This window comes from Streptomyces sp. NPDC047002, assembly GCF_040704505.1.
GTDB lineage: Bacteria > Actinomycetota > Actinomycetes > Streptomycetales > Streptomycetaceae > Streptomyces.
Genome location: NZ_JBEYWC010000037.1, coordinates 1 through 55331 on the forward strand (window position 1 = coordinate 1; position 55331 = coordinate 55331).

General features: G+C 74.9%; 57 protein-coding genes and 1 riboswitch. Of the genes, 34 read left to right on the top strand and 23 right to left on the bottom strand.

Going from position 1 to position 55331, the window contains the following annotated elements:
* Both AB0910_RS26695 and AB0910_RS26700 read right to left on the bottom strand, forming a co-directional pair.
* A partial coding sequence (locus AB0910_RS26695) for a DUF6113 family protein (protein WP_366747265.1) occupies nt 1-144 on the bottom strand: 144 nt, incomplete at its 3' end.
* Nucleotides 129-1274 carry an aminotransferase class V-fold PLP-dependent enzyme gene (locus tag AB0910_RS26700; protein WP_366747200.1) on the bottom strand — a complete coding sequence of 382 codons (1146 nt, stop codon included), beginning with the start codon at nt 1272-1274 and terminating at the stop codon, nt 129-131. The genes AB0910_RS26700 and AB0910_RS26695, both read right to left, overlap by 16 nt.
* Before the next feature lie 124 nt (nt 1275-1398).
* On the opposite strand from AB0910_RS26700, the gene AB0910_RS26705 reads away from it, so the two are divergent.
* Nucleotides 1399-2499, top strand: a complete 1101-nt coding sequence (locus AB0910_RS26705) for an amidohydrolase family protein (RefSeq protein ID WP_366747201.1) — start codon at nt 1399-1401, stop codon at nt 2497-2499.
* Nucleotides 2500-2859: 360 nt separating this feature from the next.
* Nucleotides 2860-3828: an SCO1860 family LAETG-anchored protein gene (locus AB0910_RS26710; RefSeq protein ID WP_366747202.1), complete on the top strand. Its 969-nt coding sequence runs from the start codon at nt 2860-2862 to the stop codon at nt 3826-3828.
* Between the two features lie 58 nt (nt 3829-3886).
* Here AB0910_RS26710 and cobC read toward each other — a convergent pair whose 3' ends face one another.
* Nucleotides 3887-5554 (bottom strand): Rv2231c family pyridoxal phosphate-dependent protein CobC, encoded by a 1668-nt coding sequence (gene cobC / locus AB0910_RS26715; protein WP_366747203.1) that lies wholly within the window; start codon nt 5552-5554, stop codon nt 3887-3889.
* A gap of 74 nt (nt 5555-5628) precedes the next feature.
* Here cobC and AB0910_RS26720 point away from each other — a divergent pair, with 74 nt between their 5' ends.
* Complete coding sequence (locus AB0910_RS26720; protein WP_366747204.1) at nt 5629-6510, top strand: ZIP family metal transporter; 882 nt, start codon at nt 5629-5631, stop codon at nt 6508-6510.
* A 17-nt stretch (nt 6511-6527) separates the two neighbouring features.
* Here the strand turns inward: AB0910_RS26720 and AB0910_RS26725 are convergent, their stop codons facing one another.
* From AB0910_RS26725 to AB0910_RS26755, 7 genes are all read right to left on the bottom strand, one after another.
* Nucleotides 6528-7907: a cobyrinate a,c-diamide synthase gene (locus AB0910_RS26725; RefSeq protein ID WP_366747205.1), complete on the bottom strand. Its 1380-nt coding sequence runs from the start codon at nt 7905-7907 to the stop codon at nt 6528-6530.
* A 94-nt stretch (nt 7908-8001) separates the two neighbouring features.
* A complete protein-coding gene (cobO, locus tag AB0910_RS26730; protein WP_366747206.1) occupies nt 8002-8601 on the bottom strand; it encodes a cob(I)yrinic acid a,c-diamide adenosyltransferase in 600 nt (199 codons plus the stop codon).
* Nucleotides 8601-10772, bottom strand: coding sequence for a putative cobaltochelatase (locus AB0910_RS26735; protein ID WP_366747207.1), 2172 nt, complete (start codon nt 10770-10772; stop codon nt 8601-8603). The genes cobO and AB0910_RS26735 overlap by 1 nt, the downstream gene beginning before the upstream one ends.
* 148 nt (nt 10773-10920) lie before the next feature.
* Entirely contained in the window at nt 10921-12426 is a 1506-nt protein-coding gene (locus tag AB0910_RS26740) for a cobyric acid synthase (RefSeq protein WP_366747266.1), read from the bottom strand.
* A 74-nt stretch (nt 12427-12500) separates the two neighbouring features.
* Nucleotides 12501-13484: a cobalamin biosynthesis protein gene (locus AB0910_RS26745; protein WP_366747208.1), complete on the bottom strand. Its 984-nt coding sequence runs from the start codon at nt 13482-13484 to the stop codon at nt 12501-12503.
* 61 nt (nt 13485-13545) lie between these two features.
* Nucleotides 13546-13628, bottom strand: a riboswitch (cobalamin riboswitch).
* A gap of 131 nt (nt 13629-13759) precedes the next feature.
* On the bottom strand, nt 13760-13957 hold the full coding sequence (locus AB0910_RS26750; protein ID WP_366747209.1) for a hypothetical protein: 198 nt from the start codon (nt 13955-13957) through the stop codon (nt 13760-13762).
* Between the two features lie 193 nt (nt 13958-14150).
* On the bottom strand, nt 14151-15377 hold the full coding sequence (locus AB0910_RS26755) for an inorganic phosphate transporter (RefSeq protein ID WP_366747210.1): 1227 nt from the start codon (nt 15375-15377) through the stop codon (nt 14151-14153).
* Between the two features lie 383 nt (nt 15378-15760).
* Between AB0910_RS26755 and AB0910_RS26760 the strand changes: the two genes are divergently transcribed.
* The 3 genes from AB0910_RS26760 to AB0910_RS26770 all read left to right on the top strand — a co-directional run bounded on the left by AB0910_RS26760 (nt 15761) and on the right by AB0910_RS26770 (nt 19202).
* Nucleotides 15761-16411, top strand: a complete 651-nt coding sequence (locus AB0910_RS26760) for a class II aldolase/adducin family protein (RefSeq protein WP_366747267.1) — start codon at nt 15761-15763, stop codon at nt 16409-16411.
* Between the two features lie 62 nt (nt 16412-16473).
* Nucleotides 16474-17604: an alpha/beta fold hydrolase gene (locus AB0910_RS26765; RefSeq protein ID WP_366747211.1), complete on the top strand. Its 1131-nt coding sequence runs from the start codon at nt 16474-16476 to the stop codon at nt 17602-17604.
* Between the two features lie 275 nt (nt 17605-17879).
* The gene (locus AB0910_RS26770; protein WP_366747212.1) at nt 17880-19202 is read left to right on the top strand and encodes a hypothetical protein; all 1323 of its coding nucleotides are present in this window, start codon (nt 17880-17882) and stop codon (nt 19200-19202) included.
* A 96-nt stretch (nt 19203-19298) separates the two neighbouring features.
* Here AB0910_RS26770 and AB0910_RS26775 read toward each other — a convergent pair whose 3' ends face one another.
* On the bottom strand, nt 19299-19718 hold the full coding sequence (locus AB0910_RS26775) for a VOC family protein (RefSeq protein WP_366747213.1): 420 nt from the start codon (nt 19716-19718) through the stop codon (nt 19299-19301).
* Between the two features lie 268 nt (nt 19719-19986).
* On the opposite strand from AB0910_RS26775, the gene AB0910_RS26780 reads away from it, so the two are divergent.
* The 4 genes from AB0910_RS26780 (at nt 19987) to AB0910_RS26795 (ending at nt 24508) form a co-directional block, all read left to right on the top strand.
* A complete protein-coding gene (locus tag AB0910_RS26780) occupies nt 19987-21585 on the top strand; it encodes an ABC-F family ATP-binding cassette domain-containing protein (protein WP_366747214.1) in 1599 nt (532 codons plus the stop codon).
* Between the two features lie 418 nt (nt 21586-22003).
* Nucleotides 22004-22225 carry a helix-turn-helix domain-containing protein gene (locus AB0910_RS26785; protein WP_006123601.1) on the top strand — a complete coding sequence of 74 codons (222 nt, stop codon included), beginning with the start codon at nt 22004-22006 and terminating at the stop codon, nt 22223-22225.
* Nucleotides 22226-22345: 120 nt separating this feature from the next.
* A complete protein-coding gene (locus tag AB0910_RS26790; RefSeq protein ID WP_366747215.1) occupies nt 22346-23152 on the top strand; it encodes an enoyl-CoA hydratase/isomerase family protein in 807 nt (268 codons plus the stop codon).
* Nucleotides 23153-23419: 267 nt separating this feature from the next.
* Nucleotides 23420-24508 (top strand): L,D-transpeptidase, encoded by a 1089-nt coding sequence (locus AB0910_RS26795; protein WP_366747216.1) that lies wholly within the window; start codon nt 23420-23422, stop codon nt 24506-24508.
* 147 nt (nt 24509-24655) lie between these two features.
* On the opposite strand, the gene AB0910_RS26800 is transcribed toward AB0910_RS26795, so the two are convergent.
* The 3 genes from AB0910_RS26800 to AB0910_RS26810 all read right to left on the bottom strand — a co-directional run bounded on the left by AB0910_RS26800 (nt 24656) and on the right by AB0910_RS26810 (nt 26575).
* Nucleotides 24656-24871 (bottom strand): hypothetical protein, encoded by a 216-nt coding sequence (locus tag AB0910_RS26800; RefSeq protein WP_366747217.1) that lies wholly within the window; start codon nt 24869-24871, stop codon nt 24656-24658.
* 43 nt (nt 24872-24914) lie between these two features.
* Complete coding sequence (locus AB0910_RS26805; protein ID WP_366747218.1) at nt 24915-25682, bottom strand: MerR family transcriptional regulator; 768 nt, start codon at nt 25680-25682, stop codon at nt 24915-24917.
* A gap of 83 nt (nt 25683-25765) precedes the next feature.
* Nucleotides 25766-26575, bottom strand: coding sequence for a hypothetical protein (locus AB0910_RS26810; RefSeq protein WP_366747219.1), 810 nt, complete (start codon nt 26573-26575; stop codon nt 25766-25768).
* A gap of 94 nt (nt 26576-26669) precedes the next feature.
* Between AB0910_RS26810 and AB0910_RS26815 the strand changes: the two genes are divergently transcribed.
* From AB0910_RS26815 to amaP, 5 genes are all read left to right on the top strand, one after another.
* A complete protein-coding gene (locus AB0910_RS26815; RefSeq protein WP_366747220.1) occupies nt 26670-27200 on the top strand; it encodes an Asp23/Gls24 family envelope stress response protein in 531 nt (176 codons plus the stop codon).
* A 66-nt stretch (nt 27201-27266) separates the two neighbouring features.
* Complete coding sequence (locus AB0910_RS26820) at nt 27267-27485, top strand: hypothetical protein (protein WP_366747221.1); 219 nt, start codon at nt 27267-27269, stop codon at nt 27483-27485.
* 7 nt (nt 27486-27492) lie between these two features.
* Entirely contained in the window at nt 27493-27864 is a 372-nt protein-coding gene (locus AB0910_RS26825) for a hypothetical protein (RefSeq protein ID WP_366747222.1), read from the top strand.
* Nucleotides 27861-28508 (top strand): DUF6286 domain-containing protein, encoded by a 648-nt coding sequence (locus AB0910_RS26830; RefSeq protein WP_366747223.1) that lies wholly within the window; start codon nt 27861-27863, stop codon nt 28506-28508. The genes AB0910_RS26825 and AB0910_RS26830 overlap by 4 nt, the downstream gene beginning before the upstream one ends.
* A gap of 10 nt (nt 28509-28518) precedes the next feature.
* Nucleotides 28519-29109 (top strand): alkaline shock response membrane anchor protein AmaP, encoded by a 591-nt coding sequence (gene amaP, locus AB0910_RS26835; protein ID WP_366747224.1) that lies wholly within the window; start codon nt 28519-28521, stop codon nt 29107-29109.
* Between the two features lie 45 nt (nt 29110-29154).
* Here amaP and AB0910_RS26840 read toward each other — a convergent pair whose 3' ends face one another.
* Both AB0910_RS26840 and AB0910_RS26845 read right to left on the bottom strand, forming a co-directional pair.
* The gene (locus AB0910_RS26840; RefSeq protein WP_366747225.1) at nt 29155-29919 is read right to left on the bottom strand and encodes an SDR family oxidoreductase; all 765 of its coding nucleotides are present in this window, start codon (nt 29917-29919) and stop codon (nt 29155-29157) included.
* Nucleotides 29920-29965: 46 nt separating this feature from the next.
* Nucleotides 29966-30991, bottom strand: a complete 1026-nt coding sequence (locus tag AB0910_RS26845) for a DEDDh family exonuclease (protein ID WP_366747226.1) — start codon at nt 30989-30991, stop codon at nt 29966-29968.
* A 230-nt stretch (nt 30992-31221) separates the two neighbouring features.
* Between AB0910_RS26845 and AB0910_RS26850 the strand changes: the two genes are divergently transcribed.
* Nucleotides 31222-31875: a VIT family protein gene (locus AB0910_RS26850; RefSeq protein WP_366747268.1), complete on the top strand. Its 654-nt coding sequence runs from the start codon at nt 31222-31224 to the stop codon at nt 31873-31875.
* 433 nt (nt 31876-32308) lie between these two features.
* Nucleotides 32309-33358, top strand: coding sequence for a zinc-dependent alcohol dehydrogenase family protein (locus tag AB0910_RS26855; RefSeq protein WP_366747227.1), 1050 nt, complete (start codon nt 32309-32311; stop codon nt 33356-33358).
* A 78-nt stretch (nt 33359-33436) separates the two neighbouring features.
* Here AB0910_RS26855 and AB0910_RS26860 read toward each other — a convergent pair whose 3' ends face one another.
* Nucleotides 33437-34984: a S8 family serine peptidase gene (locus AB0910_RS26860; protein ID WP_366747228.1), complete on the bottom strand. Its 1548-nt coding sequence runs from the start codon at nt 34982-34984 to the stop codon at nt 33437-33439.
* Between the two features lie 351 nt (nt 34985-35335).
* On the opposite strand from AB0910_RS26860, the gene moaA reads away from it, so the two are divergent.
* Nucleotides 35336-36325: a GTP 3',8-cyclase MoaA gene (gene moaA, locus AB0910_RS26865; protein ID WP_366747229.1), complete on the top strand. Its 990-nt coding sequence runs from the start codon at nt 35336-35338 to the stop codon at nt 36323-36325.
* A 150-nt stretch (nt 36326-36475) separates the two neighbouring features.
* Nucleotides 36476-36769, top strand: coding sequence for a hypothetical protein (locus AB0910_RS26870; protein WP_366747230.1), 294 nt, complete (start codon nt 36476-36478; stop codon nt 36767-36769).
* 993 nt (nt 36770-37762) lie between these two features.
* Here AB0910_RS26870 and AB0910_RS26875 read toward each other — a convergent pair.
* Nucleotides 37763-37981 carry a hypothetical protein gene (locus tag AB0910_RS26875; RefSeq protein ID WP_345649251.1) on the bottom strand — a complete coding sequence of 73 codons (219 nt, stop codon included), beginning with the start codon at nt 37979-37981 and terminating at the stop codon, nt 37763-37765.
* Nucleotides 37982-38144: 163 nt separating this feature from the next.
* Here AB0910_RS26875 and AB0910_RS26880 point away from each other — a divergent pair, with 163 nt between their 5' ends.
* The 9 genes from AB0910_RS26880 to AB0910_RS26920 all read left to right on the top strand — a co-directional run bounded on the left by AB0910_RS26880 (nt 38145) and on the right by AB0910_RS26920 (nt 45024).
* A complete protein-coding gene (locus AB0910_RS26880; protein ID WP_366747231.1) occupies nt 38145-38894 on the top strand; it encodes a GntR family transcriptional regulator in 750 nt (249 codons plus the stop codon).
* Nucleotides 38891-39829: a carbohydrate kinase family protein gene (locus AB0910_RS26885; RefSeq protein WP_366747232.1), complete on the top strand. Its 939-nt coding sequence runs from the start codon at nt 38891-38893 to the stop codon at nt 39827-39829. The genes AB0910_RS26880 and AB0910_RS26885 overlap by 4 nt, the downstream gene beginning before the upstream one ends.
* Nucleotides 39826-40677, top strand: a complete 852-nt coding sequence (locus AB0910_RS26890; protein WP_366747233.1) for a BtpA/SgcQ family protein — start codon at nt 39826-39828, stop codon at nt 40675-40677. Before AB0910_RS26885 ends, AB0910_RS26890 begins: the two co-directional genes overlap by 4 nt.
* The gene (locus AB0910_RS26895) at nt 40674-41405 is read left to right on the top strand and encodes a hypothetical protein (protein ID WP_366747234.1); all 732 of its coding nucleotides are present in this window, start codon (nt 40674-40676) and stop codon (nt 41403-41405) included. Before AB0910_RS26890 ends, AB0910_RS26895 begins: the two co-directional genes overlap by 4 nt.
* Nucleotides 41398-41700, top strand: a complete 303-nt coding sequence (locus AB0910_RS26900) for a hypothetical protein (protein WP_366747235.1) — start codon at nt 41398-41400, stop codon at nt 41698-41700. Before AB0910_RS26895 ends, AB0910_RS26900 begins: the two co-directional genes overlap by 8 nt.
* Nucleotides 41697-42464, top strand: a complete 768-nt coding sequence (locus tag AB0910_RS26905; protein WP_366747236.1) for an ATP-binding cassette domain-containing protein — start codon at nt 41697-41699, stop codon at nt 42462-42464. The genes AB0910_RS26900 and AB0910_RS26905 overlap by 4 nt, the downstream gene beginning before the upstream one ends.
* A complete protein-coding gene (locus AB0910_RS26910) occupies nt 42461-43594 on the top strand; it encodes an ABC transporter permease (RefSeq protein ID WP_366747237.1) in 1134 nt (377 codons plus the stop codon). The genes AB0910_RS26905 and AB0910_RS26910 overlap by 4 nt, the downstream gene beginning before the upstream one ends.
* A complete protein-coding gene (locus tag AB0910_RS26915; protein WP_366747238.1) occupies nt 43591-44586 on the top strand; it encodes an ABC transporter substrate-binding protein in 996 nt (331 codons plus the stop codon). The genes AB0910_RS26910 and AB0910_RS26915 overlap by 4 nt, the downstream gene beginning before the upstream one ends.
* 90 nt (nt 44587-44676) lie before the next feature.
* Nucleotides 44677-45024, top strand: coding sequence for a VOC family protein (locus AB0910_RS26920; RefSeq protein WP_366747239.1), 348 nt, complete (start codon nt 44677-44679; stop codon nt 45022-45024).
* 232 nt (nt 45025-45256) lie between these two features.
* On the opposite strand, the gene AB0910_RS26925 is transcribed toward AB0910_RS26920, so the two are convergent.
* On the bottom strand, nt 45257-45637 hold the full coding sequence (locus AB0910_RS26925; protein ID WP_366747240.1) for a DUF3099 domain-containing protein: 381 nt from the start codon (nt 45635-45637) through the stop codon (nt 45257-45259).
* Between the two features lie 217 nt (nt 45638-45854).
* On the opposite strand from AB0910_RS26925, the gene AB0910_RS26930 reads away from it, so the two are divergent.
* Nucleotides 45855-46133: a GlsB/YeaQ/YmgE family stress response membrane protein gene (locus AB0910_RS26930; RefSeq protein ID WP_345649276.1), complete on the top strand. Its 279-nt coding sequence runs from the start codon at nt 45855-45857 to the stop codon at nt 46131-46133.
* Nucleotides 46134-46187: 54 nt separating this feature from the next.
* On the opposite strand, the gene tyrS is transcribed toward AB0910_RS26930, so the two are convergent.
* From tyrS to AB0910_RS26945, 3 genes are all read right to left on the bottom strand, one after another.
* On the bottom strand, nt 46188-47453 hold the full coding sequence (gene tyrS / locus AB0910_RS26935) for a tyrosine--tRNA ligase (protein WP_366747269.1): 1266 nt from the start codon (nt 47451-47453) through the stop codon (nt 46188-46190).
* 133 nt (nt 47454-47586) lie between these two features.
* Nucleotides 47587-48990: a metallopeptidase TldD-related protein gene (locus tag AB0910_RS26940; protein WP_366747241.1), complete on the bottom strand. Its 1404-nt coding sequence runs from the start codon at nt 48988-48990 to the stop codon at nt 47587-47589.
* Nucleotides 48987-50522 carry a TldD/PmbA family protein gene (locus tag AB0910_RS26945; RefSeq protein WP_366747242.1) on the bottom strand — a complete coding sequence of 512 codons (1536 nt, stop codon included), beginning with the start codon at nt 50520-50522 and terminating at the stop codon, nt 48987-48989. Before AB0910_RS26945 ends, AB0910_RS26940 begins: the two co-directional genes overlap by 4 nt.
* Before the next feature lie 214 nt (nt 50523-50736).
* Here AB0910_RS26945 and fabG point away from each other — a divergent pair, with 214 nt between their 5' ends.
* From fabG to AB0910_RS26960, 3 genes are all read left to right on the top strand, one after another.
* A complete protein-coding gene (gene fabG, locus AB0910_RS26950; protein WP_366747243.1) occupies nt 50737-51456 on the top strand; it encodes a 3-oxoacyl-[acyl-carrier-protein] reductase in 720 nt (239 codons plus the stop codon).
* Between the two features lie 4 nt (nt 51457-51460).
* Nucleotides 51461-52234, top strand: a complete 774-nt coding sequence (gene fabI / locus AB0910_RS26955) for an enoyl-ACP reductase FabI (RefSeq protein WP_366747244.1) — start codon at nt 51461-51463, stop codon at nt 52232-52234.
* A 155-nt stretch (nt 52235-52389) separates the two neighbouring features.
* Complete coding sequence (locus tag AB0910_RS26960; protein WP_366747245.1) at nt 52390-52839, top strand: hypothetical protein; 450 nt, start codon at nt 52390-52392, stop codon at nt 52837-52839.
* On the opposite strand, the gene AB0910_RS26965 is transcribed toward AB0910_RS26960, so the two are convergent.
* On the bottom strand, nt 52808-53488 hold the full coding sequence (locus tag AB0910_RS26965; protein ID WP_366747246.1) for an FCD domain-containing protein: 681 nt from the start codon (nt 53486-53488) through the stop codon (nt 52808-52810). The genes AB0910_RS26960 and AB0910_RS26965 overlap by 32 nt on opposite strands.
* An 81-nt stretch (nt 53489-53569) precedes the next feature.
* On the opposite strand from AB0910_RS26965, the gene AB0910_RS26970 reads away from it, so the two are divergent.
* Together AB0910_RS26970 and AB0910_RS26975 are read left to right on the top strand one after the other, a co-directional pair.
* Entirely contained in the window at nt 53570-55027 is a 1458-nt protein-coding gene (locus AB0910_RS26970) for an MFS transporter (RefSeq protein WP_366747247.1), read from the top strand.
* Nucleotides 55028-55031: 4 nt separating this feature from the next.
* A complete protein-coding gene (locus AB0910_RS26975) occupies nt 55032-55148 on the top strand; it encodes an SGM_5486 family transporter-associated protein (RefSeq protein WP_366747248.1) in 117 nt (38 codons plus the stop codon).
* Nucleotides 55149-55331: the final 183 nt, after the last annotated feature.

Genomic DNA, 55331 nt, shown 5'->3' on the forward strand with positions numbered 1-55331 from the left:
CTGGCTGCCCGTCGCGCGCTGTCCGCCGAGGAACACCGCGGCGGTCGCGGCCAGCGCGAGCAGCAGCCCGCCGGGGAAGAGGCCGCCCTGGCCGGGACCCCGGCACCGCCCCCACCCGCTGAGCCGGCTCAGGCCCTGGCCCACGCCCCGGCCGCCGCGCGCACCGCGGCCTCCGTGTCCACCGGTGCCGCGTCCGCGCCCGCCGCTTCCGCCAGCGCGTCGCCCAGCGCCCGCAGGCAGGCCGCCACGGCCTCCTCGCTCGCGTCGGGGCCGTAGTGGTTCACCCGGACCATCCCGGCCGCGAGCGGCCCGCCGCCGGCGATCAGCGGCAGCCCGGGGGACGCGGCAAGGGCCTTCGACACGAGTGCGGAGGCGTCCACCCCCGCGGGGGTGCGCAGCGTCGTGGCGACCGGGGCAGCAGCCGCCTCCTCGTGCACGAACGGGGCGAGCCCGCCACCCAGCGCGAGCGCGCCCGCCCGCGCCGCGGCCGCGGCCCGCGCGTGCCGCGCCTGCACGGCGGCGAGGCCCGTGCGCTCGATCCGGTCGACGCAGGCATCGAGCGCGGCCATCTCCAACTGCGCAGGCGCGTGCGGCAGGGCGCGCCTGCCGGTGTCGATCCAGCGCTCCTTCCAGTCGAGCAGCGACAGGTACGACCGGCGCGGCGCCCCCGGGTTGGCCGCGAGCCGCGCCCACGCCCGCTCGCTCACCGACACGGCGGAGACCCCGGCGGGGCCGCCCATCGCCTTCTGCGCGCCGATCACGCACAGGTCCACGCCCCAGGCGTCGGGCTGCAGCGGCTCGGCGGCGACCGACGCCACCGCGTCCAGCATCAGCAGCGCGCCGTGCGCCCTGACGACCTCCCCGATCTCCGCGACCGGGTTGGTGTTGCCGGTGGCGGCCTCCGCGTGCACCAGCGAGACGAACTCGGTCTCCGGACGGGCGGCGAGCGCGCGCTCCACCTGCTCGGCGCCGACCGCGCCGGAGAACGGCACCTCCAGGTCGTGCACGGCCGCGCCGCAGTCGCGCAGCCAGCCGCCGAAGGTCTGTCCGTACGGGCCCGTCACGATGTTCAGCGCGGTCGAACCCGCCCTCGCGGCACCCTTCACGCAGGCTTCGAGCGGCAGCAGGGCCTCGCCCTGCATGATCACCACGTCGTTGCCGGTGCCGAGGAGCGCGGCCACCCGCCGCTCCACGGCGGCGAACTCGGCGGCGGTCGGCGGCGCCAGGTCCAGCAGGGCGTGCGGCGGGGGAGCGGCGGGCGCGGGATGGGTCACGGCGGGACTTCTCTCCGGGTGTCTGCGGGTGTCTGCGGCGCGGTGCGGCCGCCGTCCTGGGCGGCCGCGGTCCTTGGCCGAACTGCTCGAACGAGGGTACTCACGGCCTCGTACAGTGCTCTCCATGAGCGATGGGACGAGGGCACCTGCACTGCACGTGAAGGGCCGGGTACTGCTCGGCCCCGAGGAGAGCGCCGACGAGCTGTGGGTGGTCGGCGGCAGGATCACCTTCGAACGGCCGGCGGGCGTCCGGGACCTGCGCACGGTCACCGGCTGGGCGCTGCCGGGCCTGGTCGACGCGCACTGCCACGTCGGGCTCGACACGCACGGCCCGGTGGACGAGGCGACCAGCGAGAAGCAGGCGCTCGGCGACCGCGACGCCGGCGCGCTGCTGCTGCGCGACGCGGGCTCGCCCTCCGACACCCGCTGGATCGACGGCAGGGACGATCTGCCGAAGATCGTCAGGGCCGGGCGGCACATCGCGCGCACGCGCCGCTACATCCGCAACTTCGCCCATGAGATCGAGCCCGAGGACCTCGTCGCCTACGTGGCGCGCGAGGCGCAGCGCGGTGACGGCTGGGTCAAGCTCGTCGGCGACTGGATCGACCGCGGGGTGGGCGACCTGACGGCCTGCTGGCCGCGCGGCGCCGTCGAGGCGGCGATCGCCGAGGCGCACCGGCTGGGCGCCAGGGTCACCGCGCACTGCTTCGCCGAGGACTCCCTGCGGGACCTGGTGGAGGCCGGGATCGACTGCGTCGAGCACGCCACGGGCCTGACGGACGACACGATCCCGCTGTTCGCCCTGCGGGGCGTGGCGATCGTGCCGACGCTGGTCAACATCGCGACGTTCCCGCAGCTCGCCGCCGGGGGAGCCGCCAAGTTCCCGCGCTGGTCCGCGCATCTGGAGCGGCTGTACGAGCGCCGCTACGACACCGTGCGCGCCGCCTACGACGCGGGCGTGCCGGTCTACGTCGGCACCGACGCGGGCGGGTCGCTCGCCCACGGCCTGGTCGGCGCCGAAGTGGCAGAACTGGTGCGGGCGGGCATCCCGGCGCGCGACGCGCTCGCCGCGACCACCTGGGCCGCGCGCGCCTGGCTCGGCCGCCCCGGCCTCGAAGAGGGCGCGCCCGCCGACCTCGTCGTCTACGAGGAGGATCCGCGCGCTGACGTCCGGGTGCTCACGGCGCCGCGCCGGGTGGTGCTGAACGGGCGCGTCGTGGTCTGAGGCGCTGCCGCCCCGGCCTGAAAGCGCAGTCCCGGTCCTGAACTGCCGCCCGGCCCGGGCGCGCGAGGGCTGAGAGTTGACGGCCCGTGACGCCTGACCGCGCCGGGTCGTTGGACACTTTCTGCCGCTGACCCGCCGCCGGATCCCGAGCGGCGCGTAAGGGTGAAGGCCCGGGGCGGGAGTGAACTCACGTGCCTCAGAAATCGAAAACTGACACGGAAACCCCCCGTTCGGGTGAACTGGCGCTCCGTTTCGGCACGTTCACTCTCAGTACGTAAAGATGCGTGGTGTCTCGGTCGCCGCCGCCTTGTCCCCAGCCGGCCGGTCGGCGACGCCATGTCTCTGTGGGGGTTTCACGAAGTGAACAGCAACACCTTTCGACGCCCGTCCGCGCGCCGCTGCGCCGCGCTCGCCGCGGCGGCCGCGCTGACGGCGGGCCCCGTGCTCCTCGCCGCGCCCGCCCAGGCCACCGGGGTCGAGGGGCACGGCGGTGCGGCCCACGCCGCGGTGCTCAAGGCGGCACTCGACGTGTCCCTGCTCAACAAGACCGTCGACGTACCGCTCAACACCTCGCTCAACGAGGTCAGCGCGCCGCAGAGCGCCGACAAGAAGGCGCTGAGCCTGACGGTCGACGGCGTCGACCAGGGGCGCCCGTTCAGCATGCTCAGCGCCGACGTCGCCGACGCGCGGGCCACGCTCAAGGGCCGGACGGCCGAGGGGGATGTGAACCTCGCCCACGCGAAGGTGCACGTGCCGGGGCTTCCGCTGCTCTCGCTCATCGAGCTCCAGCAGGTCACGGCCAAGGCCACCTGCACGGCGGGCGAGCGGCCCACCGCCGCGGCGAACCTGCTGGGCGACGTGACGGTCCTCGGCAAGCGGGTCACGCTCTCCGCGGCAGGACCCACCAAGGTCAGCGTGCCCGGCGTCGGCGAGGTGAGCCTCGAACTCTCCAGGACCCGCACGACGTCCCGCACGGCCGCGGCGACCGCGCTCGCGCTCGACGTCTCCGTCAACCCCCTGAAGCTGAACGTCGCGGACGTGGAGGGCTCGGTGCAGCTGGCGACGGCCGACTGCACGGCGCCCCAGGGCGGCCACGAGGGCGGGACCCCGCCCTCGCAGCCCGCGAAGCCGTCCGAGCCCGCGAAGCCCTCGGCGCCCGGCGACGCGCCCCAGCAGGCCGCGGAGCCCAAGCCGGCTCCCACCACGAAGGAGAACCTCGCGGAGACCGGCGGCAGCTCCGCCACGCCGTACCTGGCGGGCGGCGCGGCCGTGCTGCTCGTCGCGGGCGCGGGCGCCGTGTTCTTCGCGAAGCGCCGCGCGTCGCACTGACGCCGCGCCACCGCCGGGCGGGCCGCACCAGGGGGGGCGGCCCGCCCGGCCGGGCTGTTCAGCCCGCCCTGCCGGTGCCCGTGACGGCCAGGTCGAGGGCCTGGAGGAAACGGTTCGTCGTGGCCCGGTCGCGCACCGCGAGGCGCAGCCACTCGCCGTCGAGCCCGGGGAAGGTGTCGCCGCGGCGCACCGCGAAGCCGTACGTCCGCAGCCGCGCGCGCACCGCGCCCGCGCGGGCCGTGCGGACCAGCACGAACGGGCCCTCGGCCGCCTCCACGGCCTCGACCTCGTCGAACTCGGCGAGCCCCGCGAGCAGGTGCGCGCGCTCCGCGCACATCGCGCGCGCGGCCGCGTCCGCCTCGGCGAGCGCGGCGGGTGTCACACACGCCTCCGCGGCGGCGAGCGCGGGGGACGAGACGGGCCACAGCGGCTGCGCCCGTTCGAGGTCGGCCACCAGCTGCGGCTCGGCGAGCACATAGCCGACGCGCAGCCCCGCGAGCCCCCAGGTCTTCGTGAGGCTCCGCAGCACCACGAGACCCGGTACGTCCACGTCGCCCGCGAGCGATTCGAGCTCGCCGGGCACCGCGTCCATGAACGCCTCGTCCACCACCAGGACCCGGCCGGGGCGCGCCAGCGACACCAGGGTGTCCGCGGGGTGCAGCACCGAGGTCGGGTTCGTCGGGTTGCCGATCACCACCAGGTCCGCGTCCTCCGGCACGGCCTCCGGATCGAGCGCGAAGCCGTCCGCGGGGCTCAGCAGCACCCGGCGCACCTCGTGCCCGGCGTCCCGCAGCGCGGCCTCCGGCTCGGTGAACTGCGGGTGCACCACGACCGGGCTGCGCACCTGCAGCGCCCGCGCGAGCAGCACGAACGCCTCGGCTGCGCCCGCCGTCAGCAGTACACGCTCCACCGGAAGGCCGTGCCGCGCGGCGACCGCGGCGCGCGCGGCGCGGCCGTCCGGGTACGCGCCGAGGCCCGCGAGCGAGTCGGCGATGCGCTCCCGCAGCCACGCGGGCGGGGTCCCGGCCCGCACGTTGACCGCCAGGTCGACCAGGTCGCCAGGCCGGTCCCGTACCTCGGCGTCGCCGTGGTGGCGCAGGTCGTGGGCGCCAGGGGCGTCGTGGGGGTGGTCAGCTGCCTGCTCGGCCGTGCGTCTCACGGCGCTCCCTCCGTACGCGCCCTGTGGGGAGGGCACGTCAGCATCCGGTTCAGCGTGTCCGAGCTGTCTACCCTCCGTACACACGTTCTGTCCACGGGGTACACGGGAACCGTCACGCCCGCTGCCGTGAACGGTCCCGGCCGCCGGGCCGCCGACCTGCGGTGCCCGCCCCGCGATCGCGCAGGTGGCCGTGCCGGCCGCGTTCTTCAGCTTGGCGAGGAGCAGCGGTCCACCGCCCGCGAGGGCCGCCGCCTCTGCGACCGACCCCGTGCCCACCGCCCGGCGCACGCCCTCGGCGGGGTGCGGCACGGGCACCGCGTCGAGCACGGCCGCAGGATGGCCGCGCAGCGGCACCCCGAGGCGCGCGGCCGCCGCCACGAGCCCCGGCTCGGCCGCCCGCGTGTCGAGCGTCGCGAGCTCGGCCACCGCGGCCGGCCGCACCCCCGCGGCCAGCAGGGCGTCGGCGACCAGCGCGACCACCTCGTCCGCCGTGACACCCGGCCGCACGCCGACCCCGACCGTCAGGTCAGGAGGCCCGAAAGACCCGGGAAACGTGAGGTTGGTCACGACTGGCCCCGATCCGGGCCTCCCGCGGCCTCCGAACGTGCGCGGAGCGGCAGTGATCGGCTATGCAGGGGCTCATGGCGGTGTTCGTCGCGCTCGGCGCGTTCCTGATGACGCTGTTCGGCGGCTGGACGGCGCAACGCGTCACCGACCGCAGGCACCTGGTGCTCGGCCTCGCGGGCGGGCTGATGCTCGGCGTGGTCGGCCTCGACCTGCTGCCCGAGGCGGTCTCCGCCGCGGGCGACGAGGTGCTCGGCGTCCCCCAGGCGCTGCTGCTGTTCGTCGGCGGCTTCCTCGTCGCCCATCTGGTCGAACGCCTCCTGGCGACCCGGCAGAGCTCGCACGGCGGCGCCGACACGGATGCCCAGACCGACACCGGTCCCGCCGGTCCCGCAGACGCCACCGACGTCCCGGGCGCCCCCGCTGCCGGAACCGGGGGCGGCGGGGCACACGCCCGCGCGCCGGCGCACACGCACGCTCATGCGCACGCCCCGGCGCGCGGCGCGGACGGCACCGCGCGCGTGCCGCAGTTCGGGCTGACCGCCGCCGCTGCCATGGTCGGCCACAGCCTGATGGACGGCATCGCGCTCGGCGCCGCCTTCCAGGTGGGCGGCGCGATAGGCACCGCGGTCGCGCTCGCCGTGATCGCCCACGACTTCGCCGACGGCTTCAACACGTACACGATCACCAGCCTGTACGGGAACGACCGCCGCAGGGCCCTCGGCATGCTCCTCGCGGACGCCGCCGCGCCGATCGTCGGCGCCGCCTCCACGCTGTTCTTCACGCTGCCCGAGGAACTCCTCGGCAGCTACCTCGGCTTCTTCGGCGGCGCGCTGCTCTACCTCGCGGCCGCCGAGATCCTGCCCGAGGCCCACCACGAGCACCCCGCGCGCTCCACCCTGCTGTGCACGGTGGCGGGCGCCGCCTTCATCTGGCTGGTGGTGGGCGTCGCGGGCTGAGCGCCGGGCGCCGGCGCTCACGGCGCGCCCGCGGCGCGCCCCACGAAGCGCGCGGCGAACTCGGGCGTAGCCGCCCAGTGCGTGTGCAGGTAGCTGGCGTGCACCCCGCGTCGCACGAAGCCCTCCATGGTCCGCCCCGGGCGCACGAAGCCCCACGCCGGGTACGTCCCCGCGCGCGGTTCGAGGACCGTGCGGTGGAACTCGTGGCCCCGTGTCCGCGTGCCCGCCTCCGCGATCGCGCTGTCGCCGATCGCGACGGCCTCGCGGTAGCCGAGCGTCAGCCCGTCCGTCATCCGCGCGTCCGCGTCGAGCACCCCGCACATCTGCCGCCCGTCGAGCGACCGCGCCAGATACAGCAGCCCCGCGCACTCCGCGGCCACCGGCGCGCCGGAGTGCGCGAGCGCCGCGACCGCGCGCCGGAGCTCGTCGTTGGCGGACAGCTCAGGCGCGTACACCTCGGGGAAGCCGCCGCCCAGTACGAGCGCGGCGGTGCGCGGCGGCAGCCCGTCGTCCCGCAGCGGGTCGAAGGGCACGACCTCGGCGCCCGCGGCGGCCAGCAGCTCGGTCTGCTCCGCGTACGAGAAGGTGAACGCGGAGCCGCCGGCGACCGCGACGACCGGCTTCCGGCCGGTCGCGGGACCGCCCACAGCGGCCACCGGGTCCCAGGGCGCCGCGTCGAGCGGCGGCGCCGAGCGCGCGAGCGCGAGCAGCGCCTCCAGGTCGCACCCGCCCCGCACGTGCTCGGCCAGCGCCCGGGTCGCGGCGAGTGCGTCGGCGTGCCGCTCCGCCACCGGCACGAGGCCCAGGTGGCGCGAGGGCGTGCCGACCGCGTCGGAGCGGCGCAGCACGCCGAGCACCGGCACGCCGCAGCCGTCGAGCGCCTCCCGCAGCAGCTCCTCGTGCCGGTCGGAGCCGACCTTGTTGAGGATCACCCCGCCGACCCGCACCTCCGGGTCGTACGAGACGAAGCCGTGCACCAGGGCAGCGACCGAGCGCGACTGCGACGACGCGTCCACCACCAGCACGACCGGCGCCCGCAGCAGCTTCGCCACATGCGCGGTCGACGCCAGCTCGCCCAGGCCGGCGGCGCCGTCGTACAGCCCCATCACGCCCTCCACGACCGCGAGGTCGCAGCCGGCCGAGCCGTGCGCGAACAGCGGCCCCACCAGGTCGGGCCCGCACAGGTAGGCGTCGAGGTTGCGGCCGGGCCTGTGCACCTCGCCGCCGCCCGAGACGGCGAGCGCGTGGTAGCCGGGGTCGATGTAGTCGGGGCCGACCTTGTGCGGCGACACGGCGAGGCCGCGCTCGGTGAGAGCGGCCATCAGGCCGGTGGCCACGGTGGTCTTCCCGCTGCCCGATGCGGGCGCGGCGACGACGAGGCGGGGCAGGGAGGTCACGGCGCCTGCACCGCCCGCAGGGACGCGGACCCGCGCGCGGGCCCCCCGGTCGTGCGCGGGCGTCTGCCCGCCGTGCCCTCTGCGCCGCGGAACGTCACCATTCGATGCCTCGCTGACCCTTCTGACCCGCGTCCATGGGGTGCTTCACCTTTGTCATCTCCGTCACGAGGTCCGCGAAATCCATCAGTTCCGCGGGCGCGTTGCGGCCGGTGATCACCACGTGCTGGTTGCCGGGGCGCCCGCGCAGCACCTCGATCACCTCGGCCGTGTCCACCCAGCCCCAGTGCAGCGGGTACGCGAACTCGTCCAGCACGTACAGCCGGTGCGTCTCGGCCGCCAGGTCGCGCTTGACCTGCTCCCAGCCCTCGCGGGCCGCTTCTTCGTTCGAGAGCTGGCTGTCCCGCTGGACCCATGACCAGCCCTCGCCCATCTTGTGCCAGGCGACCGTGCCGCCCTCGCCGCTCGCGCCGAGCACGGTGAGCGCCTTCTCCTCGCCGACCCGCCACTTCGCCGACTTCACGAACTGGAACACGCCGATCGGCCACCCCTGCGTCCACGCACGCAGCGCGAGGCCGAAGGCGGCGGTCGACTTGCCCTTGCCGGGGCCCGTGTGGACGAGGACCAGCGGCCGGTTGCGGCGCTGACGGGTGGTGAGGCCGTCGTCGGGGACGGTCTCCGGCTTTCCCTGAGGCATCAGGCGGCCCTCCGCGCTTCGTCGGTGGTGTCTGCGGCGGCGTGCCGGGCGCCGCGCGCCCGCTGTCCGCCCCGTACGTCCTTCACGAGGCCCGCGAGGGAGTCCGCGCGCAGCTCGTCGAGTGTGACGGCCGTGCCGCCGAGCGCCGCGGCCAGGCTCCCCGCGAGGCCGAGCCGCACCGGCCCCGACTCGCAGTCCACGACGACCGAGGCGACGCCCTGCGCCGCGTGCAGCGCCGCCGCCCTGGCCGCGTCGCCGACCGCGTCGCCGCGGCCCGCCGCGGTGGCCCGCCCGTCCGTGACGACGACGAGCAGCGGCCGCCGCGAGGGGTCGCGCAGCCGCTCGACCCGCAGCACGTCGTGCGCCTTCAGCAGCCCGGCCGCCAGCGGCGTGCGGCCGCCGGTCGGCAGGGAGCCGAGGCGGGCGGCCGCCGCGTCCACGGACGAGGTGGGCGGCAGCGCGAGCGCCGCATCCCGGCCCCTGAAGGTGACCAGGCCGACCTTGTCGCGCCGCTGGTACGCGTCGAGCAGCAGCGACAGCACGGCGCCCTTGACCGCGCCCATGCGCTGCCTGGCCGCCATCGAACCCGACGCGTCCACCACGAACAGCACGAGGTTGCCCTCGCGCCCCTCGCGGTTGGCCTGCCGCAGGTCGTCGCGGCGCACGACAAGACCGCGCCCCGACCGGCCCCTGGCCCGCTGGTGCGGGGCCGCGGCCTGCACGGTCGCCGCGAGGTGCAGCCTGGTCAGCGCGCCCTCGGGCCGCCGCGACCCGGTCGTCCTGCCGTGCTCCGTACGGGCCCGGGAGCGCCGGCCCGCGGCGCCCTCGCCGAGCCCGGGCACGGTCAGCACCCTGGCCCTGAACGGCTCGCCCGGGCTCGCCGCAGGCCGCTCCTGCGGCGCGCCGGCCTGCCGGGGGGCCCCGCCGTCCTGCCCGGAGGAGTCGCCCGGGCCCTCGGGCCCCGCGGTGTCGGACGCCGCCCCGTCGTCGCGCGGGCCGCCGCCGTCGCGCGGCCCGTCGTCCGGTCCGTTGTCCGGCCCGGGGCCGCCCCCAGGGCCCGGGTCCTCCGGCCCCGGCTCGTCGGGGCCCAGGCCCGGGTCGTCGGGACCGGGTCCTGCGGGGTCCGTGCCGTCGGGCTCGGGGTCCGGCTCCGGCGTGTCGTCGGAGAACTCGTCGAGGACCCGGTCGAGCATCTCCTCGTCCAGGCCGGGCGCGTCGAACGGGTTGCGCCGCCTGCGGTGCGGCAGCGCGAGCAGCGCCGCCTGCCGCACGTCCTCGGAGGCGACCTCCTCGCGCCCCGCCCACGCGGCGAGCGCGGTCGCCGTGCGGGCCATCACGATGTCCGCGCGCATGCCGTCCACCTCGAACGCCGCGCAGGTCGCGGCTATCCGGCGCAGCACACCGTCGCCGAGCACCACGCGCGGCAGCAGCGCGCGTGCCGCGACGATCCGCTCGCGCAGCGCCTGCTCCTGAGCGGCCCAGCGGTCCGCGAAGCCGTCCGCGTCGTCGTCGTACGCGAGGCGGCGGCGCACCACCTCGACCCGCTGGTCGGGCTCGCGCGACGCGGCGACCTCGACCGTGAGACCGAACCGGTCGAGCAGCTGCGGGCGCAGCTCGCCCTCCTCCGGGTTCATCGTGCCGACGAGCAGGAACCGCGCGGCGTGCCGTACGGAGACCCCCTCGCGCTCCACGTACGAGGAGCCCATGGCGGCGGCGTCGAGCAGCAGGTCCACCAGGTGGTCGTGGAGGAGGTTGACCTCGTCGACGTAGAGCACCCCGCGGTGCGCGTCCGCGAGCAGCCCCGGCTCGAACGCCTTCACGCCCTCGGCGAGCGCCCGCTCGATGTCGAGCGCGCCCACGAGCCGGTCCTCCGAGGCGCCGACCGGCAGCTCGACCATCCGCGCAGGCCGGTGCATGGCGGGCTCGTTGCCGTGCGGCCCGTCGGGGCACTGCGGGTCCGGCGCCGCCGGGTCGCAGGAGAACCTGCACCCGGCCACGACGCCAAGCTCGGGCAGCAGCGCGGACAGCGCCCGCACGGCCGTCGACTTCGCTGTGCCCTTCTCGCCGCGCACCAGCACGCCGCCCACGGCGGGGCTGACGGCGTTGAGGAGCAGCGCGAGCCGCAGGTCGTCCATGCCGACGACGGCGGAGAAGGGATAGGGGGTGGTCATGAATCTCCTTTACGACACGAGCCGTTCGATGAGCCGGGACCGGGGACGGCCGATGAGCCGGGACTGAGGACGGCCGACGACCCGGAAGCGGGGACGGCCGGTGAGCCGGGGCTGGGGACGGCGGCCGCGGCGGGCGCCGCTGCCGGGCTCACGGCGCGCCCGGCGGTACGAACGGCAGCCCCGGCGGCGGGCCCGCCTCCACCAGCCGCAGCAGCGCGGCCGTGTCCGCGTGCTCCTCCACCAGGTCGGCGAGCCGGTCGAGCTGCGCCTCCCGCAGCGCCCCGAACTCGGTGTCCTGGGCCACCGTGAAGCGGCGGCCCGCCTCCCGGGCCACCCCGGTCAGATAGGCACGGCGGAAGGCGTCGTTCTCCAGCACGCCGTGCCAGTGCGTGCCGCGGACCGCGCCGACGACGCAGCCGTCCGGCGCGCGGCCGTCCGCGTACGTCACGAACGGGGCGCCCCCTTCGGCCTCGGCGACGCCGTGGTGGATCTCGTACCCCTCGACGGGCAGGCCGAGCGCGGTGCCCGCGGGGCGTCCCAGCGTCTTCTCCCGCTCGAAGCGCACCCGTACCGGCAGCAGGCCGAGGCCGGGCACGACACCGGCCCGCGACTCCACGTCGTCCTCGATCCGCTCGCCGAGCAGCTGGTAGCCGCCGCACACACCGAGCACCGGGCGGTCCGCCGCCGCCCGCCGCGCCAGCTCCCCGGCGAAGCCGCGCTCCCGCAGCCACGCCAGCGCGCGGACCGTGCCCCGGGTGCCCGGCACCACCAGCAGATCGGCGTCGGCCGCCTCGTCGGCGCGCTCCACGAACCGCACCCGCACGCCGGGCTCGGCGGCGAGCGCGTCGACGTCCGTGAAGTTCGACATGAGCGGGACCGCGCACACCGCGACCCGCAGCACCTCCTCGCCCACCGGCGGCAGCGCGGCGCCCGGTGCGCGGACGCCGAGCCCCCCGTCCTCCTCGTCGATGCCGAGGCCCTCGCGCCACGGCAGCACCCCGTACGTGCGCCGCCCGGTGAGCTTCTCCAGCATCCGCAGGCCCGGTTCGAGCAGCGACACGTCGCCCCGGAACTTGTTGACGAGATACCCGGCGACCAGCGCCTGGTCCTCCCGGCTCAGCAGCGCCGTCGTCCCGAAGAACGAGGCGAACACCCCGCCCCTGTCGATGTCACCGACCACGACCACGGGCAGGCCGGCCGCCCTGGCTATGCCCATGTTGACGATGTCCGTGCGGCGCAGGTTGATCTCGGCGGGGCTGCCCGCGCCCTCGCAGACCACCGCGTCATGGGTGGCGCGCAACTCGGCGAGGCAGTCGAGGACCGTGCCGAGCAGCGCCTCCTGGCGGCCGCCGTGGTAGCCGCGTGCGCTCAGCTCGCCCACCGGGCGGCCCATCAGCACCACTTGGCTGCTCGCCTCGCCGCCCGGCTTCAGCAGCACCGGGTTCATCAGCGCCGTCGGCTCGACGCCCGCGGCCCGCGCCTGCATGGCCTGCGCGCGGCCGATCTCCGCGCCCTCGCGCGTCACGAACGAGTTCAGGGACATGTTCTGGCCCTTGAAGGGCGCCACCTTCAGGCCCTGCCTGGCCAGCCAGCGCAGGATGCCCGCGGTGACGACGCTCTTACCCGCGTCGGACGTGGTGCCGGCGACCAGCAGGCCGCCGCCCTGTCCGCCGCGCGCGCCTCCCGCGCCCCGGGTGTGCCCTGTGCCCCGGGTGCCTCGTGTGTCTGTCAACAGCCCGCCCCTCCACGCCGCCCCTGTATCGATCCCCACGCGGCCCGCCCCGCCACACACGCCGCGAGCGCGAGCCAGGTCACCCGGCGCGACAGCCGCACCGCGCGGTCGATGTCCGCGACCTCCACGGGCCGCTGCCCCTCGCCGAGCACGGGCCGGTGCTCGACCCGCCCGCCGTACGCCAGCGTCCCGCCGAGCCGCAGGCCGAGCGCGCCGGCGAACGACGCCTCGACCGGACCCGCGTTGGGGCTCGGGTGGCGGTGCGCGTCGCGCCGTACGACGCCCAGCGCACGGCGCGGCGCGCCGCCCGCGAGGACGGCGAGCGCCGCGGTGAGCCGCGCGCCCGGCGCGCCCACCGCGTCGTCGAGGCGCGCCGAGGCCCAGCCGAACCGCAGATGGCGGGGCGAGCGGTGGCCCACCATCGCGTCAAGCGTGTTCACCGCGCGGAAGCCCACGAGCCCCGGCACGCCGGCGAGCGCGCCCCACACGAGGGCGCCGACGACCGCGTCCGAGGTGTTCTCCGCGACCGACTCGACCACGGCGCGCGCGAGTTGACCCTCGTCCAGCGCCTCGGGGTCGCGGCCGCACAGATGGGGGAGGCGCGCGCGGGCCCCCGGCACGTCACCCGCGGCGAGCCGCGCGCCGATCAGGCGGGCCTCCCGGCCGAGCGACGTGCCGCCGACGACGGCCCAGGTGGCGGCCGCGGTCAGGGCGACAGACGCGCCGCGGCTGCCCCGCGCCGTACGGCGGGCGAGCGCGGCGGCCCCGACGGCGCCGCCGACGCAGACGGCGGTGAACAGTGCGCCGCTCGCCCGGTCGTCGCGCCACAGCAGCCGTTCCGCCGCGCCCGCCGCCCGGCCGAACGCGGCCACCGGATGGCCGCGCCGCGGGTCGCCGAACACGGCGTCGGCGAGCAGGCCGAGCCCGGCGGCGGCACCGAAAGCGCAGGGTCCCTCGACGGGCATGCCGCGGGCAGGCATGGAGCAGCAGTGTCCTCACTCAGGGTCCGCGCCCCGGCTCGACGTTCGAACACGGCGGCGAGAGTTCCTGGCTCCCGGCGCGCCGTGCGGGGCGCTCGCCGGTGACAGTGGCGGGACCGCGCCGGATTCGCACCGGCTTCCTCTGCTGCTGCCGCGGTAGTGGCCTCGGCAGTCCACCACGCCCCCCGACACCCGTCAACCCACCGTGACCTGCGGCGGGGCAGTGTGCGAAGTCCCACACCCCGGCCCGCGCGGGGCCGGGGGAGAGCGGACCCTCAGCGGACGATCAGGAAGATCCCGTACGCCACGGCCGCCGCGCACAGCCCGAAGCAGACGTAGGCGGCTGAAGTCACGACCGCCGAGCCCTGCTTGGCGAGGCCGACGGTGCCGAGGGCGAACAGGCCCACAAGCCCGACGGTGACCAGCAGGCTGACACCGAAGACAGTGCCCACGGATGCCCAGTCGATGTTCATGCGGCTGCGCCCCTGTCCTCGTGCTTCCCGTAGGCCCCGTAGGCCCCGTAGGCCCCGTAGGCCCCGTGGTGCTCGTCGCTCATGCGGCTGTGCTCCTGCTCTCGTGCCTGCTCCCGGGCCGGCGGATCCGACGCCGCGTGCGGGCGGGGGGCCGTGCGCGCGGGCCGGTCGGGACCGCGGCCCTCCCGGCCGCTCACGCGGCGGCCGAAGGGGAGGGCGCCGCCGCGGGCGCCGGGATGCTCGCGCTCAGGCCGGCGTCGAGCACCGGCGCCTGGGCCGCGGGTCCCGGCTGCGGGCCGGGCAGCGGCTCCACCGGCGTCGGCCGCGGCGCGACGCTCTCCGCGGTGACCGGGCGGCGGCGCGCGGCGCGCCAGATCGCCGCGGCGCAGACCACGAGCACCGCGCCCACCAGGACGATGCCCCAGGTGCCCTGCCCGGTGAGGAGCTCCGCGCCTGCGGCGACCAGCGCGGCGGCCGGGAGCGTCAGGCACCAGGCGACCGCCATGCGGGTCGCGGTCGACCAGCGCACCACCCCGCCCCTGCGGCCGAGCCCCGCGCCCATCACGGCGCCCGAGCAGACCTGCGTGGTGGAGAGCGAGAAGCCGAGGTGCGAGGAGGCGAGGATGGAGATCGCGGCGCTGGTCTGCGCGGCGAACCCCTGCTGGGGCCTGAGGTCGGTCAGGCCCGTGCCCAGGGTGCGGATGATCCGCCAGCCGCCGATGTACGTGCCGAGCGCGATCGCGAGGCCCGAGCAGACGATCACCCAGACCGGCGGGTTCGAACCGGGCGCCAGTACACCGCCGGTGACCAGCGCGAGCGTGATCACGCCCATCGTCTTCTGCGCGTCGTTGGTGCCGTGCGCGAGGGAGACGAGCGCGGCCGAGGCGATCTGCCCCGCGCGGTAGCCCTTGGCGGTGGCCGCGTCGTCCGCGTGCCGCCCGATGCGGAAGGTGAGGCGGGAGGCGACGAGGGCGGCGAGCCCCGCCACCACGGGCGCGGCGACCGCGGGCAGCAGCACCTTGGTGACCACGACGCCGCCGTCGACCGCCGAGACGCCCGCGGACATCACGGCCGCGCCGATCAGGCCGCCGAACAGGGCGTGCGAGGAGCTTGAAGGGAGCCCGAGCAGCCAGGTGACCAGATTCCAGAGGATGGCGCCGACCAGGGCCGCGAAGATGACCTGGGTTCTGATGCCGCTCTCGTCGACGATCCCGCCGGAGATCGTCTTGGCGACCTCCACCGAGAGGAACGCGCCGACGAGGTTGAGCGCGGCGGACATCCCCACCGCGACCTTCGGGCCCAGGGCACCGGTCGAGATGGTCGTGGCCATCGCGTTGGCGGTGTCGTGGAAGCCGTTGGTGAAATCGAACGCGAGGGCTGTCGCGATCACGACCGCGAGCAGCAGCGTCACATGCTCCATGGACCCAGGCAATCGTTCGACGGGGTGGGTGGCCGAGATGAACGTAGGGAGCCCGGGTGAACGCAAGATGAACTAGGCAGGTATTCGCGGTGTCTCTCCTGACGGCCCCTCGGCCGCGCGCCGGGGCGCCGCGCCCCGACGCCCCGCACGCGCGGGGGGCCCGCGCTCCCGCGCGGCCGTCCGCGCTGGCACGATCGACCCGGACGTGCGGCGCCGCCGCGCACCACCGGCGGAACACAGCGGAACAGCAGGGGACGGAGACGGCGACCGTGGCAGACACCGCAGGCACCGAAAGCACGGCAGGCAGCGCAGGCACGGGGCCCGGCGCCGGCCCGGCGGGCGCTGCCGGGCCGCCGGCGGAGGGGCTCGGGACAGGCGCCGCGCTGGCAGGCCCGTGGCTCGACCTCGTCGCCACCGCGCGCAGGACGGCCGCCGAGGGGCTCGTCGTCGGCACCTCGGGCAATGTCTCCGTGCGCGTGGGCGACCTCGTCCTCGTCACTCCGAGCGGCGTGCCCTACGACCGGCTCGGCCCCGGCGACACCGTCGCCGTGCGGCTCGACGGCACCCAGGTGCTCGGGACGCTCACCCCCACGAGCGAGCTGCCCATGCACCTCGCCGTGTACCGCACCACCGGCGCCCGCGCCGTCGTGCACACGCACGCCGTCCACGCGACCGCCGTCTCCACCCTCGTCGACGAGCTGCCGCCGGTCCACTACATGACGGCGGCGCTCGGCGGGCCCGTGCGCGTCGCCCCGTACGCGACGTACGGCACCGACGCGCTCGCCGAGCGGATGCTCGAAGCGCTCGACGGGCGCACCGGCTGCCTCCTGCAGAACCACGGCGCCGTGACCTACGGCGCCTCGCTCGACCAGGCGTACGACCGTACGGCGCAGCTGGAGTGGATGTGCAGGCTGTGGCTGACCGCGGCTGCCGTGCCCGGCCGGACGCCGTCGCTGCTGCCGCCCGAGGAGATCGACCGCGTCGCGGGGAAGCTCGCGGGGTACGGGCAGCGCCCCGCGGACACCCGCGGCTGACCGGCGCGCGCGGCGGCGCACGCCCACTGGCGCGCGCGCCCCGGGCCCCGGACACTTGGGGGGTGCGCCCGGCTACAGCGACGGCAGCGGCCGTCACCACAGTGATCGGAGTCGGCGCGGCCGCGGCGGTCGCGGTCGGCCGCTACGCGAGCGACGCTGCCCTCAAGGCGCCGCCACGGCGGCCCCTGCCGTCCGACCCCAAGGTGACCGTGCACGCCACGGCCGCCGGCCGGGTCACCCTCACCCGCAGCCTCGCCTCCCTGCGCCCCGGCACCTACGGACTCAGGGGGCCCGGCGTGCACGCCGCGGTCGGCCAGGTCGCCGAGGACGCCCAGCGCACAGCGGACACCGTCGTACGGCGCCTGCTGCGCGTCGACCGGGGCGACCTCACCCCCGGCACGCGGCTCCGCTTCACCCCCGAGGTGCACGCGGGCGACCCCGGCACCGCCCTCGGGCTCGACCACCGCGAGGTCCGCGTCCCCGGCGAACTCGGCGACTCGCCCGCCTGGTTCGTGCCGGGCGCCCGCGACACCTGGGTGATCTGCGTGCACGGCCTCGGCACCGGCCGCGCGCAGGCCATGAACGTCATGCCGTTCCTCGCGGGGCGCCGCTTCCCCGTCCTCGCGGTCGCCTACCGCGGCGACGAGGGCGCGCCCCGGCCCCGCGAAGGGCTCGGCCACCTCGGCGAGAGCGAGTGGCACGACCTCGACGGCGCCATCGGCTTCGCCCTGCGCCACGGGGCCGCACGCGTGATCCTCTACGGCTGGTCGACCGGCGCCACCATGGCGCTGCGCTGCGTGGCGGACTCCCGGCACCGGATGCGGATCAGCGGCCTCGTCCTCGACTCGCCCGTGCTCGACTGGCAGGTCACCCTCAGGGCGCTCGCCGCCGCCCGCCGCACCCCCGCGCCTCTCGTGCCGCTCGCCGTGCGGGCCGCCCAGGGCAGGACGGGGCTCGGCCGGGCGAAGACCGCGGCCGCCGACTTCCCGCGCGGCCTCGACGTCCCCGCGCTGCTGCTGCACGGCCCCGCCGACACCGTCGCCCCCTGGGGCATCTCCCGTGCCATGGTGGCCAAGAGGCCCGATCTGATCAGCCTCCACGCCGTTCCGGATGCGCCCCACGCTGCGATGTGGAACGCCGACCCCGAGGGCTACGAGGAGGCCCTCCGTCGCTTCATCACCCCCCTGATGTGAACCGACCGTCCCCGATGCCGCCTGTGAACTGCGGGAACACCCGTCTCCGCAGGGGTGCCGCCACCCGGGGGCCCGGCGGCACCCATCGGGCACAGCACTGAGAGACATCCACTCCGCACCGGCCACCGACCCGCGCGACACGTTCCGTTTGGGCTTTCGGGCGGTCAGCGTGGAGACTGCCATCCGTGACGTCCCGAAAGCCTGATGAGCAATTGGCGCGCAACTCCAGACTCCGACTCGTCCCGTCGCAGCCGCTGGCCTCCGCCCGAAGGGCCGTGACCACCGGACGCAACCGCCAGGCCCCCCGCCCGCCGGAGGGCACACCGCCCCGTCCGGAGCTGGCGCGCCAGGCGAGGGCCGTGCTCTCCGACGCGGTGGGGATCGCCCACTGGGCCGCGGCCGACGGCGATCCGGGCCCCGGGCCCCTGGGCAGCCAGGCTCTGGAACGCGCCGTCGCCGCGCTCGGGCTGACACCGGCACAGGCGCACGCGGCCTGGGACCGCGCCAAGCTCTCCGGCCTCGTGGAACTCCACGACGGCGTCGTACGCCCCGGCTGGCGGCTGCACGCCTGGGACAGCGACGACAGCGCCGTCCTGCGCGGCTGGGTCGCGCTTTTCGACGCGTGGTCGCTGATCCACCCCGCGCCCGACGACGTCGACCCCGGCCTCGTCTCCGAGGTGATCGAGTCCGTCCCCCAGGTGCTCTCCCTCCTCCAGCTCTCCGCAGGGCCCGTCACCGCGCCCGCCCTCCTCGACCTGCTGGCCCAGCGCGTCGCCGAACTGCACGAGGAGCGCTGCGAGGTCCTCTACGGCCCCGCAGCCCCCGACGCCGAGCCGGTGCCCGCCGGCCCCGCCCCCGCCGAGGTGCCCACGGCCCGCTCCCTCGCGCCGCTGCTGCGCTGGGCCCTTGAGGGGCTCGCCGCGGTCGGCGCGCTCACCCTGGGGGAGGGCCAGGCGACCCTGACCCCGCTCGGCAACTGGGCCGTCTGGGTCAAGCTCGAACAGATCTGCGTCGCCGCGCAGAGCCCCGCGGGGAACATCGAGCAGTCCGCGCAGGACATGCTCCGCGGCTGCGCCCAGCTGACCCCGGGCCCCGCGCGCGCCGAGTACCGGGCCTGGCTCGCCGCCCGCACCGTGTCGAGCGCCGTCAGCGAACTGGTCGCCGTCGCACGCGGCGAGGACGCCCTGCTGCGCGGCCTCGCCTTCGAGGCGCTGCGCGTCGTCGGCGCGCCCGCCGAGCCCGCCGTGCGCGCCGTGGTGGACGAGCCCCAGTTGCGGCCCTACGCCCTGATCTGGCTCGCCGAGTACGAGGGCGCCGACCCGGAGGACGCCCAGTCCATCCTCACCCGCGAGGAGTCGACCTGGCTGTGGGTCGACACGGCGGCCGCCGTCGCGGACCACGGCGACAGCGAACTGCTCGTGCGCCACCTCGACTCGGCGGTGCAGGGCAATGTGCCCGCCCTCATCGAGGAGGTCCGCGCCATAGGGCACCCCAGGACCGTCCAGGTGCTGGTGGCGCTCGCAGCGGCCCACCCCGACCCCGCGCTCGCGAAGGCCGTGCGCAGGGCCGCCTTCCAGGTGCACACCGGCGGGGCCTGACCGCCGGCGCGCCCGCACCCCCGCGTCGCCACGGCCCGGTCCCGGGGCCCGCACCGCGCCCGCCCCGGGAACCCGGCAGCCCCTGCGGCGGCCTGCTCAGCCCCCTTCCGCCGCCCCGGGCGCGTACGTCCCGAAGCCCCACACATTGCCCTCGGCGTCCCGCGCCAGATAGTCACGCGAGCCGTAGTCCTGATCGGCGGGGCCCATCAGGATCTCCACGCCGTGCGCGGCCGCCCGCGCATGGTGCGCGTCGAGCGCGGCAGGGCCGCCCTCCACCACCACGTAGCAGCCGACGGGCCCCGCATCCGCCATCGCCTCGGCGAAGACGCCCTCCCGGCGCCTCGACCCCAGCATCACCACGCCCGAGCCGAACCCCAGCTCCGCGTGGAGCACCGTGCCGTCGTCCGCCTCGTACACGGCGATCTCCGAGAAGCCGAAGGCGTCCTTCAGTGTCGCGATCGCCGCCTTCGCGTCGTCGTACAGCAGCGTGGGGCAGATCCCCGGTCCTCCGGCCATGGCGCTCACCTCTTCCGTCGGATTCCGTTCCGGCCGCTCGACTGTGACCTGCGTCTCAGTCTTCCACCCGCCACGGACAACGGCCTCCCTGACGTCCCTGAACAGTGCGGACGCCGTGCCCGCCGCATCCGGAGGCGCGGCGGCCCGGCGGCACGGGCCGCGCGGCCCGGCGGCTAGAATGTCCGCATGGCATTTCTCCTTGTGCATTAGCGGCGTCGAGCACCCTCCGCTGCCCTTCCGCCGTCCTGAACCGCCCTGGAGTCTTACCGTGATCACCGCATCCGGCGTAGAACTGCGCGCCGGCGCCCGCATCCTCATCGAGTCCGCCACCTTCCGCGTCGCCAAGGGCGACCGCATCGGCCTCGTCGGCCGCAACGGCGCGGGCAAGACCACGCTCACCAAGTGCCTCGCGGGCGAGGGCCAGCCCGCCGCGGGGACCATCACGAGCAGCGGCGAGGTCGGCTACCTCCCGCAGGACCCGCGCACCGGCGACCTCGACACCCTCGCCCGCGACCGCGTGCTGTCGGCCCGCGGCCTCGACACCGTCCTGAAGAAGATGCGGGAGAACGAGGACCGCATGGCCAACGGCCAGGGCGCCACCCGCGAGAAGGCGATGCGGAGGTACGAGCGCCTGGAGACGGAGTTCCTCACCAAGGGCGGCTACGCGGCCGAGGCCGAGGCCGCCACCATCGCGGCCGCGCTCGGCCTGCCCGACCGGGTGCTCGGCCAGCCGCTGCACACCCTCTCCGGCGGCCAGCGGCGCCGCGTCGAGCTCGCCCGCATCCTGTTCTCCGACGCGGACACCCTGCTCCTCGACGAGCCGACCAACCACCTCGACGCCGACTCCATCGTCTGGCTGCGCGACTACCTCAAGTCGTACCGCGGCGGCTTCATCGTCATCTCCCACGATGTGGACCTGGTCGAGACGGTCGTCAACAAGGTGTTCTACCTGGACGCCAACCGCTCCAGGATCGACATCTACAACATGGGCTGGAAGCTCTACCAGCAGCAGCGCGAGGCCGACGAGAAGCGCCGCCACCGCGAGCGCGCCAACGCGGAGAAGAAGGCCGCCGCGCTCAACTCGCAGGCCGACAAGATGCGCGCCAAGGCCACCAAGACCGTCGCGGCGCAGAACATGGCCCGCAGGGCCGAGCGGCTGCTCGCCGGGCTCGAAGAGGTGCGCCAGTCCGACAAGGTCGCCAAGCTGCGCTTCCCCGAGCCCGCGCCGTGCGGAAAGACACCCCTGACGGCCGAGGGCCTGTCGAAGTCCTACGGCTCCCTGGAGATCTTCACCGACGTCGACCTCGCCGTCGACAAGGGCTCCCGCGTCGTCATCCTCGGCCTCAACGGCGCGGGCAAGACGACACTGCTGCGGCTCCTCGCGGGCGTGGAGAAGCCGGACACCGGCCAGGTGACCCCAGGCCACGGCCTCAAGCTCGGCTACTACGCGCAGGAGCACGAGACGCTCGACCCGGAGCGCACGGTCCTCGAGAACATGCGCTCCTCCGCCCCCGACCTCGACCTGGTCGAGGTCCGCAAGACGCTCGGCTCCTTCCTGTTCTCGGGCGACGACGTCGACAAGCCGGCCGGGGTGCTCTCCGGCGGCGAGAAGACCCGTCTCGCGCTCGCCACGCTCGTGGTCTCCTCGGCCAACGTGCTGCTGCTCGACGAGCCCACCAACAACCTCGACCCGGCGAGCCGCGCGGAGATCCTCGGCGCGCTGCGCACGTACAAGGGCGCGGTCATCCTCGTGACCCACGACGAGGGCGCCGTCGACGCCCTGGAGCCCGAGCGGATCATCCTGCTGCCCGACGGCGTCGAGGACCTGTGGGGTGCCGACTACAAGGACCTGGTGGCGCTCGCCTGACCCGGTAGGGTGGTGCGCGCGGTGCCCTGCGGTGACCGGACGATCACCGCAGGGCACCGGAGTCCGCAGGTGACGGGCGGGCACGGCGGCGGTGATCCACTCCATATGGATCATTCGGCTCAGTGGTGATCCATCATCTGGGGGATGCCGTCTACTCCTGCGGCGCGGCCGCGTGCACTTTCCACCTGCCGGTGCCCCTCGCCGCGGCCTCTCCTTATCTCACCTGCTGACCAGCGGTTTCCTTCCCCACCAGCGGAAAGGTGACAGGCCGCGGCCATGGGAACGGCCAATTCCATTCGTGCTGGAATGTTGAAGTGCGCCCCCTCATGTCGAGCGGACCTTGCCGAACGGGTGGCCAGGAGGGCCGCTAGGGGTGATCATGAGAAGTCCAGAGCGCACTTCCCATGAGGAGGCACGGGTGGCCGAGACTCTGAAGAAGGGCAGCCGGGTGACCGGCGCCGCGCGCGACAAGCTCGCGGCAGACCTCAAGAAGAAATACGACTCCGGTGCGAGCATCCGGGCGCTGGCCGAGGAGACCGGCCGCTCCTACGGGTTCGTCCACCGGATGCTGAGCGAGTCCGGAGTGACTCTGCGGGGACGTGGCGGAGCCACGCGCGGCAAGAAGGCCGCCTCGGCCTGACCGTCGCCGGTCCGGTGGTGACCCCTGGGCGGCCGACCTGGTCGCCCGGTGGTTACTGTGCAGTCACTTAGCACCGCGCCGCACGGCGCGGCCGCCGTACTGCCCGGACCGGAGGCCCGCATGACCACCTCGGAATCGCTCGACCCCGTACCCGTCCTCGACAAGGACGGCGTGCGGCTCACCGTCGAGGACGCCGTCGCGACGGTGACGCTGACCAACCCGGCGAAGCGCAACGCCCAGTCTTTCGCCCTGTGGCGGGCGCTTGCCGAGGCCGGGGCGTCACTGCCGGGCAGTGTGCGCGTGGTCGTGGTGCGTGGCGAGGGCCCGTCCTTCTCCGCCGGACTCGACCGGCAGGCGTTCACGCCCGAGGGCTTCGAGGGCGAGCAGTCCTTCCCCGAGCTGGCACGCCTCGGCGACGCCGAGCTCGACGACGTCATCGCCGGGTACCAGTCCTGCTTCACCTGGCTGCGCCGCAACGACCTGCTGTCCGTCGCCGCCGTCCAGGGGCACGCCATCGGGGCAGGCTTCCAGCTGGCGCTCGCCTGCGATCTGCGGATCGCGGCCGACGACGCCCGGTTCGCCATGCGCGAGACCAGCCTCGGGCTCGTCCCCGACCTCACGGGCACCCACCCCCTGGTGAGTCTCGTGGGATACGGGCGCGCGCTGGAGATCTGCGTGACCGGGCGCTTCGTCCACGCCGACGAGGCGGCCCGCATCGGCCTCGCCAACCTCACCGTGGCCCGCGCCGACCTCGACGCGGCCGTCGCCGACCTGACGGCGGCGCTGCTCGCCGCGCCCCGCTCCGCCGTCATCGAGACCAAGGCGCTGCTGCGTGAGGCGTCGGCGCGTACCTACGACGAGCAGCGCGCCGCGGAGCGCGCCGCCCAGGCGAGGCGGCTGCGCGATCTCGCAGGACTCGGCGACTGACGGCCGGGGCGGCCGGTCCCTGTCCCGGTGATCAGTGATCAATTTCAAAGATCCATTCTGATGATCGAATTCGGGACCGGCCTTATTTCCCCTTGCGCATGGCTGAATTGTCTTTCCGTGTGACAACACTCTCGCCGTGCGAGCCTGTGAAAAGCCCTGATGTGGTGCGCGCTTTGCTCGCTCTGTGCCAGTCTTTCAGGGGTCCGCACGCGTGGCGCGACACGCGCGGGCGACCTCTGACGGAATGACAGGAGTGGGGCGGCGAGAATGGGCCGGAGAAAAGGCAGCATAGGCGCGGTGTTCCTGGTGGGGGCGGTACTCGCGGGGGCCGGCGCCTGTGGGGCCGGTGGCACCTCGGCCGCGGCCGACGCCGCGGCCCCGCACACCACGGCCGCGGCGCCGGCGCCGACCACGAGCGACCCCGCGCCCTCGGCGCCCGCCTCCTCGGCCTCGCCCACGCACACCGCGTCCGCCCCCGCGACCCGGCAGCCGAGCGCACCCGCCACGACGGCATCCGCGACACAGAAGAAGGCGCCCGCCCCGCCTCCGATGCTGCTCAACACCATCACGCCCACCGGCGGGGCGACCGTCGGCGTGGCGATGCCCGTCTCGGTCGTCTTCACCGACCCCGTGGCGCCCTCCGCCCGCTCCGCGGTCGAGCGCCATCTCAAGGTGTCGGCGTCCCGCGCGACGACCGGGGCGTGGCACTGGTTCAGCGGCACCCGGGTGGACTGGCGCCCGAAGTCGTACTGGAAGCCCGGCACCAAGGTCGCGGTCGACGCCGACCTGGCGGGTGTCTCCAACGGCAACGGCCGTGTGGGGACGCACAGTTACCACCACGCCTTCACCATCGGCGACGACGTGGAGGCCACCGTCTCGGTCACCGCGCACACCATGCGGGTCACCCGCGACGGCGCCACCGTGCGCACCGTCCCGATCGACGCCGGCAGCACGTCCTGGCCCTCCTGGGACGGCACCATGGCCGTGATCGACAAGCAGCCCAAGGTCCGGATGACCTCGTGCAGCGTCGGCATCAGCTGCGACAAGAAGGACAAGGACTACTACGACCTGACGCTGCCCTGGGACGTCCACCTCACCAACTCGGGCACGTACCTGCACTACTCGACGGGCGACCCGTACCCCGGGCACAGCGTCGGCTCGCACGGCTGCGTGCACCTCTCGCTGGCCGACGCCAAGTGGTTCTACCGCTACGTGAAGCAGGGCGACCCGATCACGATCACCGGCTCGCCGCGCGGCAAGGCGGCAGCGGACAACGGTTACGCCGACTTCAACCTCTCCTGGTCGCAGTGGCTCGCGGGAAGCGGCAGCGGCGCGGGCACCACCCTGCCGTACTGATGCCGCCTCTGCGCCACGGCAAGACCATTTCCGGGCGCAAAGGATGGCAGAGGGCGGCGGCCTCGCGGAAATGCCGGGAGAAAGCCGGAATTCCGGTCCGCGCCCGGTTTTCCCGCGCCGGGCTTCCGCCGCCCGCGGCGGCGGGGCTCATACGTGACCCGGGCTCCCCGGCCCGGTTTCCCGCGGCCGCCCCTTCAGCCGGGCGAAGCTGACACCGGCGTGCACCGCGAGCGCCGCCGGTACGCACAGGAGCAGCGCCCAGGGCACCACGCCGAACGCGGCGAGCACGCAGACGGCCGGAAGGGTGAGGAGGGTCGGGACCGCCGAGAGCAGGGCGGTGCGGATCCGGGTGCGGCTGTCCATGGCCTGGCTTCTTTCTGCGGGGAGGGCATGAGGGGGAGTGCGTTCAGGCGGGGGCGTCGCGTGCGCGGTCCAGATACGCGGCCAGCTCACGCCAGTCGTCGCCCGGCGCGCCCGGGTCCCCCGACATGGCGGCCGGGTCGTCGGCCCAGGCGGCCCGCACCCCGGCGGAGATGCCCGCGTCCCCGCCGGTGAACAGGGCGCTCAGCTCGTCCATCCGGGCCGCAAGCCTGCGGACCCGCTGGTCGGTGGCGGGGACCCCGGCCGCGCGGCACCGCTCGGCCCTGCGGTACAGCTCGGGCCACTCGACGTCGAGCAGGTAGTGGGCCGAGGGGCCGAGGGCGGCGGCCCGCGCGCGCAGCACCTCGATCCGGCCGCCGTCCAGATGGCGGCCGAGCGCCTCCAGGCTCTCGGGCCCGGTGCCGCCGAGCGCCCGCAGCGCGTCCAGCAGGGCGGCGGCCGGGGCCGGCCCGTCGGACGCCAGCGCACGGCCCAGCCGCACCAGCCGCTCCCGCAGGGCGCCGAGCGCGGCGATGGACGCCTCCACGCCCGCCAGATGGTCCTCGACCAGCCGCTCCGCGTCCACGCCGACGTCGAGGCAGACGGCGATGGTGTCGAGGCCCAGCCCCAGGCCGCGCAGGGCGAGCACCTGGTAGAGGCGCACGAGGTCCTGCTCGGTGTACTCCCGGTGGCCGCCCGAGGTGCGCCGCGAGGGGCTGAGCAGGCCGATGGCGTCCCAGTGGTGCAGCGTGCGCACGGTCAGGCCGCTCGCCTCCGCGAGCGGGCCCACCTTCCAGGTCCCTGACGTGGTCATGGACCCACCCTGCATCCTCACGCCGCGTGAGGTTCAAGCGGCGGCGCCGCCTTCTCTCGCACGCCCCTGCCGGGGGACCCGGCCTAGCAGCCCACCTCCGTCACCACCACGGCCACCGACCGCGTCCCGGGGCGCTGGGCGGCGAGCGCCAGGCGTACGGCCCGCGCCACGTCGAGCGGGCGGTGGCCGGCCGCGGTGGCCAGCTCGACCCGCAGGTCGCCCGCGGGGGACTCGGTCACGGCGCGGCCCAGCACCCTCGTCGGACGGGCCACTCCCGGCACGTCCGTCACGCCGGGTACCTCGTCCGGGTCAACGGGACCGGGTTTTTCCGCCGCCCCGGTGCCGGGGGCGTCCGGGCCCTTGCCGTCCCCGTTCCCGGCGTTCCCGGCGTTCCCGGCGTGCTCGGCGTTCTTCCCGCTCTCCGCGTTCTCCCCGGCATCCCCGTCCCGCAGCCCCGTGACCCGCAGGTCGACCCGGGTCACCCGCAGCCCGAGGGCCTCGCGTGCGCAGGTCGAAAGGGCCTCCCTGAGCCGCTCGGCCACCGCGGGCAGCGGCTCGTCGTGCCCCGCCTCGAACTCGGCCCGCACCGCGAGCGGCCCCGGCGGCAGCGCGCTCGGTGGCGGGGGCGGCCCGGCGCCCTCCCCTGCGGCCCCCTCTCCCTGGCCGTCCCGCTCCGCCGGGTCCTCCGCAGGGCCCACCCGGAGCCTGCCGAGGACGGCGGCCCCTGCCGTGGCCTGTTCTCCCGCGGCCCGCAGGGCCCCGGCGGCGGCCCGCTCGGCGAGCCAGGAGCCGTCCTCCGCTGAGCCGAGCGGCAGCAGCCTGCCGAGGCCCAGCCGCCGCCGTACCCCCGCCTGCCACCCCTCGCTGCCGTGCGTGTCGTGCGCAGTCGTCATGGAGGCAGCCTGCCGCATTCCCGGCGCGCAGTCCGGCAAGCGCACCTAATGTGGGACAGAGAGCAGCAAACAGTCCGGAAAGGGACGAGTGGCTATGCCTGAGAACACACCTCGTGACCAGTTCGGCTCCACCGGCTCCGGCGGCTCGAGCACGACGCCTTCGCCGTCCGGATCCTCCAGTGGCCAGTCGTCCGGCGGTTCGTCCTCCGGCAAGCGCGGCGGCGGCGCGCCCGCGTCGCGCGGCCGTACGACCATCGCGGACGGCGTGGTCGAGAAGATCGCCGGCCTCGCTGCCCGCGACGTGGTCGGCGTGCACGCCATGGGCAGCGGCGTGTCGCGGACCTTCGGCGCGATGCGCGACCGTGTCCCTGGCGGCGGCAGCGGCAAATCCGTGACGCGCGGCGTCAAGGCCGAGGTCGGCGAGGTGCAGACGGCGCTCGACCTGGAGATCGTCGTGGACTACGGCGTGGCGATCGCCGACGTCGCACGCGATGTGCGGGAGAACGTCGTCGCGGCCGTCGAGCGCATGACGGGCCTGGAGGTCGTCGAGGTCAACATCGCGGTCAGCGACGTCAAGCTGCCCGACGACGAGGACGACGACGAGCAGGACTCCCGCCTGCAGTGAGCAGCCGGTGAGACGGCGGGCCCCCGGCCCGGCAGACAGCGCAACCGACAGTGAGCGGAGTACGGGATGAGCATGGCGGTGGCCGGCCTCGCGGCCGGCGTGGCACTGGGGTTCGCCGGATATTTCGGGGGTTTCGGCGCGTTCGTGGTCGTGGCCGTGCTCGGCGCGATCGGTTTCCTCCTCGGCCGGTTCGCCGACGGCGACCTGGAAGCGGGGGACTTCTTCCGCAGCCGCGGCGACCGGGATCGGGACCGCGACCGCGACCGCGGCGACTGGCGGCGGTGAGCGCGTCGTGACGACGGCCCACACGGCGCCGGACCCGGACGACGTCGCGCCGGGCGAGCGCGGTTCGACGACGATCGCGGACCGCGTCGTCGCCAAGATCGCGGCGCAGGCGGCCCGCGAGGCCCTCTTCCACGGGGTCCCCGAGGGCGGCGACGTGCCGCACGCCGCGGTCACCGTGCACAAGGACCACGCGCGCGTCCGCGTCGGGCTCGAACTCGACTACCCGTCGGACATCGGCGCGCAGTGCGGCGCCGTCCGGCTGCGGGTCGCGGAACGGGTGAATCACCTGGCGGGGATGACCGTGCCGGAGGTGCAGGTCCAGGTCGAGCGGCTGCACTCGGTCGACTCCCGCACCACGGCGTCAGGAGGACCCCGATGAGCCACGAGCGGCCCACCGAGACCCTGCGGGACGCCCCGCGCGAGCGGCCGGGCGGCACCGGAAACACCGGACGTGCCGACCGGGCCCCGCAGGGGCACCGGCGCGCGGGCCGGTTCTGGTCGAGCAGGCGCGTGCCCGCCGCGCTCGCGGCCGCCGTCCTGCTCGGGGCCTCGGGACTGATGCTGTACGACGTGGTCTCCGTACGGGCCGACCGGCCCGCCATGTACTGGCGGCGCCGTCTCGCGCGGGAGCTCGCCGAACGGCACCTCGACAGCACGGCGGCCCTCGTCGGCGGGTCCGTGGCGATGGCGCTCGGCGTCTGGCTGATCTGGCTCGCCGTCACGCCCGGCCTGCGGGCGGTGCTGCCGATGCTCGGCCGCGGGCCCGCCGTGCGCGCGGGGCTCGACCGGGACGCGGCGGCGCTGGTGCTGCGCGACCGTGCGATGGAGGTGCCCGGCGTGCAGTCCGTCCGGGTCAAGGTGAAGCGGCACCGGGCGACGGCGCGCGCGCAGGCCCACTTCAGGCCGCTCGACGACGTGCGCGGCGACCTGGCGGACGCGCTCGCCGCGGGCGTGCGCGACCTCGGCCTCGCGAAGCCGCCCGCGGTCAGGGTGAAGGTCGCAAGGCCCCCGAAGAAGGGATGAGTGACGACGGATGTTCCGGTTGCTGCGGCTCGTGAACCGGCTGGCGCTCTGCCTGGCCGGCCTGGTCCTGCTGTGCGCGGGCGGCGTGGTGGTCGCGGTCGGCGCCGGCTGGTCCGTCCCGTCCTGGTGGCCGTACAGCGGGCCGCACGACACCCTGCTCAGCCATGCCGACCGCTACCGCTGGCGGGGCGAGGGGTGGTTCTGGCCCGTGGTGATCGCGGCGCTCGCCGTCCTGCTGCTGCTCGGACTGTGGTGGCTGCTGGCCCAGTTCAGGCGGGCGCGGCTGGCCGAGGTGCTGGTCGACAGCGGCGACGGGGAGGGCGCCCGCGTGTGCGGACGCGCCCTGGAGGACGTCCTGGAGCGGGAGACCGAGGCGGACGAGGGCGTCTCCCGCGCGCAGGCCCTGCTGACCGGGCGCCGCAGGCGCGCGCCCGCCGCCCGGATGAAGGTCCTGCTCGAACCGTACGCAGCGCCCGATGCGACCCTCGCCCGTGTGACGGACGAGGCCCTGGCCCACGCGCGTGAGTCGGCGGGCCTCGACTCGCTGCCCGCCGAGGTCCGCCTGCGCGCCGCCCGCCACCGGGCCGAACGCGTCAGGTGACGCGGACGCCCCTGCCGTTCCCTCGCGCACCGGGCGCGCGGCCCCTCAGAAGCCGCGCCGTGCGCCGCCGTCCACCGGGACCATCAGGCCCGTGAGGTAGGAGGCCGCGGGGGAGAGCAGGAACGCCGCGACCCTGCCGAACTCCTCGGGCGTCCCGTACCTGCGCAGCGGGGTGCGCGCCACCTGCGCGGCCCTGGTCGCCTCGGGATCCCCGCCCAGCGCGTCCAGCTCGCGCACCCGGTCGGTGTCGATACGGGCGGGCAGCAGGCCCACCACGCGGATGCCGCGCGGACCCAGCTCGTCCGCGAGGGACTTGGCGAAGCCGGCGAGCCCTGGCCTGAGCCCGTTGGAGAGGGTGAGGCCGGGGATCGGCTCGTACACGGACCCGGAGAGCACGAACGCGATCACGCCGCCCTCGCCGAGCTCCTCGGCCGCGGTGCGCGCGATCCTGACCGCGCCGAGGAAGACCGACTCGAACGCGTCCTGCCACTGCTCGTCCGCGGTGTCGGCCGCCGAGCCGGCCGGCGGCCCGCCGACGCTGACCAGCACGCCGTCGAACCGGCCGAAGCGTTCCTTCGCGCCGTGCACCAGGCGCTGCGCGGCCGTCGGGTCCGCGTTGTCCGCAGCGACGCCCAGCACGGCCGCGCCGCCCGCGCCCAGGTCGGCGGCGGCCGCCGCGACCTGCTTGCCGTCGCGGCCCGAGACCACGACCTTCGCGCCGTCCTCCGCGAGCGCCTGCGCCGCGGCACGCCCGAGCCCTCGTGTGCCGCCGGTGACGACGTACACACGGTCCTTCAGTCCGAGATCCATGGGGACATCGTTACCACGCGGGCCGCCCGGCCCGGCCGCCGGGCGCTCAGCCCTCGGCGTCGGGCGCGGGCGCGGGCGGCGGCACGGCGGGACGCCCCGCGGGCGCCACGTCCCGCAGCAGGTGGCAGAAGGCCGCCTCGTCGAGCACCGGGGTGCCGAAGGCGGCGGCCTTCACTACCTTCGAGGTCGTCGATCCCGGGTCGTTGGTGACGAGGAGGCTCGTCAGGCGCGACACGCTCGTCGCCACGTGGAGCCCGGCCTCGACGGCCCGGTCCTCCAGCAGGTCGCGGTCGACGGAGGTGTCGCCGGAGAACGCCACCCGCATGCCCTGCACCAGCGTCCCGCCCGGCTCGTAGCGCCCGGGGTTCGGGTACGGGCACGCCGGGCGCTTGCGCGAGGCGCGCCAACTGCGCGCGTAGCCGTGCCCGCCCGACGGCTGGTAGCCCACGCGGGGTCGCGCGGGGCTGTCCGTCCACTCCGTCAGCGGGCGGCATTCGAGCAGCGGCAGCCGCACGCCCCCGCGTGCCGCCGCCCGGAGGCTCGGGCGGAACGCCTCCGCCAGCACGCGCGCGTCGTCGAGCGCGTGGTGCGCGCGCTGCTGCACGACGCCGAAGTGCGCGGCGAGCGACTCCAGTTTGTGGTTGGGCAGCGGCAGCCCCAGTTCCTTGGAGAGCGCGATGGTGCACAGCCGCTGCCTGGTCGGCGCCGTCAGCCGCGCCCGCGCGTACTCGCGGGCGATCATCGACCAGTCGAAGACGGCGTTGTGCGCGACGAGGACCCGGCCGTCGAGCCGCGCCGCGAACTCCGCCGCGATGTCGGGGAAGAGGGGCGCGGCTTCGAGCACCTCGCTCGTGAGTCCGTGAATCCATACGGGCCCCGGATCGCGCTCCGGGTTGACGAGCGTGTACCAGTGGTCCTCGACCTCGCCGCGCGCGTCGAGCCGGTAGACGGCAGCAGAGATGATCCGGTCGTCCCGGGCGAGTCCGGTGGTCTCCACGTCGACGACCGCGTACCCCCGGGGATACGCGGCCGGCCATGGCGCTGCTGTCGTACGGTCGTCGAGCATGGTCACAGAGGATACGGGCCCGCACCGACAGCGCGGCGCGCCGCCCGCACGCCGCAGCGGCCCCGGGGCGCTCCGGATGAGACGCTCCCGCAGTGACGAACACGGATACCGGGCACGGCGGTTCGCCGGACGATCCGCGCGAACCGGGCGAAGCGCGCCGCGGTGCGCGCCCCGGGGGAGGCGGGGGAGCCCACGAGGAGCAGCACGGCGACGCGCTCGGCCCGCGCCTCAACTGGCTGCGCGCCGCGGTGCTCGGCGCCAACGACGGCATCGTCTCCACGGCGGGCATCGTGGTCGGTGTCGCGGGCGCGACCCCGGCGCGCGGCGCGCTTCTGACGGCGGGTCTCGCGGGGCTGCTCGCCGGATCGATGTCGATGGCCGCGGGGGAGTACGTGTCGGTCTCCACCCAGCGCGACTCCGAGCGCGCCGCCCTCGCCGTCGAGCGCCGCGAGCTGCGCGAGCAGCCGGAGGAGGAACTCGCCGAGCTGGCCGACCTGCTGAGGGAGCGTGGGCTCTCCGAAGAGGTCGCGGCCAGGGCGGCGCGCGAGCTGACGCGCCGCGACGCGCTGCGCGCCCACGCGAGCGAGGAGCTCGGCATCGACCCGGACGCCCTCACCGACCCCTGGCGCGCGGCGGGCGCGAGCTTCCTCTCCTTCACGGCGGGCGCGCTGCTGCCGCTCCTCGCGATCGTGCTGCCGCCGCAGCCGTGGCGGCTCACCGTGACGGTGCTCTCGGTGCTCGCCGCGCTGGCGCTGACCGGCTGGGGCAGCGCGCGCCTCGGCGCCGCCCCCGTCGGCCGGGCGCTACTGCGCAACGTGGGTGGCGGAGCGGTCGCCATGGGCGTCACCTACGCCGCGGGCGCGCTGCTCGGCGCCGCGGGCATCGGCTGAGCGGCCCCACACCGTCGCGCCGCGCCGCATCGACTGACGCCGCACCGCGTCGCGCCGTACCGCCTCACATCGAGCGCCTCGCCCCGGGCCGCGCCGCCCCCCGCGCCGTGCCGCCCCGGGGCGGCACGCGCCGCCCCGGGCCGCTCCGGGCCGCGCCGCCCCTCGCTGGGCCGGACTGCGCTGTGCCGGACCGCGCCGCCCCTCGCTGCGCCGGGCCGCGTCGCTCCGAGCCGACCCACGATGGGGGCCGGGGCGGGGCGGCGCGCCGGGCGCGGGGGACGCGCGTACCGTGAGGGGCGTCCGCAGGGTGCCGGACACGCGGCGTACGGACAGGCCTCGGCCGTCAGCCCGTCCCGCGGCCGTGCGGGCCGCAGGACCGCGCCGCGCGTGCCCGGCACCGCGCCCGCCGCGACCTGGAGCGAGGAACACCGGAATGCGTGCCACTGTCATCAACGCCCCGTACGACATCGAGGTCGAGGAGGTCCCCGACCCGGTCGTGCGGCAGCCCACCGACGCGGTCGTGCGGGTCCTGCGCGCCTGCATCTGCGGCAGCGACCTGTGGCCCTACCGCGGAGAGGTGGCGCAGGGGCCGCGGCCTGGCCAGCGCATCGGGCACGAGTTCCTCGGCGTGGTGACCGAGACCGGCTCCGAGGTCACCGGCTTCGCACCGGGCGACCTGGCCGTCGCGCCGTTCATGTACTCCGACGGCGTCTGCGACTTCTGCCGCGAGGGCGTGCAGACGTCCTGCGTGCACGGCGGCGGCTGGGGCGGCTTCGCGCAGGACGGCGGGCAGGGCGAGGCCGTCCGTGTGCCGTACGCCGACGGCACCCTCGTCAAGCTGCCGGCGGAGGCCGCGTCCGACGACCGGATGCTCGCCTCCCTGCTCACCCTCTCCGACGTGATGGGCACGGGACACCACGCGTGCGTCGGCGCGGGCGTGCGCGCCGGCGGGACCGTCGCGGTCGTCGGCGACGGCGCGGTCGGCCTGTGCGCGGTGCTCGCCGCGAGGCGCCTCGGCGCCGAGCAGATCGTCATCCTGGGCCGCCACACCGCGCGGACCGACATCGCCAGGTCGTTCGGCGCCACCCACGTCGTCGCCGAGCGCGGCGACGAGGCCGTGGAGGCGGTGCGCGAGCTGACGAAGGGCGAGGGCGCGCACGCGGTCGTCGAGGCCGTCGGCACCGAGCAGTCCATGACCACCGCCCTGCGGATCACCCGCCCCGGCGGCTCGGTCGGCTATGTCGGTGCGCCGCACGGCAGCGGCGACGGCATCGACCTGCGCCACCTCTTCGACCGCAACATCGGGCTGCGCGGCGGCATCGCGCCGGTCCGCCGCTACCTGCCCGAACTGCTGGAGGACGTCGTCAACGGCACGATCGACCCGTCGCCCGTCTTCGACCGCACCATCGGGCTCGACCAGGTCGCCGAGGGCTACCGCGCGATGAACGACCGCGAGGCGCTGAAGGTCCTCATCGCCTTCTGAGCGGCAGCCCTGGGAGGCCCCGGGGAGGACCGGGGCGCGGGGGAGGCGTACGCCCCCGCGCCCCGCGTGCGCCGCCGCCTAGCGGCGCACGGCGTCCAGCGCGTCGGCGACGCCCGCGCCGTAGAAGCCGTTGTGCCGCGCCGTGCCCTCGCACACCGCGTCCACGGTGCCGTCGCCGTTGATGTCGTACGGCTTCCCGCACGCCCTCGCGTCGGCCTCCCCGTACAGCAGCGCCTTGACCGCGGCGGCCGAGGCGTGCGGGTGCACCGACCTGATCAGCGCGGCGACGCCCACCACGTGTGGCGTCGCCATCGACGTGCCCGCCATGTACCCCCAGCCGCCGCCCGGCAGGGTGCCGAGGATCAGACCGCTCCGGGCCGGCGGCGCGGGCTTCTGGTACGCGTCGCTGTCGCCGCCGGGCGCGGCGATGTCGATGACCCCGTTCCCGTAGTTCGAGTACGACGACTTCAGGCCCTTGGCGCCGGTCGCCGAGACCGTGACGACGCCCGGCAGCTCGGTCGGGATGTCGTAGCACTTCGCGGTGTCGACCTCCCGGGGGACGGGGGTGCCGTCGTCGGGGCTCGACGGGTCGGTGAGCGTGGGCGCCGTCAGGTCGTAGCTCTCGTTGCCCGCGGCCGCGACGTTGACCGTACCCCGGCTCTCGGCGTACCTGCTCGCCCGGGTGACCGCTTCCACCAGGGCCTTCTGGTCCGGGTCGTCGATGCAGTTGAAGTACCACGGGTCGGTGTAATAGCTGTTGTTGGTCACGTCCACGCCGTGGTCGGCCGCCCACATGAAGCCGCAGACCACCGACTCCGTGTAGAAGAGGCCCGCGGGCGTCGCCACCTTGATGCCCGCCACCCGCACGCCGGGCGCGACGCCCGTCATGCCCACGCCGTTCTTCGCCGCCGCGATCTCGCCGGCCACGTGCGTGCCGTGCGGGCTGTCCTGCGCGGTCGGCCGCCACGCGCCGGGCGAGGTGTCCGGCTTCCCGCTCACGCAGTCGACCGAGGCCGCGCGGTCGAAGTTGGGCGCGATGTCCGGGTGGGTGTCGTCGACGCCCGTGTCGATCACCCCGACCGTGACGCTCCTGCTGCCCAGCGTCCGCTCGTGCGCCTTGTCCGCCCTGATGGCCGGCAGGTTCCACTGGAGCGGTTCGAGCGGGTCCTGGCCCGCCGCGCGCTCCCGCCCGGCCGCCGCGGCCTGCGCGGCGGACAGCGGCTTCGGCGCGCCCTCGTCCGCCACCGACTCGGCGGGCAGCGGCGCGGTCCTGGTCGCGCCCGCCGACTGCACGCCCCACACCTTCCGCATCGCCGCGGCGAAGCCGGGGTCGCGCGAGGTGGCGACGAGCACGCCGATCCTGTCGTACGAGGTGACGAGGGTGCCGCCCGCGCGGGTCAGGGCGTGCCGTACGAGCGTGTCGGTGACGAGCCCGCCGCGGGTGTTGACCACATAGGTCAGGTTCGGTCCCGTTGCCGCTGTGGTCGCGGCAGGGGCGGCGGGCACCGCGGCGGCGGTGGCGGGCAGCAGGCCGAGCGAGGCGGCGATGACGGCCGCTGCGGCGATCGCGGCGGGCCGCCGTCTGCGCGGGCGGCGTGGACGGGCGTCGTGTTCCCTGCGGGCCATGGAATCTCCACTTCCGTGCGGTGCGGCGGTGTCGTCCGTGCGGTGCGGCGGCGGGCCGGGACCCGCCATCGTTGTGTTCATGACATGGCGTGCGTGACGAAGGAACTTATCCCGCCGGCCGGGGTCCATCAATCGCCCCGGCCGAAAAGACACCGGCCCGGCCGTGCGCTCGGCCCTGCGGGCGCCCCGCGCCGGGCCCTGCGTCCCGCCCGGACGCGCGGACGTGCGGAAGCGCGCCGTAGGACCGCACGACGCGGGGCTGTCCGGCTCATGGCAAACGGGGTACACGCCGCGCCCCGGGGCTGACGTACCCTCGGAGGCGTCGGATCAGCGATACCGGGAGGCCGCACAGTGCTCATTGACACGTATGGCCGGGTCGCCACCGATCTGCGGGTGTCGCTCACGGACCGGTGCAATCTGCGCTGCTCGTACTGCATGCCGGAGGAGGGTCTCCAGTGGCTCGGCAAGTCCGAGCTGCTCACCGACGACGAGATCGTCCGCCTCATCCGGGTCGCCGTGACCTCGCTCGGCATCACCGAGGTCCGCTTCACCGGCGGGGAGCCGCTGCTGCGGCCCGGGCTCGTCGGGATCGTGGAGCGGGTCGCGGCCCTCGAACCCAGGCCCCGGATGTCGCTGACGACCAACGGCATCGGGCTCAAGCGCACGGCGGAGGCGCTGAAGTCGGCCGGGCTCGACCGGGTCAACGTCTCCCTCGACACCCTGCGCCCCGAGGTCTTCAAGACCCTCACCCGCCGCAACCGGCACGAGGACGTGCTCGCGGGCCTCGAGGCGGCGCGTGCCGCCGGGCTCACCCCGGTCAAGGTCAACACCGTCCTGATGCCGGGGCTCAACGACGACGAGGCCCCCGACCTGCTCGCCTGGGCCGTGGAGAACGACTACGAGCTCCGCTTCATCGAGCAGATGCCGCTCGACGCGCAGCACGGCTGGAAGCGCGACGGCATGATCACCGCCGGGGACATCCTGGAGTCCCTCGCCACCCGCTTCCGGCTGGAGCCCGAGGGCGAGCAGGCGCGTGGCGCCGCGCCCGCCGAGCGGTGGATCGTGGACGGCGGGCCGCACCGGGTCGGGGTGATCGGCTCCGTCACCCGGCCGTTCTGCGCGGCCTGCGACCGCACCCGTCTCACCGCCGACGGCCAGGTGCGCACCTGCCTCTTCGCGACCGAGGAGACCGACCTGCGCGCCGCCCTGCGCGACGGCGCGCAGGACGAGGAGCTGGCGCGGATCTGGCGGATCGCGATGTGGGGCAAGAAGGCCGGATCCGGCCTCGACGACCCCTCGTTCCTCCAGCCCTCCCGCCCGATGTCGGCGATCGGCGGCTGAGCAGGGCCGCAGGCCGACCGGGCGCGGGTGCGCGCGCGATGGCCGGTTCGCGCCGTCACAGGAGGCGGCGGCCGTGGTGCGATGAGGGCCTCGGGGCGGGCCCGCCGATCACGGCGGCAGCCCGGCCCGGTGGACGGACGGGGGCTCGGCATGGCGTGGTCAGGCATCGTGAAGGCCCGGCTACTGCTCGGCGCTGCTGCGGTGCGGTCCGCCGCCCCGCGGCTCGGCTCGCAGAGCTCCAGCAACTGGGGCGGGTACATCGTGCGGCACCGGGCACTGCGCGACGTCCCGGACGCCTCCCTGGTCAAGACGCTGCTCGTCCAGGACACGGCGCTCGCGCCGACCGGTGCCAACCTCTTGGCCGAGCCCGGCCCCCTCTCCTCCGGCGCCGCCGACGCCTTCCATATCACCTGGCGCAACTACGGCGAGACCCGCGCCCCGTAGCGGACATCCGCTACGTCGCCCGGCACGCTTCCACCACCGTGCGCGCCCTGCACGCGACCCCGGCACCGCTCCCGTACCCGGCGACGCCCACCAGACCGTGGTGGGCGTGGCCGCCCCGCTCGCCGACCAGCACGGGACCATGAAGCTGAACACCCGGCACGCAGAAGGTGCAGCCGCACCCGAAGAAACCGACGACGGGCTCGGGCGCGGCCGCGACTTCGTGATCCGCACCCGCGGACGAGGAGTACAGCTTCGCGCACGGCGACTTGCAGTGGAGAGTCGTCCGGGAGTCGGACGGTCGGCACCTGCCGGACGGCTACACGGCCTTCGACCGCTGGGGGTCCCTGAGCACCACCCTGGACACGGCCCACCCACAGCGGCGCACCGACAACATCCTGCGCATCGTCGCGGACGACCGGACAGAGCCCCCAACGCGCCATCCGCTGCTGGGGCCTCTCGTTTGGATCATGCCGGGCTCGCGTGCCCCGGCACCTCCCCCAGCCTCCGGCCGGGGGACCCCCACTCGCCGCGTTGTCGTCGGTCGCCATGGCTCCGCCATGACTGCCCCGTGGGCGGGGAACGTGCAGGCGGGCCATGACCTGGGGGAAGGCAGGCGCATCACCGGCCCGGTCCGCGGTGAGAACGAACGTGCGGGGCCGGCAGCGGGCGCCGGCGGCGAGGTGCGTCTTTGTGGCCAGTCCGCCGCGGGAGCGGCCGGTGGCGTGGTCGCCGGGTTCGCCCGCCGGGGCCCCTTTGTGCGGGCTCCGGCCGCGTGCTGGTGGGCCCGCACGAGCGTGGAGTCGACCGAGACGGCCCCAGCTGAGGTCCTCGTCCGCGTCGGCCTGTGCCACCCGAGCGGTGAACACCCGCTCCCGGGTGCCGTCCACGGCCCACATCCGCAGCCGGTTGCAGACCCCTCGCCAGGTGCCGTACTTCTCCGGCAGGCGGACCCATTGCGTGCCGGTCCGGAACTTGTAGGCGATACGAAACCGCCTAGCGTGACTCCCACTCGGCCAGCGCCACCACGTCCTTGAGGAAGCCGCGCGCGCCGAGGAACGCCGACAGGTGCTCGCGGTGCTCCTCGCAGGCGAGCCAGGTCTTGCGCCGCTCCGGGGTGTGCAGCGAGGGGTTGTTCCAGGCGAGCACCCACACGGCGGGCGCCTTGCACGCCTTGGCCGAGCAGATCGGTGCGGGGAGTTCTGCTGAGGTCACCCCGCCAGCCTAGGCGAGCCCCCGGCGGCGGTTCCCGGGTGGCAGGGGCCCGGGTCCCTGCCGCGTCCCTGCCGCACGCCGGCCGGCGGGCAACGTGGCCGAAACAGACTGCTTACGTCACGGGTCTTGTCGCAAACGTCATGACGTTGTGACGATGTGCCGCATGTCGTGGGATGACGAGGACCTGGAGACGGGTCCGCTGCCGAAGTGGTTCCAGATCGCCGACCGGCTCCGCAGGGCCATCGAGAAGGGCGAGTTCACCGAGGGGGACGCGCTGCCCTCCGAGGCCGTGCTCGGCCGCCGGTTCAAGGTGAGCAGGACGACGGCGCGGTCCGCGCTCGACGACCTGGAGAACGCGCGGCTCGTCGCGCGGGCCTCGGGGCGCGGCTCGATCGTGCTGGCCCCGCAGGTCGACCAGCCGCTCAACCTGCTCTCGGGATTCGGCGACGACATGCGCTCGCGCGGCCTGCGGCCAGGCGCCCGCACGCTGTCCGTCCGCGCCGCCCGGGTCACCTCGGAGGCGGCCGCAGGGCTCGACGTCGACCCGGCCACCCACACCACCTGCGTACAGCGCCTCCTGCTCGCCGACGGCACCGCCATCGCCCACAGCGTGGTGTGGCTCCACCCGGCGACGCTCACCGCGGGCCAGCCGGCGCCCGGCGACCTCGACGACGGCTCGCTCTACGCCTGGATCGAGCGGGCATCGGGCCTGCGGATCGCCTCAGGCAGCCAGTTCATCGAGGCCGAGGCCGCAGGCGAGGAACTCGCCAAGCACCTCGGTCTCTCCCCGGGCGACCCGGTGGTCACCGCACGCCGCACCTCACGCGCCGAGGGCGGCCAGGTCCTCGAATACGTCGTCACCCGCTACCGGGCCGACCGCTACCGCTTCCGGGTGGAGCTGGTGCGGCCATGACCGTGCTGTTCGCCGGAGACATCGGGATGGACACCACCCTGTCCGTCGGCCATGTGCCGGACGCGGACGAGAAGGTCGTCGCCGACGCCGCGGCCGACCACGCGGGCGGCGTGGTGGCCAACGCCGCGTACGCCGCCCTGCTCGCCGGCGCCGCCTCCCGCCTGGTCTGCGCGGTCGGCGAGGACGCGGCGGGCCGCGACGCCGTCGCCCAACTCCGCGCGGCGGGCGTCGAGGTCGCCGCGGCGCCCGTCGCCGGGCCGACCTGCCGCGCGCTGATCCTGGTGGACGCCGCGGGCGAGAAGCGCCTGGTCCTCGTGCCGGGCGCGACCATGTACCCGCCGGCGGACGCCGTGCGCGCCGCGCGCCCCGCCGCCGCGTCCTGGGTGCACACCGCCGCCTACGACCTGCCGGGGGCCGCCGCACTCGCCGCCGCCTGCCGTGCGGCGCGCGTGCCCTGGTCGGTGGACCTGGAACCCGCCACCCTCCCCGCCGACCGTGCATCCCTCGCGCCCGTGCTCGCGGGCGCCGCCGCCGTCCTGTGCAACCGCCGCGCCGCCGAGGCGCTCGGCGGCGACGCCGCCGACTGGCTCATCGGGCTCGGCGTACGCACCGTCCTGCTGACCCTGGGCGCCGACGGCGTACGCGCCGTGGGCCCCTCGTCGGCCCTCGACGTCCGGCCGCCCGCAGGCGCCCCCCGCGCCGTCGACACCACCGGTGCGGGCGATTGCCTCGCCGGGTGGTTCGCCGCGCGGACGGCCGCGGGCGACGGCCTCGCGCAGGCCCTCGCCGAGGCCGTCACCGCCGCCACCCTCAGCTGCGCGCGCCCCGGCGCCCAGACCTCCTACCCCGCACGCGCCGACGTCCTCGCCTCCGGCCTCGTACCCCCGCACACCGCAGGCGCCACACCGCCCCCGACCCGACGAGGTACACCGTGACCGCACCCCAAGTCCTGCCCCCGAAGCCCGACGCGCTCGGCGAACTCTTCCCGGTGAGCAAGCCCGTCATCGGCGTCATCCACCTCGCACCCCTGCCGGGGGCGCCCCGCTACGCCGGGGCCCCGGTCGCCGAGATCTACGCGGCCGCCGTACGGGACGCCCGTACCCTCGCCGCGGGCGGGATCGACGGGATCATGGTGGAGAACGCCTCCGACATGCCCTTCGCCCGGCCCGAGGACATCGGGCCCGAGACGGTCGCCGCCCTGACCGCCGCGTGCGTCGAGGTACGCGCGGCCGTCGACACGCCCCTCGGCATCACCTGCGTCGCCAACGGCGTCATACCCGGCCTCGCCGTCGCCAAGGCGGCGGGCGCCCGCTGGGTCCGTGCCAACCAGTGGGTCAACGCCTACGTCGCCAACGAGGGCTTCCTCAACGGCCCCGCCCCCGCCGCCGCCCGCTACCGCGCCGCGATCGGCGCGAAGGACGTCAGGATCCTCGCCGACGTCCATGTGAAGTTCGGCGCCCACGCCGTCACCGCCGACCGGGACATCAGCGAACAGGCCACCGACGCCGAGTGGTTCGACGCCGACGTGCTCATCGCCACCGGCACCCGCACCGGCTCGCCCACCCGCCCGCAGGAGGTCGACGAGGTGCGCGCGGGCACCAACCTGCCCGTCGTCGTCGGCTCGGGACTCGGACCCGACCAGGTCGACTCGCTCCTGCGGGCCGCCGACGGCGCGATCGTCGGCCAGTGGCTCAAGGAGGACGGCCTGTGGTGGAACCCCGTCGACCCGCGGCGCGTGGAGCGCCTGATGACCGCGGTGTACGCGGTGCGGGAGGCGCGGTGAGCGGCACCAGCGCGCTCAGCGGCGCCACCGACGTCTTCGCGCTCAGCGGCAGCGGCCGGTGCGTGGCCTTCTTCACCGCGCGCCGCCGCGCCGCGCTGCCGAAGGCCCTGGCAGGGCGGGCCGTCGCCGGTGTCGCCGCCGAGCTGGCACGGCTGGCGGACGAGGGGTGGATCCTCTCCGTCGGCGGCATGTTCGGCCGCAGCGAGCCGCCCACCGCCTTCGCCACCGGCTTCGCCCAGGACGCCGACTTCGTCGGCGCCTTCGAGGCACCCGGCCGCGCCGCCGCCCTCGCGGGCACCGCCAGGCTCGGCGCGGCCGGCTGGGACGCGCTGCTGCGCACCGCATGGCTGCTCGGGCCGCGCGAATTCGACCCCGTGCCCCGGACCGAGGCCGGCTCGGCGCCGCCTGCCTGGGGTTTCTTCGCGCTGTGGCAGTGGAACGCGGCCTGGCAGGCCGCCACCCCACAGGAGCGTGCCGCGTACGACGCCGAGTGCGACGTGGCCTTCGCATCCGACGTCGCCTCCGGCATCGGCATCGCGGGCCGCCACCGCCTCGACGCCGCAGGGCGCTGGCACCACCTGGGGATCTGGGAGTGCCCCGGCTTCCCCGTCATCGACGCGGCGATGCGCGAGCACGAGCGGGTCGCCGACTTCAAGTTCACCACCTCCCGGCACTACGCCGGCCGGCGCACACCGCTGCTCGACCTCCTGGAGCCCGCCGATGGCTGACACCCTGTGGATCCACTACGCACTGCCCCGCACCGCCTGGTATGTCCTCGACGAGGCCGAGCAGCGCGCCGCACGGGAGCGCTGGGCCGCCGTCCGCGAGGCGTCGCTCGCCGCGGGGGCCACCACCACGGGCCCGTACACGGTGCGCGGCCAGAGCGACTTCTCGACCGCCGAGGTCTGGACGTTCCCCGACGCCGACGCCGCCTGGGACCACTGGGAGCGGCTGACCGCGGCCGGCTACGCCCGCTGGTTCGAGACCGCCAACAACCTGGGCACCCGGGCCGGTGCGTCATGACGGCGCCGCTGCTCGAAGCCCGCGGCCTGGTACGCCGCTTCGGCCACGTCCAGGCCCTCGACGGCGCCGACCTGACCGTGTACCCGGGCGAGATCTGCGCGCTGATCGGTGACAACGGCGCGGGCAAGTCCACGCTGGTCAAGATCCTCTCGGGCGCCGAGCGCCCCGACGAGGGCACGATCCTCCTGGACGGCAGGGAGGTCGCGTTCTCCTCGCCTGCCGATGCCCAGCGCGCCGGCATCGCCACCGTCTACCAGGACCTGGCCCTCGCGCCCGAACTCGCCGCCGCCGACAACCTGTTCCTCGGCCGCGAGCTCACCGTCCCCGGGCCGCTCGGCCGCCTCGGCGTCCTCGACCGCAGGCGGATGCGGCGGGAGAGCGCCGCACTCTTCCAGTCCCTCGGCGTCTACCTCAAGTCCCCCGACGTGCCCATCGCCTCGCTCTCCGGCGGCCAGCGCCAGTCCGTCGCCATCGCACGCGCGGCGCTCTGGTCCGACAAAGTGATCTTCATGGACGAGCCCACCGCCGCCCTCGGCGTCGTCCAGACCGGCCGCGTCCTCGACCTCGTCAGGTCCGTGCGGGACCGCGGCATCGCCGTCGTACTGATCAGCCACAACATGACCCAGGTCCTGGAGGTCGCCGACCGCGTGGAGGTCCTGCGGCTCGGCCGCCGCGTCGCGCGCTTCGCCCGCGGCGAGGCGAGCGTCGACCGGCTGGTCACGGCCATGACGTCCGCGCCGAGCACCGAGGAGCACGCACCGTGACCACGTTCACCAAGACCGACGCCGTCCAGGTCGAGGCGGCGGCCGAGCCGCTGGGGGCCCGCTGGAACAGGCGGCTCGGCGGAGGCTGGATCTTCCCCCTGCTGATCCTGCTGTTCGCCCTCTTCGCCGCCCTGCGCCCCGGCCAGTTCGCCACCCCCTTCAACCTCTCCACCCTCGCGGTCGACGCCTCGATCCTGCTGGTCCTTTCCATCGGGCAGACCTACGTCATCGCCACCGCGGGCATCGACCTGTCCGTCGGCACCGTCCTCGTCCTCTCCTCCGTCGTCGGCGCCAAGGCGATGCTCGCCCTGTCCGGCACGTCCGGCGCGGCCTACGGCACCACGGCCGCGGGCTGGGGCGTCATCGCCCTCGGCACCCTCGCCGCCGTCGCGGCCGGCGCCGTCTTCGGCGCGCTCAACGGCGTGCTCGTCGCGTACGCCAGGATCCCCGCGCTCATCGTCACCCTCGGCACCTTCGGCATGGCCCTCGGCTTCGCGCAACTCCTCAGCGACGGGCAGGACGTGCGCGCCGTGCCGCAGAAGCTCGTCGCCGCCATCGGCTCGGGCAAGCTCATCGGCATCCCCAGCCTGGTGTGGGTCGCCCTGGCCGTCACCGTCGTCGGCGGACTCGTCCTGCACACCACCCGCTTCGGCAGCCGCACCTTCGCGGTCGGCTCCAACGCCGAGGCGGCCCGCCGCGCCGGCATCCCCAACCGCTCCCACCTCGTCAAGGTCTACCTGCTCTCCGGGGCCCTCGCGGGCCTCGCCGGCATCATGTCCGTCGCCCGCTTCGCCACCACCACCATCAACGGCCACACGACCGACAACCTCTCGTCGATCTCCGCCGTCGTCCTCGGCGGCACCAGCCTGTTCGGCGGCATCGGCAGCATCTTCGGCACCGTCGTCGGGGTCTTCATCCCGATCATCCTGCTCAACGGTTTCGTCATCCTCGGCATCCAGCCGTTCTGGCAGACCGTCGCCATGGGCGCAGTCCTCATCGTCGCGGTCTACGCCGACCAGCTCAAACGACACGCGGCCCACCGCGGCGAGCGCCGCCGCCTGCGCTCCCGCCTCACGCGCCGCCCCCCGAGCCCCGCGTCCCCTTCGCACCACGGTGAGGAAACGCCATGAACAAGCCGCCCTTCGTCGTCCCCGCACTCGTCTGCTGCCTCGCGCTCGGCGCCACGGCCACCGCCTGCTCCACCGGCTCCACCACGGCCGCGGGCGGCGCATCCGCCGCGTCCTCCGGCGGCTCCAGGAAGGTCGCCCTGGTCCTCGGCGTCAAGGGCAGCCCGTTCTACAGCGCCATGGCCTGCGGCGCCAGGGCCAAGGCCAAGCAGCTCGGCCTCGACCTCACCGTCTCAGCCGGGGACGCGTTCTCCGCCGACGCGCAGCTCCCCGTCGTCAACGCCGTCACCGCGGCCAAGCCCGCCGTCGCCGCCGTCGTCCCCACCGACGCCACCGCCCTCGTCCAGCCGCTCACCGCCCTGACGGCGGCCGGCACCAAGCTGGTGACCGTCGACCAGGTGCTCGCCGACCCCAAGCCCGTACGCAGCCGGATCGTCACCGACAACGAGAAGGGCGGCCGCCTCGCCGCCGCCGAGATGGACAAACTCACCGGCGGCAAGGGCAAGGTCCTCGTCATCACCCAGCCCCCGGGGTCCAGCGCCCAGGACGCCCGCACCGCGGGCTTCGTCGCCGGGATCAAGAAGTACCCCGGCATCACCTACCTCGGCGCCCAGTACCAGTCGGACGACCCGCAGAAGGCGGCCCAGATCATCACCTCCACCCTCGCCGCCCACCCCGACCTCACCGGTGTCTTCTCCACCAACGACCAGGGCGCCATCGGCGCGCTGACCGGCCTCAAGCAGGCCGACGCCACGAAGAAGGTCAAGCTCGTCGCCTACGACGCCGCCTCCGCCGAGGTCGCCGCCCTCAAGAACGGCACCCTCTCCGCCCTCATCGCCCAGAACCCCGTCCAGGAGGGCGAGGTCGCCATGGAGTCCGCGCAGAAGCTGATCGCGGGCAGGCCCGTCCCCGCCACCCAGCTCACCGAACTCGTCGTCATCGGCCCCGGCGAACGCGCCAAGGCCGACCGGTACGCGTACACGTCCACCTGCTGACCCGCCTCGCGCCCGCCCCGCGATGAGTTTCGCCGGCCCCGGCGGTCGGTAGCGGAGGAAGCAGGACCACGCCGAGGAAGGGCGGACCCCATGGACATCGCGCGGGTACTGATGGTCGCGCCGGTACGGGACATCGAAACGGCGGTGGCCTGGTACGAACGGCTGCTCGGCCGGCCGGCCGACACCCGGCCGATGCCGTCGCTCGCCGACTGGCACCTCACCGCGGGCGGCTGGCTCCAGGTCTTCGAGGACCCCGGGCACGCCGGTACGACACTGCTCAACCTGGAGGTGCCCGACCTGGACGTGGCCCTGGCCGGGCTCGCGGAGCGCGGCCTGGCGGCGGGGCCGGTCGGGGCCGGCGGCGAGCGCACCCGGTTCGCCGCCCTCGCCGATCCCGACGGCAACCGGGTCACCCTGCTGGAGAACCCGGTGGCGTGACCCGGAGTCCCTCGGCGGGGAAGGGGGCGGCACGGGTTCCTGACTGGTCTGGACCTGTGAAAGACAAACGACGCCGGGCAGCCACGGGGGGAGCTGCCCGGCGTCGGTCCGTCGCTCCGACGGGGGATGCGGAGCGCCTAAGAAGTATGTCACGCGGCCCGGTTCGCCTGGAGGCGAACCGCATGATTGATCTGAGCTTTTCCTGAGCTTGGCGAAGCCCCGGACCGGCCCGTCAGCCCCGGGCGTCCCGCGGCCGCACGCGCTCATCACTCGCACCCCCGCCACCCGGCGCAGGGTCGGGTGCCGCCCCCGGTCCCACGGGGAGCGTCGGCCGCGGGGGCGTCGGCACGAAGGCCGAGGGGAGCGCCGTCGCGTTCTCCCGGCCGCCGTTCGCGATCACCACCGCCACGTACGGCAGCAGCAGCCCGACCAGGAGCGCGACGATCGCCACCTCCCGCTGCACGTCCCAGAGCACCACCGTGAGGATCACCGCGACCGTGCGGACGCCCATGGAGATCACATAGCGCCGCTGCCTGGCCCTGACGTCCTCCTGGAGACCCGCACGGGCCCCGGTGATCCGGAAGACCCCGCCGTCGTCGTGCTTCCGCAGCACAGTCCCTCACCCGCTTCTCCGTCGGACCCGCCCCGGCCCTGGCCTTCCTCACGGTACGCCGAGCGGGCCCGCCCATCGAGACCGGGGCGCCACGCGTCACCGAGGAAAGGCAGGACCGCCCGCCCCGCACCCCGTACGGGTCCTTCCGGGTGCACGGGCGGCGCCGGGGCAGCAGACTGGGCCTGCGCCGCGCACCGCGCCGTATGAGGAGGCCGTCATGCACTGGTTGTGGGTCATCGTCGTGGGTCTGATCCTCGGTCTGATCGCCAAGGCGATCATCCCGGGCAAGCAGCGCATCCCGATCTGGCTGACGATCATCTTCGGCATCCTGGGCAGCATCCTCGGCAACGCCGCCGCGGGCTGGCTGGGTGTCGCCGACACCAATGGCGTCGACTGGACACGCCACCTGCTGCAACTCGCCGGAGCCGTGCTGATCGTGTTCGTCGGGGACATGCTCTGGGCGTCCCTGCGCGGCAACCGCCGCGAACGCGTCTGACCGGACGGCCGCGCGACCGGCGCGGGCGGCACAGGCCGCCCGCGCCGCGCCCTGTCAGGCCCCGGTGACCTCGACCGCCGCCAGGTTCCGCTTGCCGCGGCGCAGCACCAGCCACCGCCCGTGCAGCAGCGTCTCGGGGGCGGGTACGGCCTCGGCGTCGGCGGCCTTCTCGTTGTTCACGTACGCCCCGCCCTCCTTGACCGTGCGGCGCGCGGCCGACTTGCTCGGCGCGAGCCCCGTCTCGGCCAGCAGGTCCGCCACGGAGAGCGGCGCGGCGACCGTCGCGGACGGCAGCTCGGCGAGCGCCGCGCGCAGCGTCGCCTCGTCGAGCCCGGCCAGGTCGCCCTGGCCGAACAGCGCCTTCGACGCGGTGACGGCCGCGGCGCACTGCTCTGCGCCGTGCACCAGCGTCGTCAGCTCCTCGGCGAGCGCCCGCTGCGCCGCCCGCGCCTGCGGCCGCTCCTCGGTCTGCCGCTCCAGCTCCTCCAGCTCCTCGCGGGACCTGAAGCTGAAGATCCTGGCGAACCTGGAGATGTCCCGGTCGTCCGTGTTCAGCCAGAACTGGTAGAAGGCGTACGGCGAGTACATCTCGGGGTCGAGCCAGATGGCGCCGCCCTCGGTCTTGCCGAACTTGGTGCCGTCCGCCTTCGTCAGCAGCGGCGTGGCGAGCGCGTGCGCGGACGCGCCCTCGACCCGGTGGATCAGGTCGATGCCCGCCGTGAGGTTGCCCCACTGGTCGCTGCCGCCGGTCTGCATCGTGCAGCCGTACTGCTGGTACAGCTTCAGGAAGTCCATCCCCTGGAGGATCTGGTAGCTGAACTCCGTGTAGCTGATGCCCTGGTCGGAGTTGAGGCGGCGCGACACCGCCTCCTTCGCGATCATCTTGTTGACGCGGAAGTGCTTGCCGACGTCCCGCAGGAACTCGATCGCGGAGAGACCCGCGGTCCAGTCCAGGTTGTTGACCACGATCGCCGCGTTCGGTCCCTCGAAGGAGAAGAACGGCTCAAGCTGCCGCTGGAAGCGCCCCACCCACTCCGCGACGACCTCGGGCGCGTTCAGCGTGCGCTCCGCCGTCGGCTTCGGGTCGCCGATGAGTCCCGTGGCCCCGCCGACCAGCGCCAGCGGGCGGTGCCCCGCCTGCTGGAGCCTGCGGACCGTGAGGATCTGCACCAGGTTGCCCAGGTGCATGCTGGGCGCGGTCGGGTCGAAGCCGCAATAGACCGTGACGGGACCGTCCGCGAACGCCTTGCGCAGTGCGTCCTCGTCCGTGGACACGGCGATCAGGCCGCGCCACTGGAGATCGTCGACGATGTCCGTCACGGTGCTCATGTCTCCTCGTGGAAGGTGGCCCGCGCGTGCCGCGGGCGGCACGGAACGGGCGGAAGGTCTCGACAGCAGTCTAGAGGGGCCGCGCGCCCGCCCCGCCGCCCGCGGAACTCCGGGGCGGCCCCGCTCACACGCCCTTGCTGACCGAGCTCATGTTGAAGTCGGGCACCCGCAGCGCCGGCATCGCCGCCCTGGTGAACCAGTCGCCCCACTCGCGCGGCAGCGTCCGCTCCGTACGGCCCGCCTCCACCGCCCGGCCGAGCAGACCGACGGGCGACTCGTTGAAGCGGAAGTTGTTCACCTCGCCGACCACCTCGCCGCCCTCGACCAGGTAGACGCCGTCCCTGGTCAGACCGGTCAGCAGCAGCGTCGCCGGGTCCACCTCGCGGATGTACCACAGGGACGTGAGCAGCAGGCCGCGCCCCGTGGCCGCCGCCATCTCGTCGAGCGACCGCTCGCCGACGCCCGCGCCCAGGCCGTCGAGCACCAGGTTGCCGATGGCCGGCGCGACCGGCAGGCCCGTCAGCCCGGCGCTCTGCCGGGTGGTGACCAGCCGGTCGAGGCGGCCGTCCCTGATCCAGTTCGTCGCCGAGAGCGGCAGCCCGTTGTCGAAGACCGACGCGTCGTCCCCCGAGGAGTGCGCGATCACGAACGGCGCGCACTCCAGGCCCGGCTCGTCCGGGTCGCTGCGCAGCGTCAGCGGCAGCTCGGAGAGCCGGTCGCCGACCCGCGTGCCGCCGCCCGGCTTGGCGAAGACCGTACGGCCCTCTGCCGCGTCCCGCGCACCCGAGGACCACAGCTGGTAGATCAGCAGGTCGGCCACGGCCGTGGGCGGCAGCAGCGTCTCGTACCGCCCGGCGGGCAGCTCCACCTTCCGCCCGGCCCAGGCGAGGCGGCGCGCGAGGCCCTCGTCGAGCGCCAGCGGATCGACGTCCGCGAAGTCGCGGGTGGCGACGCCCGCCCACGCGGAGCGCGTACGGGCGTGGGACTTCGCGTTGAGTTCGAGCGTGCCGCTCGGCTGGTCGTAGCGGAGCCTGACCCCCGTGGACGTGCCCAGGTAGGTGGAGGTCAGCTCGTGGTGGGCGAAGCCGTACAGCTCGCGGCCGCCCGCGCGGGCCCGCGCGAAGGACTCGCCGAGCGCCGGCGCGAAGTCGGCGAAGACCGCGGACGAGGTCTCGCCCGGCGCGCCCGTGAAGTCGTCCGACACCTCCGCGATGTCGACGAGCGGCCGCGCGTCGTCGGCGGGCTCGGCGCCGCGCGCCGCCGCCTCGGCGGCCCGCACCAGCGGCTCCAGGTCGTCAGCCGTCACCGCCGACCTCGACACCACGCCCGCCGCTGTGCCGCGTGCCCCGCCCACGGTCGCGACGACGGTGAGGGTGCGGCCGCGCGTCACGCCGTTCGTCGTCAGCGCGTTGCCCGCCCACCGCAGGTTCGCCGACGAGTGCTCGTCCGCGATGACGACGCAGCCGTCAGCCGTGGACAGGGCGAGGGCCCGCTCGACGATCTCGTGCGGCGTGCTGACGGCGCTCATCGCCCGGCCTCCTGCGTGGTGTTGAGGATGTTGACGCCGCGGAACAGCGCGGAGGGGCAGCCGTGCGACACGGCCGCGACCTGGCCCGGCTGCGCCTTGCCGCAGTTGAAGGCCCCGCCCAGCACATACGTCTGCGGGCCGCCCACGGCCTCCATCGAGCCCCAGAAGTCGGTCGTGGTCGCCTGGTACGCCACGTCCCGCAGCTGGCCCGCGAGCCGCCCGTGCTCGATGCGGAAGAAGCGCTGGCCGGTGAACTGGAAGTTGTAGCGCTGCATGTCGATCGACCAGGACCGGTCGCCGACCACGTAGACGCCGTGCTCGACGCCGCCGATCAGGTCCTCCGTCGACAGGCCGCCGGGATCGGGCCTGAGCGACACGTTCGCCATCCGCTGCACCGGGACGTGCCCGGGGGAGTCCGCGTACGCGCAGCCGTTGGAGCGCTCGAACCCCGCGAGCCGCGCGATCCTGCGGTCCAGCTGGTAGCCGACGAGGGTGCCGTCGCGCACGAGGTCCCAGGACTGGGCCTCGACGCCCTCGTCGTCGTAGCCGATCGTGGCCAGGCCGTGCTCAGCCGTGCGGTCGCCCGTCACGTGCATCACGGGCGAGCCGTAGCGCAACGTGCCCAGCTGGTCGAAGGTGGCGAAGGAGGTGCCCGCGTACGCCGCCTCGAAGCCGAGCGCCCGGTCGAGCTCCGTCGCGTGCCCGATCGACTCGTGGATCGTGAGCCACAGGTTCGACGGGTCGACCACCAGGTCGTACGTGCCCGCGGTGACGCTCGGCGCGCGCATCTTCTCGGCCAGCAGCCCGGGGATGCGCTCCAGCTCGCCGTCCCAGTCCCAGCCGGTGCCCTTCAGGTACTCGAAGCCGCGGCCCGCGGGCGGCGCGAGCGTGCGCATCGAGTCGAACTCGCCGCTCTCGCCGTTGACCGCGACGGCCGTCAGCACCGGGTGCAGCCGCACGCGCTGCTGGGTGGTGACCGTGCCCGCGGTGTCCGCGTAGAACTTGTTCTCGTGGACCGTCATCAGCGACGCGTCCACGTGCGCCACGCCGTCCGCCCGCAGCAGCCGGGCGCTCCACTCGGCGAGCAGCCCGGTCTTCTCGTCGTCCGGCACCTCGAACGGGTCGACGTCGTACGCCGACACCCAGGTCTTCTCCGCGTGCACCGGCTCCGCGGCCAGCTCCACCCGGCCCCCGGCCGCGTCGGGCGCGCCCGACGCGCTGATGACCTGCGCCGAAAGCTTCGCCATCGCCACGGCCTGCGCCGCGACGCGCGCCGCCGCGTCCATCGTGCGGTCCACGCCTGAGGCGAAGCCCCACGCGCCGCCGTGCACCACCCGCACCGCGTACCCCAGGTCCGTGCTGTCGGACGACCCGGCGGCCTTCGCGTCCCGCAGCCGCCACGACGCGTACCGCACCCGCTCGAAGCGGAAGTCGGCGTGCTCGGCGCCGAGCGCCCGCGCCCGCGCGAGCGCGGCGTCGGCGAGCGCCCGCAGCGGCAGCTCAAGGAAGGACTGATCTACCTCATGGCCCACAGCGGCCACTCCTCAACCTCGGCACCTCGTGGTCAACCGGCAGTGAACCACGGGTGGTCGGCCCGCTGCCGCCCGCTGCCGCCTTCCGTTCGGGCGGAAACTGTGGAGACCCGACAGTGCGCGTCGTGCGGCCCTGTCGGGGGGCGATCCCCGCCGGTGACGGCGCTACCGATAGGTTTCCGGAGTATGCACACGCTAGGGAAAGGGTGATCCGTTGAGCCGCTCGGTTCTCGTCACCGGAGGAAACCGGGGCATCGGCCTCGCCATCGCCCGCGCCTTCGCGGCCGCAGGCGACAAGGTCGCCATCACCTGCCGCTCGGGCGAGCCGCCCGAGGAGCTGACCTCGCTCGGCGTCCTGCCGGTGCGCTGCGACATCACCGACTCCGAGCAGGTGGAGCAGGCGTACAAGGAGATCGAGGAGAAGCACGGCCCCGTCGAGGTGCTGGTCGCCAACGCGGGCATCACCAAGGACCAGTTGCTGATGCGCATGTCCGAGGAGGACTTCACGTCCGTCCTCGACACCAACCTCACCGGCGCCTTCCGCGTCGTCAAGCGCGCCAACCGGGGCATGCTGCGGGCCAAGAAGGGCCGCGTCGTGCTGATCTCCTCCGTGGTCGGCCTGATGGGCAACCCGGGCCAGGCCAACTACGCCGCCTCCAAGGCGGGCCTTGTCGGGTTCGCGCGGTCCCTGGCACGCGAGCTCGGCTCGCGGAACATCACCTTCAACGTCGTGACGCCCGGCTGGGTGCAGTCGGACATGACGGCCGTGCTCCCCGAGGAGCAGCGCGAGGCGGTCCTGGACCAGGTGCCGCTCAAGCGCTTCGGCACGGCGGACGAGATCGCGGCCACGGTCCGCTTCCTCGCCTCCGACGACGCCGCGTACATCACTGGAGCCGTCATTCCCGTTGACGGCGGATTGGGCATGGGTCACTGATCACATGAGCGGAATCCTCGCCGGCAAGCGCATCCTCGTGACCGGGGTGCTCACCGACTCGTCGATCGCCTTCCACGCCGCCAAGGTGGCGCAGGAGGAGGGCGCCGAGGTCGTCCTCACCGGCTTCGGCCGGCTCTCCCTCGTCGAGCGCATCGCCAAGCGGCTGCCCAAGCCCGCCCCCGTCATCGAGCTCGACGTCACCAACCAGGAGCACCTGGACGGGCTCGAGGGCCGGGTGCGCGAGCACCTCGGCGCGGACGCGAGCCTCGACGGCGTCGTGCACTCCATCGCGTTCGGCCCGCAGGGCGTCTTCAACTTCCTCGAGGCGGGCTGGGACGACGTCGCCACGGCCGTGCACGTCTCCGCGTACTCGCTGAAGTCCCTCACCATGGCCTGCCTGCCGCTCATGGAGCCGCGCGGCGGCTCGGTCGTGGGGCTCACCTTCGACGCGCAGACCGCCTGGCCCAAGTACGACTGGATGGGCGTCGCCAAGGCCGCCCTGGAGTCCACGAGCCGCTACCTGGCCCGCGACCTCGGCCAGAAGAACATCCGCTGCAACCTGATCTCCGCGGGGCCCCTGGGCTCGATGGCCGCCAAGTCCATCCCCGGTTTCAGCGAGCTCGCCGACGTCTGGAACCACCGCGCCCCCATTGGCTGGGAGCTCTCCGACCCGGAGCCCGCGGGCCGCGGCGTCGTCGCGCTCCTCTCGGACTTCTTCCCGCGCACGACCGGCGAGATCGTCCACGTCGACGGCGGCGTGCACATGATGGGTGCCTGACACCGGCACCCCTCGTACGACGCCTCGCGCACGGACGGTCACGAGTCCGCTCACGGGCCGTGACCGTCCGAGTCGAAAAGCCCGGCACCTGCCCGCACACTTGACCCGACGGGTTGGTCCTTCCGCTCGGGGGCGGGCAGGAGGTGCCGGGCTTCATGCGTGTTCGCCACCGCGGGACAGCAGCGCTCACCACGGCCGTACTCCTCGCCGCGGGCCTCACGGCCGCCCAGTGGTCCCAGCCGCAGGGCCCCGCGAGGACGCCGGGGGCGGGGGCCGCCACGCCCGCCCCCGCCCCGGCCGCGGCGCACGGGGCAGGGCGCGCCACGTGCAGGACGCGGATCAGCGGCTCGCACGCCGTCGCCGACTGCCACAACCCCGACCCCGCGGCCGACCGGGTGCGGCTGCACGTCGAGTGCAGGCAGTGGTGGGACATCGACGCGGACAGCGCGCCCGCCGACATCCCCCCGGCGGGCTACGCCAGGCTCACCGAGCGGTGCTGGCAGCGGATCGCGGCGGTGTGGATCACCCACGAACCCGTGCCGGCGCGGCACCCGGGCACCGCACGCGGTCCGCTCACGCCCGCGCGGCCGCCGGCGGGCAGCTGAGCGCGTGCCCCGCCGCCTCGGCGGCCGCCAGCTCCCCGTCTCCCGCGCGCACCGCCTCCACCAGCCTGCGGTGGTCCATCAGGCCCTCCGTGGCGGGCGCGCCGCTGACCTGGTCGCGCAGCGCCTCGCGCACCACGTCGCCGAGGTCCGCGTAGAGCGCCGTCAGCACCTCGTTGTGCGCCGCGGACACCACCGCCAGGTGCAGGGCGCTGTCGGCGGCGACGAACGCCTCCGTGTCCGCCGTGTGCCAGGCGTCGGCCCGCCGCTCCAGCAGCGCGTCGAGCTGGCGCAGGTCGCGGTCCGTGCGCCGGGCCGCCGCGAGGCGGGCGGCCGACGACTCCAGCGTGGCGCGGACCTCGGCCACGCTGCGCGCGTCGGCCCCGGCGAACCTGCGGTGCATCACCCCGGCGAGCTCGCTGGTCGCGACGACGTACGTGCCGGAGCCCTGCCGGATGTCGAGCAGCCCGTTGTGGGCGAGCGCGCGGACGGCCTCGCGGACGGTGTTGCGGGCCACGCCGAGCTGCTCGGCCAGCTCGGGCTCCGTCGGCACGCGCGTGCCGACCGGCCACTCGCCCGAGGTGATCTGGTTCCGCAGCTGGGCGATGACCTGGTCGGACAGGGCGGACCGCCGGGGGGTCGACAGCGGCATGGGCTCCTCGTTTCCGCCGGCCGACTCTGTGGACGACGACGCAACCGGCCAGCAATCATCCCATGATTCTATGATAGTTCCATGAAGGACGATCGGAACCCGCCCCCACGGACCACCCGGGCGGCCGCACGCGCCGTCGAGACCCGCCTGGCCGCCGACATCGCGGCAGGGGAGAGCGCGGAGGCCGCAGGCTCACTCGCCGTGGACCCCGCGGCGCCCGGCGCCCGCCCCGCCGCGGGCCGTGCCCGGTGGGTGTCGCCGTTCGTCGCGGTCAGCATGTTCCTCGCCGCGCTCAACCTCCGCCCGGCGATCGGCAGCCTCGGCGCCCTCCTGGAAGAGGTGCGCGACGGACTCCACATGAGCGGCAGCGTCGCCGGGGTGCTGACCTCGGTGCCCCCGCTCTGCTTCGCGGCCTTCGGCTTCGCCGCGCCCCGCCTGGCGCGCCGCTTCGGGCCCGGCGCGGTCGTCTGCGCCGGCCTCGCCGCCGTCACCGCGGGCCTGCTGATCCGGCCGTACGTCGCGAGCACCGCGCCGTTCCTGCTGGCGAGCGCGCTCGCGCTGGCCGGGATCGCCGTCTGCAACGTCCTGATGCCGGTGATCGTCAAGCGGTACTTCCCCGACCGTGTCGGCACCATGACCGGCCTCTACTCGATGGCGGTCTCGCTCGGCACGGCCGCGGCCGCCGCGGCCGCCGTCCCGCTCACGGACGCGCTGGGCGGCAGCTGGCGCACCGGCCTCGCCGCCTGGGCGGCGCTCGGCGTGCTCGCGCTGCTGCCGTGGCTCGCCCTGGTGCGGGACCGCAGCGGCTTCGACGAGCGCACGGGCGACGCGGCAGCGCGCGCGGCCCGCGCGAAGGCGCCCGAGGGCGCTTCCGGAGGCGCGGGAGCGGCCGAGGGCGCGGGGGCGCCCGCGCGCAGGGGCGCGGGGGGAGCGGCCGCCGACGGCGTGCCGAGCCTGCTGCGCAGCCGTACCGCGTGGTCGCTCGCCGTCTTCTTCGGCCTCCAGGCCACCGGCGCGTACATCACCATGGGGTGGATGTCCCAGCGCTTCAGGGACGCGGGCATCCCGGCCGACACCGCGGGGGTGCTCCTCGCGGTGATCATGGTGATGGGCGTCCCGCTGGCCTTCGCGATACCGGGCCTGGCGGCGCGCGTCAGCCACCAGGGCCCGATCGTCGTCGGCCTCGGCGTGTGCGGCCTCGTCGCCATCGGCGGCCTCTACGCGGCGCCCGTGGGCGGCGCCTGGGTGTGGGCCGTGCTGCTCGGGATGTCCAACTGCTCGTTCCCGCTGGCCCTGACCATGATCGGCATGCGTTCCAGCACGGGTGCGGGCGTCGTCAGGCTGTCGGCGTTCAGCCAGAGCACCGGGTACCTGCTGTCGATCCCCGGCCCGCTGCTCGTGGGCGTGCTCTACCAGCACACCGGCGGCTGGACCTGGCCGCTCGCACTGATGGCCGGCCTGCTGCTGCCGCAGATGGCGGTGGGCTGGCTGGCCGGCCGGGACCGGACGATCGAGCGGGAGGCCCGGGTGGGACACTGAGCCCATGCCAGTCCTGGAACCCTCACCCCAGAACGGGCAGCGCAAGCTGCTCTACGTCTTCGGCGCGATCATCGGCATCCTCGTGGTCATCGGCGTCATCGCGTCGATCGCCTCGCCGTGACCCGCTGACCCGCCGCGCCCGGCCGGCGTCACCGACCCGTCCGGGGTGGGGCCGGCCCCCCTGACCCCTAGGGGGCAGGGGTCAGGGTCAGATGGGTGGACCACCGGATGGGAAAGCCGCCCCGCGCTCCGTAGGTTCTTCTGTGACAGCACGTGCTGAGCAGCGAGACCTCTGGAGGCGGTC

Coding starts and splice junctions, on each gene's coding strand:
- AB0910_RS26705 (WP_366747201.1), top strand. CDS start 1,399: ATGAGCGATGGGACGAGGGCACCTGCACTGCACGTGAAGGGCCGGGTA.
- AB0910_RS26720 (WP_366747204.1), top strand. CDS start 5,629: ATGGCGGTGTTCGTCGCGCTCGGCGCGTTCCTGATGACGCTGTTCGGC.
- cobO (WP_366747206.1), bottom strand. CDS start 8,601: ATGCCTCAGGGAAAGCCGGAGACCGTCCCCGACGACGGCCTCACCACC.
- AB0910_RS26735 (WP_366747207.1), bottom strand. CDS start 10,772: ATGACCACCCCCTATCCCTTCTCCGCCGTCGTCGGCATGGACGACCTG.
- AB0910_RS26745 (WP_366747208.1), bottom strand. CDS start 13,484: ATGCCTGCCCGCGGCATGCCCGTCGAGGGACCCTGCGCTTTCGGTGCC.
- AB0910_RS26750 (WP_366747209.1), bottom strand. CDS start 13,957: ATGAACATCGACTGGGCATCCGTGGGCACTGTCTTCGGTGTCAGCCTG.
- AB0910_RS26755 (WP_366747210.1), bottom strand. CDS start 15,377: ATGGAGCATGTGACGCTGCTGCTCGCGGTCGTGATCGCGACAGCCCTC.
- AB0910_RS26775 (WP_366747213.1), bottom strand. CDS start 19,718: ATGGCCGGAGGACCGGGGATCTGCCCCACGCTGCTGTACGACGACGCG.
- AB0910_RS26790 (WP_366747215.1), top strand. CDS start 22,346: ATGACCACCTCGGAATCGCTCGACCCCGTACCCGTCCTCGACAAGGAC.
- AB0910_RS26795 (WP_366747216.1), top strand. CDS start 23,420: ATGGGCCGGAGAAAAGGCAGCATAGGCGCGGTGTTCCTGGTGGGGGCG.
- AB0910_RS26800 (WP_366747217.1), bottom strand. CDS start 24,871: ATGGACAGCCGCACCCGGATCCGCACCGCCCTGCTCTCGGCGGTCCCG.
- AB0910_RS26805 (WP_366747218.1), bottom strand. CDS start 25,682: ATGACCACGTCAGGGACCTGGAAGGTGGGCCCGCTCGCGGAGGCGAGC.
- AB0910_RS26810 (WP_366747219.1), bottom strand. CDS start 26,575: ATGACGACTGCGCACGACACGCACGGCAGCGAGGGGTGGCAGGCGGGG.
- AB0910_RS26815 (WP_366747220.1), top strand. CDS start 26,670: ATGCCTGAGAACACACCTCGTGACCAGTTCGGCTCCACCGGCTCCGGC.
- AB0910_RS26820 (WP_366747221.1), top strand. CDS start 27,267: ATGAGCATGGCGGTGGCCGGCCTCGCGGCCGGCGTGGCACTGGGGTTC.
- AB0910_RS26830 (WP_366747223.1), top strand. CDS start 27,861: ATGAGCCACGAGCGGCCCACCGAGACCCTGCGGGACGCCCCGCGCGAG.
- amaP (WP_366747224.1), top strand. CDS start 28,519: ATGTTCCGGTTGCTGCGGCTCGTGAACCGGCTGGCGCTCTGCCTGGCC.
- AB0910_RS26840 (WP_366747225.1), bottom strand. CDS start 29,919: ATGGATCTCGGACTGAAGGACCGTGTGTACGTCGTCACCGGCGGCACA.
- AB0910_RS26855 (WP_366747227.1), top strand. CDS start 32,309: ATGCGTGCCACTGTCATCAACGCCCCGTACGACATCGAGGTCGAGGAG.
- AB0910_RS26860 (WP_366747228.1), bottom strand. CDS start 34,984: ATGGCCCGCAGGGAACACGACGCCCGTCCACGCCGCCCGCGCAGACGG.
- AB0910_RS26870 (WP_366747230.1), top strand. CDS start 36,476: ATGGCGTGGTCAGGCATCGTGAAGGCCCGGCTACTGCTCGGCGCTGCT.
- AB0910_RS26880 (WP_366747231.1), top strand. CDS start 38,145: ATGTCGTGGGATGACGAGGACCTGGAGACGGGTCCGCTGCCGAAGTGG.
- AB0910_RS26885 (WP_366747232.1), top strand. CDS start 38,891: ATGACCGTGCTGTTCGCCGGAGACATCGGGATGGACACCACCCTGTCC.
- AB0910_RS26900 (WP_366747235.1), top strand. CDS start 41,398: ATGGCTGACACCCTGTGGATCCACTACGCACTGCCCCGCACCGCCTGG.
- AB0910_RS26905 (WP_366747236.1), top strand. CDS start 41,697: ATGACGGCGCCGCTGCTCGAAGCCCGCGGCCTGGTACGCCGCTTCGGC.
- AB0910_RS26915 (WP_366747238.1), top strand. CDS start 43,591: ATGAACAAGCCGCCCTTCGTCGTCCCCGCACTCGTCTGCTGCCTCGCG.
- AB0910_RS26920 (WP_366747239.1), top strand. CDS start 44,677: ATGGACATCGCGCGGGTACTGATGGTCGCGCCGGTACGGGACATCGAA.
- AB0910_RS26930 (WP_345649276.1), top strand. CDS start 45,855: ATGCACTGGTTGTGGGTCATCGTCGTGGGTCTGATCCTCGGTCTGATC.
- AB0910_RS26940 (WP_366747241.1), bottom strand. CDS start 48,990: ATGAGCGCCGTCAGCACGCCGCACGAGATCGTCGAGCGGGCCCTCGCC.
- fabI (WP_366747244.1), top strand. CDS start 51,461: ATGAGCGGAATCCTCGCCGGCAAGCGCATCCTCGTGACCGGGGTGCTC.
- AB0910_RS26960 (WP_366747245.1), top strand. CDS start 52,390: ATGCGTGTTCGCCACCGCGGGACAGCAGCGCTCACCACGGCCGTACTC.
- AB0910_RS26965 (WP_366747246.1), bottom strand. CDS start 53,488: ATGCCGCTGTCGACCCCCCGGCGGTCCGCCCTGTCCGACCAGGTCATC.
- AB0910_RS26970 (WP_366747247.1), top strand. CDS start 53,570: ATGAAGGACGATCGGAACCCGCCCCCACGGACCACCCGGGCGGCCGCA.
- AB0910_RS26975 (WP_366747248.1), top strand. CDS start 55,032: ATGCCAGTCCTGGAACCCTCACCCCAGAACGGGCAGCGCAAGCTGCTC.